Raw genomic sequence first — 57,671 nt, 5'->3', positions numbered from 1 at the left:
AACTTGTTACCCCCCTATAGGCCCCTATCCCGAGAACGTCCGTGAGAAGTCGAAACTTGGGTAGGGGTTTCCTATTTTTAACGCACTACTCTTTTGACAAATATAGGTTGAATTTGCTTATTTTCTCTATGAGTTTGGCTTCATATTCGGGTTTTAATTGCTTCTGCTCTAAATCTTCAAAAAACGAAGGAACTCCCGTTAGAAAGAAAGCAAACGCCCTTCCTTTGTTCGTATCGCGGTAAAGCGGTATGCCAACTAACTCGTCTGTGCCGCGATAGTATGCCAGTGTGCCACTCAATGTCTGATTATGCTTCTTTTTGGCTGCTTCATCCATTTTTAAGAAGTGCATTATCTCTGTGATGCTGAGTAATTCACCCCTCTCGATGATTGCGTCTTCAATTAAGCTTAACCAGGGTACATTTTTCGGCTTCGCCCACACTTTACCATAATCTAATCGACTTTGGGGCTTTAGTGATTCTTGAGCCACTACGGAAGGCGCACTTTGAACTAATAGGGGGTCTTTTGGTGGAACAGGGATCAATACTTCGTTTGGTAAAAGAAGCCCATATTCTCCCTGTAAGCTTTCAATTGTCGTAGTCAGTCTATTACATCTTGTATTAGACTCGTCAAGCAATTGCTGTAATTCAGATGCCTTTTTTTGCTCTTTCTGAATTTTCAATTGGAGGTCAGCAATGATTTGCTCAATTGCCGACAGCCCCGGCGGTGCGGGGGCGGTTGAATGGTTATCTATCATGTCCGTGAGAATTTGCTGTAAATATAAGCTGATTATCAGTATATCCACAACGTTTAGCCCCAAATTAGGCCAAGATTTAGCCCTTTAAGCCCCCTTAAAAAGTGAGAAATTAAAAACCCCGATGAGTAACACTCAAAGGGGCGAAAGGCAATGTATATAAACTGTTAAATTTTGTTTACTTAATATTTGGGTCAGTTATGTGATTCATTACCAAACATTATCTGGGACCATTCGAGGATTATGCCAGGGAAGGTTTTTTACCGGAAACGCCCGTGCGGGAAGAACACCCGCGTCTAAAAACAGAAAACTTCTACTATGCTCAGGAGGATGAAGTGTATGCCGCAGCCGCTCGCGATGGTTTTGCCTGGAGCATCCATCGCCCCCATACGGTTATTGGAAAAGCAGTTGGCAATATGATGAACCTGGGTACTACCCTGGCCGTTTACGCTTCCATTTGCAAAGAAACGGGTCGTCCATTTCGGTGGCCGGGTTCTCAGGCCCAATGGAATGGCCTTTCCGATGTTACAGATGCAAGGGTGCTGGCCGAACATTTGCTATGGGCATCAAATACAGAGGCTGCCCGGAATGAAGCGTTCAACATCGTGAACGGGGATACGTTCCGCTGGAGTTGGCTATGGAAACAGCTGGCTGACTGGTTCGGTATTGAACCCATTGGCTATGATGGCACCATGCATCCGCTCGAAGAAGAAATCAGCCAGGATGGTCCACTCTGGCAAGACATTGCCCGGCTTTACAACCTGAGAGAACCGACTCTGGACAGGCTGGCCTCAGCCTGGCATACAGATTTGGATCTGGGTCGCCCTATTGAAGTGATGACGGATATGTCAAAGAGCCGTAAGCTTGGCTTTTCGGTCTTTCAGCGAACAGACGAGTCTTTCTTCGACTTGTTTGAGCAACTTCGGGCAGAACAGCTAATCCCTTAGTTATCTCCATTGATTATCCTGCGTCGCAGGCAGCATTCCTTGCAACATAAGTTTTTGGCTCTTCGTGCGGAGTAATGGAAAGGCTTTGTCAACGTTTCCCATTGCTCTGGATAAACGTCCGGAGCTTTATTTCGGTCAGTCGGCGTTTGGTATCGAGGGGGAAATCTCCTTTCAGCATCCAGTCGTAAAACGAAGGCTCTTTCTTCAACACTTCCAGTACAGAGAGGCCTTTGTGCTTACCGAAATTGAAGACTTCCTCGCCTTTGGCGTTCAGGATAATGCGCCCGGCGAGGTCGACATTGGCGTTGGCAGTCAGGCTATGGAGTATGTCCATATCATTGTCGATGATGACTTCCTGCCCGTTATCGGCTTTTGCCACCATACCCATGTAGCGCTGTACCTGGGCGTTTAGCACCTCCAGACTGGCAATAGTATCCGCTTCGGCACCGTGCGCACCGACTAACTCTTTACTACAGTAAAACTTGTAGGCAGCCGACAGGTTTCGCGGTTCCATAAGGTGAAAAATTCGCTGGGCGTCCACCAGTCGGCGATTTTTCATGTCGAAATCCACATTGGCCCGCAAGAACTCCTCGACCAATAAAGGCACATCAAACCGATTACAGTTAAAACCAGCCAAATCGCAGCCATCCATAAACTGGGCCAGCGTTCGGGCCACTGATTTGAACGGCGGAGCATCTACCACATCGTCGTCGTAAATGCCATGAATCATACTCGACTCCAGCGGGATGGGCATCCCCGGATTTACGCGCTGTGTTTTACGGATGACGTCGCCATCAGGCAGAGCTTTTATGACGCATATATCGATAATACGGTCTTTGGCAACGTTGATGCCCGTGGTTTCGAGGTCGAAAAAAGCGAGTGGCTTTTTGAGTATAAGTTGATGCGTCATAACCAAACCGGGTTTTATACGGTCAGGTTGCAAAGGTAAAAACGTTTTGCAGGAATCAGCCCTTTTTCAACGCACTAACCCACTCAACCCCTTTCCGTACCGTTTCTACTGACGGCATACGGTCTGCCTGCATCAACTCACGGATGGCAATGATATCCTGGTCGCGTTTCAGACCAGCTACGGCTTTTATCTCATTCGCCTGCACGTAGAAGGCCAGAAATGAATCATCGGTTGAGGGGTCGCCATCATAGACAATATCATCAACCTGCGTGGCCTGGCCAATGTAATTAATCCGGTTACCCTGCTGGTTTGTCCAGAAAAAGGGCACCTCCCGATAAGGCATTTCTCCTGGTTTAGCCATGTTCATACCCACCACATACCCCTGCTGCCCGGCCACCTTCCAGTGTTCAATCCGTTGGTAGCCATCTGCCACGGGGTAATGAACAATATCACCAGCTGCATAGAGGTCATCGGTCACGCGCAGGTATTCATCCGTTTTAATGCCCCCGTCCTTCTCCAGCGGAACATCCGTCAGGAAGTTGGTACGGGGTTTGACGCCCAGGCCCAGCAACACAAAATCGGCGGGGAGCCGCTCGCCATTGTCGAGTACAACAGCACTGACGGCCCCATCGCCTTCCAGATGGTCAACTTTACGACCGAGGTGGAACTGAATACCCTCCGCTTCGTGCCATTTCTGCACAACCCGGCCAATTTTTTCGCCCAGTATTTTCGCAAACGGAACCGCTTCCATGCCCACCACCGTTACGGTGGCACCTAATTTTCGGAGACTCATGGCCCCTTCCAGCCCAATGAACGAGCTGCCAATAATGACTACGCGTTTCCCCTGTTTGCCCAGCTCGCGCAGGGTGCTGCTATCGTGTAAACTTCGGAGCGGATAGACGCCCTCCAACTCAGAATCCATTCCGGGCAGTGTGTTCGGTTTGCCTCCTGAGCACAGCAGTACTTTATCGTACGTAATCGTCTCGCCAGATGCTAATTCAATGCTTTTTTTAGCCGGGTCAAGTTGCGTTACCTTTTGACCGGTGCGCACCTCGATTCCGTAGTTTTTATAGAATTCTTCGGAGCGGAGCGGCATCCATTCGTCCGGTGCTTCATCCTGTAAGTACTCTTTGGAGCAATTTGGCCGATCGTAAGGCACCTGACTGCTGGATGTCAGCATCAGGATTTTCCCCGTAAATCCACCTTCCCGCATGGCTTCGGCCGCAAAAGCCCCGGCACCACCACCTCCTACAATGACGTACGTTTCCTCACTAGCCTCGTCCGGCGAAGACATGGGATTGTCCTGAGTTTCCTGGGCCGTAGTAAGTCGTACAAATACCTGGTTATCCTCAATGCGCACTTCATGGGTGGGTAGCCCGCTCAATGCGGGCGCTTCCAGCCGTTGCCCGTTACGAACATCAAAACAGGTATTATGCCAGGGACAAACGAGTCGGTACCCATTCAGTAGACCTTTTGCCAAAGGAGCATGATAGTGAGCGCAGTGCGGATGGAGGGCATAAAACTGACCGTCGGCGCGGACCAGCAGTACATCAGTATCGCCCACGCTAACTTCTTTCATTTCTCCATCGGCCAGGTCATCGACGTGGCAAACGGGTACTTCGGTATAATCGGCTATCATTACGCGTTGGATTTCTGGTATAACTGCGAAGTGCACTATTTTGATTTGAGTACCCCTTCGGCTTCCAGCTACCAACCTTACTCGTTTTCAAACAAGGGTGTACTGACCGGGTCAATAACTTAATCGGGCTTGTCCAGTTGTAGGTACCTATACTACTACAACCAACATGAAACGAATTTATACCTTATTACTTGGTTGGCTCTGCTTCAGTCAGGTCGCCTTTTCGCAGCAAACCTATTTCAATGTACCTTCATCCGACATTCTTGACAAGCACAATGTTGCCGTTCAGCAACAGGTCAATATTTCGGAATCGATACGATCATCGACCACCGTGAACTATGGTCTGGGACGGGAATGGGAGATAGGATTCAATGTATATAACCTTGATTTCCAACCGGGTGAACACCGAATCGTAGCAAATGACTCCACCACCGAAAAAGCGTTTAGCCCATTGGTGATGCTAAACGCACAGAAAGCATTCAGCATCACCGACCATGTCGGGCTGGCCATTGGGATGCAGAGTGGGCTGAACGTGCTTACCCACCGACAACCACAGTGGGTAGGGTTTGCGTACGGCAATGTGGCGGCTTCTTCGGCGGATGACCACTATAAATTCTCGGCGGGAAGTTACGTTGCCAATGCCCGTTACTTAGGGGACGGACCCAGTGCCGGATTTCAAACGGGTTTCGACGCCGGAATTTTTTACCAGAAGTTGCACCTGCTGGGCGATTGGATATCCGGTCCACACGATTTTGGCCAGTTGGTATTGGGCATGGAAGTTTACCTGGGTAAGCACGTTCCCCTGGCCATTGGCTGGCAGCGAGCGAACAAAAACGGCGCCCAGGCGGTGGTACTTCAGCTAACGTACACGCCAAACTAGTTCAGTAAATTATCCAGCTGAGTTCTCACGCAACGACCGGATTTACGTCTCCACTTGTACGGGGGCACAGAAGTGTAGGTATTAGGTATCAACCCCTGTTAATTGTGATTAACAAGATACGAAACATAAAAAAGCAGTCGGCGTTCTAAACGCCGACTGCTTTTTAGCCCTTCTACACCGTATAACCGGTATTGGGTACGTTTATTTGGAGGTGGCCATCACCATTTTAATATTCAGTTTGGCGCCCGTTTGCAATACATCGACCAGGTCCTGAACGGTCAGTGTTTTGTCGAAGCGAACTACAACGGTTGGTTCGGCAATACCGGCCATCATGGTTTTCAGTTCGTTTTCGAGGTTAACCGGGTCTACCGGTCTTTTGTCGATGAAATACTGCTTCTTTTCATCGACGGAGAGCGTTACCTGCTTTTTGCTCAACTGCTGAGTGGCAGCAGCTTTAGGCAGTAACAACTTGATAACGTTTGGATTGGCTACCGTGGAGATAATCAGGAAGAACAACAGCAGAAAGAACATGATGTCGTTCAGCGAGGAGGTCGCCACTTCGGCAGCAAACTTGGTTTTTCGGCGAAGTTTCATAAGGCCATTTTGACGTTTGAGGTTTGTCGTTTGTTGGTACCATTACTTTAGTAAACGACAAACCTCAAACTGGTTTTTACCGCATCCTGGCGGGTTCGGTGGTTGGTTTCTGAAGTACTTCGATGAACTCAAAGGCATTCACTTCGAGCGCGAGCGTAAACCGCTCGATCATCATATTCAGCAGGTGATAGCAGGTATAGGCAATAACCCCCACAATAAGACCGGCCCCCGACGTAATCATTTTTTCGTACAACCCCCCGGCAATAATACCCACACTGATATTGTCGGTCAGCGAGATGTCGTAGAAGATACGGATGATACCCGAAATGGTACCGATAAAGCCCATCATCGGTGCGATACCGGCAATGATACCCAGGTAGCCCATGTTACGCTCCAGCCGCGAGAGTTCAATTTGCCCAACGGTTTCGATGGTGCTTTCAATTTCCCGAATGGGCGACCCAATCCGGCCAATGGCTTTCTCAAATACGCGTCCCATAGCCGTACGCTGATTTTTGGCGAACGATTCGGCCGATTTGATGTTACCCTGCGCCACCATATCCCGAATATTGTCGATGAAATTGGCATCCGCCTTTGTTTGGGAGCGAATAACAAAGTATCGTTCAAACATGAGGTAAAGCGCAGCAAAGAACAAAAAAGCGATGGGGACCATTACCCAGCCACCTTTGGCGACCAGATCAAATAGCTGTAACGTTTGGGGTTGAGCGGCCGCACTGGCGGTCATCGATGCGGCCGTGGTATCAATAGCCGGAACCTGGAGCAAGAGCATACGAACGAGTCGGGTAAATGGAAAAGGTTAGACCAATGACTGTTAAAGGAACAAACGTGCTGGTTTCAATGGATATTGTTTCAAAGATACGCAAGCGCATTTTATCCTGATAAGCGGAGCGTACTTTTCCTATCAAACGCAACAACCTGTCCCTACGGAATTGCTTCCGCTTTATGGTTTGACCAGAATTTTACCCCAGCGACCGGGCCGGTCGGCGTGTTCGACGGCTTCGGCAATCTGGTCGAGTGAATAGGAAGCTTCTACGGGCAACTGAAATTTGCCCGATGCCAGCAGACCGATAACGTTTTTGGCTACGTCCTGCCGGGTATTAGTATCAACCCGGCGCATCCAGTCGGTCAGCCAGAACCCTTTAATGGTCAACTCCCGGAATATCAGCAGTCCCGCATTGATTTGTGGGTCCTGCAAACTCAGCAGACCGTAAATAAGCATGGTTCCCCCTTTTGCCAAGCACGTCAGGGCTTCGGTAGCAGTTTGACCACCCACGGCATCCAGCACGCAGGAAACCCCAACCCCATCCGTAATCTGTTTGACACGAGCCGCCAGATTTTCCGTTTCTACGTTGACAATTTCGGTCAGGCCAAGTGCTTTCAGATCGTTATTCAGGTCATCTCGCCGAACGGTACCAATGGTGTTGATGCCCCGCATGGTACACAGTTGAATCACCATTTTACCAAACGCCGACCCGGCTGCCGTAATCATCAGCCAGCCCCCTTCCGGCACATTGGCGTCCTGCACCATAGCGTAAGCTGTAAACGGATTCACAAATAACTGAGCCGCTATATCGTCCGACATGGCGTCGGGAACGGGAATCAGGCTGCGGTGGTGCGCAATGGCGTATTCGGCCCAGGTGCCAACACCCGTAAAACTAACCCGTGTGCCTATACCAAGTGGTACTCCCTCTCCTACTGCATCGATAACGCCTACTCCCTCAAAACCCGCGCCCGACGGCAACTGGGGCCGAATACCATACAGGTTCTGCACGAACATGATGTCGGAGGGGTTGATGGGTGCTGCAATAACCTTTATCCTGACCTCACCCGGGCCGGGTTCGGGCAGGGGAACATCGGTGTTCTTGAGAATATCGGCTGGTTTACCGGGCTTATCAAAAATTATGCTTTTCATAACGTCTGTGAGAAAAATGAGTACAGCACGGAATTAAAAGAGCGTCCAACTACACGCTATTAAAATTCACTGGTTACTGTTGGAATACGGCCAAAAATATGACTTAATTCGCAGAAACTATTCCTAAACTCCTATTAACAGGTGGCAAAGCCTTCAGCAGTAAATTCAACTGACGACTTTCAGACCTCACACGTACTATGCAGACTTCTCCTTTTGTGGGTGAATTAATTGGCACAATGGTGCTCTTATTATTGGGTAATGGCGTTGTGGCCAATGTTGTTTTAAAACAAACCAAGGGAAACTCGTCTGGCTGGATTGTAATTACTACTGGCTGGGCCTTCGCCGTTACGATGGGCGTATTTATTGCCAAATCCTTTGGCAGCGTGGATGCCCATCTGAATCCCGCGGTTACGGTAGCTTTTGCCGTAGCTACCAATGATTACAGTAATCTTGTACCGTACATTACCGCTCAGATGATTGGCGGTTTCCTGGGCGCTACGCTCGTCTGGATTCTATACCGGCCCCACTGGGCTGCAACCCCTGATCCATTCGATAAACTGGCCTGTTTTGCCACGGGCCCGGCTATCCGGAGCAAAGGCGATAATTTTGTGAGCGAAATGATGGCTACGCTCATGCTGATTTTGGGTCTGGCGGGTATTTCGTCCAAACACCTCGGCGAACTGGCCATTGGTGTCGGGCCTTACTTAGTCGGTATTTTAATCTGGAGCATCGGCTTGTCGCTTGGCGGCACCACGGGCTACGCCATGAGTCCGGCCCGCGATTTTAGTCCCAGACTGGCTCATGCATTGTTACCCATACCGGGCAAAGGTTCTTCGGACTGGAATTATTCCTGGGTACCAGTGGCAGGTCCCATAGTGGGTGCTATAGTTGGCGGTTTGCTCATTCGGTGGTTCGCGCTGTAGCGAAGCGGTTAAAGACGTCAAATTCTTACTGCTGAATTCTGATAACACCACGGCATAGTATTCACTAGGCTGAACACTCTCGAACAGGGATAAATTTAAATTTTTCACTAAATTAAGCTCAGCTTCACGTAATGTTCACTTGTTCAACAGTTTTGAAGCATCTAAGCATATGAAACTGCTCTTTCGACTGGTTCAAGATAGACGGGTTTCTAAAATGGTATTTTGGGGAATAGCTGTTCTATCAATAATGACGACTAACCTGCCCCCTTCCTTCGATTGGGTTAGATATGTTATCTTAGTAGTAGCTGTAGTTTGGGCGTTGATTTATCATTTCGTACCTAAACATGAGTCGGCTGAAGAGGTCAAGCAACGTCAGATTGGGTCAATTTTTATTCTAGTCATTGTCCTTATTACTTTTTTTGTATTCAAGTAAGATATGATGAAAGTGAGAATGTATCATGGGTCCTTTTAAGGGCAAAATCTACCTTTATTCCCTTTATATAAGTTTAGTTATTCAACAGGTATTGGAAAAGTGCAGGTGCTACCAACGGATGCTACTACCTGCACTTTTGTATTTTACGGTTCAACTTGCTGTGTAAGTGCATGGATTTGTTTTAATTTATTCAATTGTACCCGAAAATTTTATAGCTATGACTGACAATGACGGACAGGAAAAAACATTGCGAGAGGAGCAGAAAGATCTGTTCCGTGAACTTTCAAAGGAGCAAACAGAAGCCGAGGAAGCTTTAGAAAACGATCAGGAACAGGCAGCAAAAGCAAAAACCCAGGATGAGAGTGATGAGTAAAAAAGTACAAAAAAGCCAACAGTGATATACTGTTGGCTTTTTTCAAGAGGTGTTGAATAACTCCGCTTATGTTGAGAGTAAAATTTGAGATTCCAGCTACTCTAAAAGAAAGGCACTATCTTATTTTTATACGAACTGAAAATAATCGGTATGTCTATATCCATTGACTGTGATCTTTGTATCATCCGTTCCTGGCAACAGGGCGACGAATTGACACTTCCTCAACATGCCAACAACAGAGCTATTTGGCTTAATCTACGAGATCGTTTCCCATATCCTTACACCCAGGCCGATGCTCAGCAATGGATTGTCTCTGTAGTTGGGGTTGTCCCTGAAACCAGCTTTGCTATTACAGTCTCCGGTGAAGCAGTAGGCGGTATAGGTTTAGTGCTCCATGAAGACATTGAGCGTTGCTCCGCCGAAGTGGGCTATTGGTTAGCGCAACCCTACTGGGGTCGAGGCATACTTACCGTTGCCTTAAAAGCTTTCACTCACTACGCCTTTAATGAATTTGAGCTAACTCGACTTTATGCCGTGCCTTTCCTTGGTAACCTGGCCTCAATTAAAGTACTTGAAAAAGCAGGGTATCAATGTGAAGGAATAATGCGACGGAGCGCAATTAAGGATGGTCAAGTGGTAGATCAAGCCTTGTATGCCTATATCAAAAGCCCTTAGTCGATTCTATTGTATAAGTGCGCCTATATGTTAAGGAAACGTTTTGATCAATGATTAATCAGTACTAACGGGAAAATCACTAACTAACCAACAGACTATTTCTCAGCTATACAAATTCGTTTCCAGAAACGCGTTGCGGAATTTCCCCTGCGGGTCGTACTCTTTGACCAGTTGCTTAAAGGCCGCCATTTTCTCGTAGCGGGACTGCAACTGCGCGGGGGCCAGCGTAAATAGCTTACCCCAGTGGGGCCGGGGACTGAACGGTTCCAATTCTCGTTCAATCATCGGCAACACTTTCCGAACCGACGCCCAATCCTGTTTCCAGGTAAAGTGAATCGCCAGACTGGGTTGTTTGTAGGCCATACTCATCCACAGGTTATCCGCATCGATGGTGCGCAACTCCGTAATCATCAGGTGCGGACTAATCTGGTTGTGGAGTCGCTCAACGGCCAGAATGGCTTCCACCGCGTTTTTGCGGGGTACAAAATACTCGGACTGTAACTCCTTGCCACTGCTGGGCGTAAAACCCATGCGGAAATGGGGCATCCGCTCGTACCAGGGACCGGGAACACCCATCTGTTCGGTGCAGTTCACGGCGGAAAGCTCCGCTATAGGATGAAGGTTTTTAGTGGCGAGTTTAGCCCCAAAGAAATCCGACTTTGCCGTTGTTGCTTTACCATTCCCAACCTTCTCTTTTATCCAGACTTCGTTGATACGGTGTTTTTGCCAGTCGGTAAACAGACTCACGCTATAACCAGCCGACATAATGGCCTCGAAGTGGTCTTTAAGCTGCTCCGTCGGCAAGTTCTCATACACGTACTGCCGCATCATGAATGTCGGCTGTATATCCAGCGTCACCTTTGTCACTACCCCCAGCGCACCCAGGTGCACCACAGCCGCATTGAAGGCATCGCCATCTTTGGCGCGGGACAGGGTGCGCGTTTCACCGGTAGCCGTCATGAGTTCCATACCCGATACGGCCGTTGCGAGGTTACCATTTTTCACGCCCGACCCATGCGTAGCCGTAGCACAGGCCCCGGCCACCGAAATGTGGGGTAATGAGGCCAGATTATGCAGTGCAAACCCTTTTTTGTCGAGATAAGGTGCCAACTGACCATATTTCATTCGCCCATCGACGGTGACGGTTTTCGCCTTTGTATCCAGCGAAAGGACCTCGTCCATTCCTTCCAGGGAAATGAAGGTATCCTTGCTGTCGGCAATGCTGTTGAAACAGTGGCGGGTACCCAGCACCTTTAGTTTGTTCTGCTTCCTGACAAAGGCCTGCACCTGCTGAATAGAGTCGGCTTTATATAGTTTATCGGTGCTGTATTCGTAATTACCAGCCCAGTTTTTAAGTTTTTCAGCCGTTACCCAGCTAACCAATGGTGCCATGAGGGGAGCAGTTAATAAAGAAGATGATAGTTTGAGGAACGTTCTTTTTTTCATGACCATAGGGTTTTTCGCTAAACTAATTGGATAATTTGACAATATTACACACGAAAAAACCTTTTAACCGATTCTTACAAACAGGATATGCCCACGTATGTAGCCGCCATTGACCAGGGTACCACCAGCACCCGATGTATTGTTTTTGACCGCGGGGGACAGATTGTTTCCGTAGCCCAGAAAGAACATAAACAAATTTACCCACAACCCGGCTGGGTAGAGCATGACTGCGAAGAAATCTGGCGTAACACGCTCGAAGTAATTGCCCTGGCCCGTATCAATAAAAAAATACCGGTTCAGGATATTGTGGCGGTTGGCATTACAAACCAACGCGAAACCGCCGTTGTCTGGAACCGAAAAACCGGCAAGCCCTACTATAATGCCATCGTTTGGCAGGACATGCGAACGGCCGATTTAGTGGCGCAATTCTCAAAAGAAAGTGAACCAGCCAATTTAGGACAGGACCGGTTTCGTGCTCAGACGGGCCTGCCACTGGCCACGTACTTCAGCGGATTAAAACTAAAATGGCTGCTGGACAACGTAAAAGGCCTTCGGGCCGATGCCGAGCAGGGCGACGCGCTTTTTGGCAACATGGATGCATTCCTGGTCTGGAACCTGACGGGTGGTGTGCATGGAGGCATACACCTGACCGACGTGACCAACGCCAGCCGGACGCAGTTGATGAACCTGCACACCCTTGACTGGGACGATTCATTGCTCAATGATTTTACGGTACCACGCGCTATGCTTCCCCAAATTCGGCCCAGCAGCGAGGTTTATGGCACCGTAACATCGGAAGTACTACCCGGCGTACCCATTGCGGGCATCCTCGGCGACCAGCAGGCCGCGTTGGTTGGCCAAACGTGTTTTGAACCGGGTCAGGCGAAGAATACCTACGGCACGGGCTGCTTTCTACTCATGAACACGGGCACTGAACTCCGCCCTTCCACCTGTGGCTTATTGACAACCGTAGCCTATCAGTTTCAGAATGAGCCGGTTCATTATGCGCTGGAAGGTAGCATCGCCATCACCGGTGCGCTGGTGCAATGGGTGCGGGACAACCTCGGTCTCATTAAAGACAGTAAAGAAATTGAAAGCCTTGCCCGCTCCGTTGAAGACAATGGCGGGGCCTACTTTGTCCCGGCTTTCTCGGGCTTATACGCACCCCACTGGAAGGCCGATGCACGGGGTATTATTGCCGGATTGACCCGTTTTGTTACCAAAGGCCACTTGGCCAGGGCCGTGCTGGAAGCTACTGCCTACCAGACAGTTGATGTCGTGCGGGCGATGGAACAGGACGCTAATGTGTCGCTGAAATCATTACGCGTGGATGGCGGCATGGTCGTTAACTCACTGTTGATGCAGTTTCAGTCCGATGTGCTGGACGGCCCGGTTGTTTGCCCGCGTATGACCGAAACCACCGCCCTGGGTGCCGCTTATGCCGCCGGGCTTGCCGTTGGCTACTGGAAAAACATTGACGACCTGCGTCAGAACTGGGGAGTTGCCAAAACCTATGAACCAACGATGGACGATGACCAGCGACAGAAACTGATGCGGGGCTGGCAGAAAGCCATCGAGCGGTCATTCGGTTGGGAAGAGTAGACTAGATTTCCGGTTCTTTCGGTATCAATTCTGAGGCCAGCACAAGTCGGCTCTGAGGCAGCCCCTGCGGGTATTCGTCCCGGATAAAAGCAATGAGTTGTTCCCGCATGTGACACCGCAAATCGAAGGCCGAAGGTGAATCAGGCGCCGAGACCAGAATGCGCACCTGAATGCAGGTAGGCAGCGTATCGATTACCTGAACGGAGAAGGTTTCGCCAGTCCACAGGGGGTCATCTTCGGCCAGCTTACGCGCTTTTTCCCGCAGCTTATCGACGGGTACGTTATAATCCAGGTAGAGAATGATGGACCCTATGATGGAAGCATCCGAACGGGTCCAGTTCTCGAATGGCTTTTCAACGAAGTACGTGATGGGCAAAATAAGCCGACGCCGGTCCCATATACGCACGATGACGCTGGTGAGGTTGATTTCCTCCACACGGCCCCACTCCTTCTCGACCACTACCGCATCGTTGAGCCGGATTTGCTGATTGAATGCAATCTGAACACCGGCCAGCAGATTGGCCAGCGTTTTCTGGGCAGCAAAACCAATTACAACCGACACGACACCGGCTGAGGTTAATACACTGAGCCCTAGTTTCCGGCTGCCCTGAAACGAAATAAGTACCAGCGAAGTCCCGATGAGAAGGATAGTAATGGCAACTACTCGACGAAAGAAACGAACCTGCGTAACAAATTTCCGTTGCTTTAATTTTTCATCGTCGTTGGTATCGTATTGCAGAATCAGGCGCTTTTCGCCCACTTTCAACAACTGAATAACCAGCCAGGTCGTACAAACGATGAACAGCACTTCGGCCATTTTATCCGCTACCGGATGCCGACGCAAAAAACGCTCAGACTGCACGTTGGTAGCCAGCAGAAAAAACAGGGAGGGCATGAAAAGCCAGAAGGGCCAGCGGGCATACTGCCTCAACAAAGCCAGCGTTTGAAAAGGCCGCTGACGCCCCACCAGCCGGATAATCTGTGTGATAACGACATCGACCACAACACCGGCCAACACGGCTGCAAGCAGCAATATCCACCCTGACAAGTCGCGGTTGGGAATATAGCCGAACCAGCGGATAACGGCCCGTATCCAACTATCTAATTGTTGTTGCATGGTGCAAAAATAAGAAGACCTGAAAGCTTTACCGCCTTTTAAATCTGTGTCGTACCGGGTAACGGCGAATACGCTTTAAATAATAAGTTTCGCCCTTATCTGTCAGCCCCTGGTTGGAGCCAGACTGCGATGCGGGCTAAGACAAACTTGTCCTGCACCCGCCAAATACGCTGCTGTTATTCTTCTTATCTTTAGTCGGTCGAAAGCGGGCAATCCGGCAAGGCGTTATTTTTGGTTCACTCATCAATCCAGGTTTACAGGTATGAAACAAGTTTTTCTTCTGTTACTATTCAGTTGCTACACGCTCACCAGTACACTGGCACAAAAGCCAGCTAACGCCGAAAAACAACCGGCTAAAGAAGGCAAATCACCCAAAGAGGATAAACCGGCACCAGATTCCCGAAGTCTGGACATCGATTCGCAGGTGGTAACCAACGGGCAGGTGACCATTAAAGGACAGCGGGTTCCCTATAAAGCCACTGCCGGCACCATCCCGGTTTGGGATGAGGAGGGCAAAGCCGTGGCCGGTGTGTTTTTCACTTATTTCGAACGCTCCGACATTACCGACCGCACTGCCCGCCCGCTGGTCATTTCGTTCAACGGTGGCCCCGGTACGGCTTCCGTCTGGATGATGATTGGCTATACAGGGCCGCGCATCCTCAAGGTAGATGATGAGGGCTACCCCGTTCAACCCTACGGCGTTAAAGACAATCCCCATTCCATTCTCGACGTAGCCGACATTGTGTATGTCGACCCGGTCAATACTGGTTTTTCGCGGCCAGTGAACAAGGATGTACCCGCAGCCAAACTGTTCTTTGGTGTCAACGCCGACATCAAATACCTGGCCGACTGGATCAACACGTTCGTTAGCCGGTATAACCGCTGGGCTTCACCGAAGTACCTGATTGGTGAAAGTTACGGTACCACGCGGGTATCGGGCCTGGCGCTGGAACTGCAAAACAGCCACTGGATGTACCTGAACGGCGTTATTCTGGTTTCTCCCACCGACCTCGGAATCGACCGCGACGGACCGGCCCAAGGGGCGCTTAAACTACCGTATTTTGCGGCTACGGCCTGGTTTCATAAAGCGCTACCGGCTGATTTACAGAAAAAAGACCTGACCGATGTACTGCCCGAAGTGGAAAATTTCACCATTCAGGAGTACCTGCCTGCGCTGGCACTTGGTGGCTCATTGAGCGACCAGAAACGCGCCGAAATTGCTAAAAAAGTAGCCCGGTATTCGGGGTTGACCGAAACGGCCGTGATGCAGCAAAACCTGGACGTACCCACCAATTTTTTCTGGAAAGAACTCCTCCGCGACAAAAGCCAGACGGTAGGCCGGCTGGACTCGCGCTATTTGGGTATGGATAGTAAAGACGCTGGTATTGCCCCGGATTATAATTCGGAACTGACTTCCTGGCTGCACTCGTTCACGCCCGCTATCAACCTGTTTATGCGCGAAGAACTAAACTACAAAACGGACCTGAAATACTACATGTTCGGGCCGGTACGCCCCTGGGATAATACCAACAACCACACGGGCGAAAACCTGCGTCAGGCAATGGCGCAAAATCCGTATCTGCATCTGCTGGTTCAGTCGGGCTATTACGATGGTGCCTGCGATTATTTCAATGCCAAATACAACATGTGGCAGATGGATGCCAGCGGCAAACTCAAAGACCGTATGGAATGGGAAGGCTACCGGAGCGGCCATATGATGTACCTCCGCAAAGAGGATTTGGCCACCAGCAACGAGCGCCTGCGGACATTTATCAAAAAAAGCACGCCCAAAAACAGCGAACCGGCCAAGTATTCAGGAAGCCGGTAAGGAGCCTTTCCCAGGGTCTTACCCATAATCACCGACATTAACAACCTGATGAAAAATTCCCGACGAAATTTCCTTCGCCAGTCTACCAAAAAGGGACTGATCTTACTCTCAGTCAATAGTCTGATGACCAATGCGTCGGCCGGGGGCCCCCGTTCGGCAACTACCGAACCCGAAAAAGAGCCGGCACGGGTTAAACCGGACCACGTCGTGCGTTCACTCCCCGAAAATATGGTTTGGGGCTATTTTGGGGCCGATGTCCCACCCGTTTATACAGCTAAAGATGGAGATATCATCGAGATTCAAACGGTCAACCCATCGGGCGTTAGCCGCACCAACCCCGACGAATTTTACACCAAAAATAACTTACCCATCGATCAGCACGCCCAGGAAGTAATTGCCATCCTGAAAAACGTGAAGCCCGAACCATCGGGCATTCGTGGTCATATGCTGACGGGTCCAGTCTACATCGATGGTGCCCAACCAGGCGATACCCTGGAGATTCGGATACTCGACCTGAGCTTCCCGGCCAGCTTTGGGGTGAACAGTGTGTGGCCCGGTGGGGGCGGCATTCCCGATGCGGTCACCACCCGCGAAACGTTTGTGTACCGGTATGATACCAGGCGCATGACGGCTTCCTGCGTGGCGGGTGTCGACATTCCCCTCAAGCCGTTTATGGGCGTTATGGCGCTATCACCACCTGCCGATATGGGCCATCAAAGCTCTATCCCACCTAATTTTTTTGGCGGTAATCTGGACATCAAACATCTGACCAAAGGGTCTACGCTGTACCTGCCGGTATCGGTTCCGGGTGGGTTATTCACGGCCGGGGATGGCCACGGGGCGCAGGGTAATGGCGAGGTAAGTGGCGTAGCCATCGAAACAGCCTTAACCCTCACGGCAAAGTTCATTGTTCACAAAGGGAAAACCCTCAAACAGTGCCGAGCCGAAACGCCCACTCATTTCATTGCCATCGGCCTGGACAAAGACCTGAACAAAGCGATGAAAAATGCTCTTTCGGAAGCGGTCACCTTCATCAGTGATGAACTGGGCTTTACATTTAATGAAGCCCTGTCCATTGCCAGCACAGGCGTCGATTTTGAGGTTAGTCAGGTCGTTGACCAGACATTAGGCGTTCATGCCATGATTCCGAAGTCGATTTTCACGAAGAAAAAGTTCAATTACTGGACGTAGGCGAATACAATTAATCTGTCATCTCGACCGCAGGGAGAAATCGCTTGCCTGACTAATAAGTGATGTTGGGGTTTGTCCCTACGGTTGAAATGACAAATTCTTTTTCAGTACAGGAAAGTGCTCTAAGTCCATGGCTACCCTAACTCGAATGGTCACTGACAATAACCCAACGGTTTTTCATTTTTCGCCAAAGTAGGGTAAAATACCCCTCGGCATCCCCGACTTGGGGGCGGGTCAAATGATACCGGCCAATAACGTAGGCCGTGTTGGGCGTCAGTAAATCCAGTTCCAGAATGTCGAATTTCAGCGTTCCCATCGAAGCCCGGTCGGGGTAGCGTTTTTTGTAGTTGGCCAGGGTAGCCTGATAGCCATAGGTGATACCTACCTTCCCCACAAAAGTCAGTGAATCCGAGGGCCAGTACCCGTTCATAAACCGGTCTACCCGTCCGGCATTCCAGTCGGTGGTCTGGCGTTCGAGGATTTGCAGGATAGCGCGTCGCTCTTTGGCTGTTTGTGCTTTTTCTGCTTCAATGGTCCGCTGCCCTACCCCTGGCAGACAGATTGAAACGAGTAGTAAAGCTGTAAGGAGATAGTTCATAGCCAACTTTTTTTACTAAACTAAGTGAATCCTTCGGTAGTTGAACGGATGGTATGCGTTTCTGGTTTACCGACGTTTGTCGCCAACAAAATTTGATAGCCTGAATAACTATGCGATTAGCTGATAAAGTGGCAATTATTACCGGAGCTGCCCGTGGAATTGGCCAGAAAGCCGCCGAAGTCTTTTGTCGGGAAGGTGCTATAGTCATCATCTGGGATGTACTGGCCGAAGGGGAAACCACCGCACAGCAGTTGCGGGAGCAGGGGTTCCGGTGCGAGTTCAACCCCGTAAGTACCACCGATGTGGCAACCATCGAAACCACGGCGCAAGCTGTACACGACCGCTACGGACGAATTGACATTTTAATCAATAACGCAGGCATCACCCGCGACAAAAGCCTGCTAAAAATGTCTTTCGAGGAATGGCAACAGGTTATCGATGTCAATTTGACCGGGGTATTCAACTGCACAAAAATCATTGCTCCCTACATGGTGGCGCAGAAACAAGGACGTATTATCTGTACATCGTCCATCAATGGGGTACACGGCGCCTTTGGGCAGACTAACTATGCTGCGGCTAAAGCCGGGATTATTGGCATGGTCCGTTCGTGGGCTAAGGAACTGGGGCCCAAAGGCATTACGGCCAACGCCGTAGCACCCGGCTTTATTCAAACAGCCATGACCGATGCGATGCCCGACGAAGTTCGTAATCACGCCATTGCCACTATACCCGCCCGGCGCATCGGTCAGCCGGAAGACATTGCCCATGCGTATCTGTTTCTGGCTTCTGACGAAGCGTCGTTCGTGAACGGACACGTTTTATCAGTGAATGGTGGTCAGGCGTTATAGGGCACATGGCGGTTGACAAAACCATGAACTATAGGCCGTAAACCATAAACGGCCGAACCGTGCGTACCTTTACGGGAGCATTCATCGTAGGCGGTGCCTTATGAACAAGATTCAGAAATTTTATAATGAGTACAAGCCCTACATCTTTTCGGATGGCTGGTACTACGTCTTTATTGTTGTTTTTATTCTGCTGTTATTTATTTTCTTTTCCTAAGTGGCTACCCGTTCGGCTGTTCTGGCCATCATCAACCCGCTTTCCGGCACTACGTCTGTCGAGCAAAAAAAACTGCTTCAGGATGCGTTCGTGCGCCGGGCCAATGCGCTTGATTTCTCGCCCGATGTGGTAATGACCACCCACCCCGGCCACGCTACCGAATTAGCAGCGAGGGCCGTTGAGCAGGGCGTGAGCCGCGTACTGGCCATTGGGGGCGATGGAACCATCAACGAAACGGCGCAGGCTCTACGACGGTCGGCTACGGCGTTGGGTATTGTTCCCATTGGCTCAGGCAATGGGCTGGCCCGCCATCTGGGTATTTCACTAAACCCCCTCAAAGCCATCGAATGTGCCCTGTCGGGGCGACCTGTTGTTATCGACAGTGGTGAAATAAGCGGGCACCCCTTCTTCTGCACTGCCGGACTGGGTTTCGAAGCGTTTGTGGCCCATGCGTTTGCCAGGGAGCCTGTGCGTGGTCTGCCAACCTATATCCGTGCTGCTTTTCGGGCCTTCTGGGCTTACGAGCCGCCCGTATTTACCCTCGATGGTGAACGGAGACAACTATTCTCCCTCACTTTCGCTAATGCCGGGCAGTTTGGCAACAACGCCTGGATGGCTCCTCAGGCTAATATTGCCGATGGTAAACTGGAGCAGTGCGAAATCAGACCATTCCCGGCACAGGCAGCCGGGATGATTACCTGGCGACTGTTCAATAAAACCCTGAATCAATCTCCCTACTGGCAAGGGCATGCCATCATGAAAGCAACCGTGCAAACCAACGAGCCGCTGCTTATCCATGCCGACGGCGAGCCACTCACGTTATCCTCCGGCCGGGCCGATGTGCGGATACTTCCGGGGAGCTTACTGGTGCTTTTATAAAAAGTAGGTTTCTCTGCTAGTCTTACCAGCCCCCGGCCTGTTTGGCTACTACTTTGGGGCTGGAGGTATAATCCTACAAAACTGCCCGGAACTGATTACGTCTGCTCAAGGCATAAACACGTTGCGAACTACCCAACAGAAAAGGCTCCCGTTATTAACGCCCTCCTCAGGGTCAGTATCCAGCAGTCGTGAGGGCCGGGCTTTTGCAAAAACGGCACATCAAAAGCCCTTTGAGCTGTCTGACGAATATCGATCAAGACTAATTCGCTACCCACCCAGTAATCGCTTTTTATATACTTGTTCACTAAAATGAAAAGATGACTCCTTTGATATTTTATTAGTACAGTTATTTGACGCTTAAATCCAGGATTATACCATTGCATACCGGTCATGGTTACCCGCTCTTTATCTGCAAAGCTGGATGAGCCTTGAAAAAAATATAAGTTATGTAGCCTGATCATTAGTAAGCTACAATTAGGCATACTTTTTGGAATCCTCCTGTTTGGTTACTTTTTACAGTAAAAAGAATACATTTTATTATCCTAATTTAGCATTAATAAATACCGTTAAATAAACAGAAAAATTTTTTCTAATTTTTTCCAGTTTGGTGGATAATTTTTTTCAGTTAACTTTTCACAGATAGTAGTAACATAAGAATGAAGAAAAACTTCGTTAGGACGTTTCGTACCAGCCGAATAAATCACAAAAATCAATAAGTTATTTGAGCAAATTTTATGTCAATCTATAATGATAGATTCGTTATCTGATACAACGATAGTATAATATGTATATTTTTAATTAACAATTTTCACCTTTTGAATACTTACAAATAAAGAAATTCAGTAGGTCACACAAAAATCGTTATTTAGTTGTGCGTCAATAACACCCTACCAACTCTAACAGATTGATTACGAGTCCATAAGAGACTGCAAAGGCCAATAAGTAAAATAATAGACTATATAGTAACAAAATGTTTAACAATCAACTTATGCTACTGTAATCTGGTTGCTCACTGGCTCTATTTTTACTAAAAAAAGGCACGGATTTCGCTGATAGTTGTATTATTCCTATTATTTAATCAATTGACGAACATGTTTATCACATTTGCCCAGTACAGTATTCTGATGGCTTCACAGCATCGGGGCACGTACAATCAATTAACGAAGAGGACAACGTTTGACCACCTGATGGTCAACTATTACACGATGGGGCTATTGAATATTGGCCTGATTAGCGCGAGCGATAAAGATGGTACCGAATCGACCTACTACCAATTAACCGACGAAGGAGCAATTTCCATTCGGGAATACGAACAGGCTAATCCAGAACTGGTTATTAAGTCTATGTATTAGTTTCTCTTATTCAACGCCACCCATCCATTTTTTCAGGGGCCTGGCGAAGAGTAGCATGATGATGCCAGCACCTAAGCCAAAGTAGGCTACACTTTGGAAAAGAGCAGGCATTTGCTGTACGTTTTCTTCATCAAACCCACCGGCAAACAAGCCGGCAATTAAGTTTCCCAGCGAGGTGCCTACAAACCAGATACCCATCAACTGGCTTGCGAAGCGTTTTGGTGCCAGTTTGGTAAATGAACTCAGCCCCACCGGACTTAGGAATAACTCGCCCAGCGTGAAGAATAAGTACGTGAACGTCAGGTAGAGAGCCGATGTACGGGTACCAGTCAGGGCTAGTCTAGCAGCAAAAACCATAACGACGTAAGCTAGACCAAGTAAAATAAGGCCAGTGGCTAATTTAGCGGGCACCGAAAAATTCAGTTTTCGGTTCGCCAGAAAAATCCATAGCGAAGCCAGTACGGGCGAAAACAGGAGAATAAAAGCCGGGTTGAAATTCTGAAACCAACTCGATGGCATTTCCCAGCCAAAGAAGTTCAGGTCGGTGTAACGGTCGGCAAAAATCTGTAGAGATGAGCCTTGCTGTTCATTACCTGCCCAGAACAAAGCAGCCGCCAGAAAAAAAACGAACAGGACAGCGACCCTCTTTTTTTCAACAGTTGTTAATCCTCCACCCAACAGGATATACGCAAAATAACCGATGGCCACCAGCGCAATGATAATACCCATCGCTTTAGCCAGCCCCTGAGCCGTTGTCATATCAATGACGCTGGTTAGTTGCAGCACCGTCAGGATTATCACCAATCCAGCCAGAAAAGCAATCATTGGCGTGTTGCTGCCGGGCACCTTATCATTCGTAGACTCCGCTTTAACGGGTATATTTCCGTACTGGCCCAAATGCCGTTGCCCTAAAAGTCTAAAGGTAATCAGCCCCAGGCCCATGCCAACCGCAGCGGCTCCAAACCCGTAATGCCAGCCTACTTTCTGACCCAGATAGCCAACAATGGTAATACCCAGAAAGGAGCCCAGGTTAATACCCATGTAAAAAATGGAAAAAGCGGCATCCCGACGCGCCCCGCCTTCCGGGTACAATTCGCCGACGATTGTGCTGATATTCGGTTTTAACAGACCCGTTCCGAGGGCTACTACGCAGAGACCCAGGTAAAATAGAGTGGTTCCCGCCGGAAAGGCCAATATAATGTGCCCCACCATGATGATGATACCGCCGTACCAGATGGATTTTCGCTGTCCCAGTAGGTTATCGGCAATCCAGCCACCGGGCAGCGAAAGCAGGTAAACAGAGGCCGTGTAAATCCCGTAAATGGCCGCTCCCTCCGTTTCGTTCAGCCCCATCCCCCCCCGAACGTTGTCGATCAGGAACAGCAGCAGAATGGCCCGCATCCCGTAATAACTGAACCGTTCCCACATCTCGGTAAAAAACAAGACGTAGAGACCGGTTGGGTGGCCTGTTTTGGCACTGGGCTTTTCAATAGCAGCTTCCATAAAGTTAGGTTAAGCAGGTAGTTTGTTGACGGGTAGCGTGATATAAACGAATAAAGTAGTGGTAAATATACCGGCAACATCCCAAAGCCACAAGGTTCGTTCATTGGGGAACCGGGTTGAATACCCGCAACTCACTGAAAGTAGTAGAACTGTTTATAGCCTAAAGCGATAAATTTAAACGGGCTCTGTTTGTAGCTTTGGAAAACCCACAATACTTATTGTTTATTTGCCGATTATACGTCTGTTACTGTACTTACCCATTACAAATGCTGCTTCCGTTCGATTTCCAGAAAGACCCGTACCTTTTTCTTGACTTTTCGGCCGGTAATCCTGACCTGGCTACGCTCAACTTAACTGATACGGCTGTTTTCACGGAGTATGTATTTGGCCAGTTGAAGACCGCCGGCGCAAAGATGGGCGTAGGAGGCTACAACGAGCACCGAACGATTTACCGCCGGAGCAAACACTTTAATTCAGACGAAGCACCCCGGCAGATTCACCTCGGTATCGATTTTTGGGCGGAAGCCGGAACGCCCGTTTTTGCCCCATTGGAAGGCGTAGTCCATAGTTTTCAGGACAACGCAAACTTTGGTGACTATGGACCAACCATTATTCTGGAACATGAGCGGAACGGCAAACCGCTTTACAGTCTCTACGGCCACCTGACCCGCCAGTCGCTGGAAGGGTTGCGCCCGGGAAAAAAAATAAGCGCAGGAGAAAAAATAGCCGAAATCGGCCCCTACCCCGAAAACGGCGACTGGCCTCCGCACCTTCATTTTCAACTCATGACGGATATGCTCGGCCTGAAGGGAGATTTTCCCGGTGTCTGCTCCCTTGCCGACCGGGAACGGTTTCTGGCCATTTGCCCCAACCCAAATGAATTGCTGGATATTCCGGGACTACGCCAACCCGCATGAGCGACGCGCGTTTTCCAGGTCCGGACAGGCATGAGGAAAGTTGATGGTTATTATCCTCTTCTGGCCTGTTTTCGGTTTATTTTGCTTCAACAAAATCACAGAAAGCATTGAGCTACCCAAGTCAACGAACTAACGTACTACCCGTAATCAACCGTTATGGCCGTATTGCCTGTGTTCGTGATTACCCATTCTGGAAGGCCTGCATAATGGCCCTGTTAATCTGGGCATTGTTCCTGCTGTTGCCTTCCTGTGCCAGTCAGAAAAGTCTTGTAAACCCGGCCAGAATAGCCTGGATTCATGGCTCAGCCGACTGCCAGCGTAACCAGGACCCTCCTATTCAAGTGGTTCAACTTAACCCGAGCACCTGGATTTTACGGCAGAATAAGTGCGTTAACTACGAAGCCCCTTTCCTATTCCTGTTTCTGGGTGATAAAAAAGCGTTGTTAATGGATACGGGCGCTACGGCGGATTCCACCCAGTTTCCGTTGTACCAGACCGTTCGGAAACTAGTCGGCCAGTGGGAACAGGCCAAAGGCCGTAACGTAGAATTGCTTGTTGCGCATACCCACGCCCACGGAGACCATATTGCGGCTGATAGTCAGTTCATCAACAAGCCTAAAACCACTGTTGTCGGAAAAGCAGTAGCTGATGTTGCCTCTTTTTTCAACATTCAAACCTGGCCGACTACCACGGGCGCCATTGATTTAGGCAACAGACTGATTGATGTCATCCCCATTCCCGGTCATGATAAATCCTCCATTGCCCTGTATGACTATCAAACTAAGCTTTTACTATCGGGCGACAGTGTTTATCCCGGCCGTTTATACATTCGGGACTGGCAAGCGTATACGTTGAGTATGCAGCGATTAACTGATTTTGCAAACACTCATCCCGTATCTTATCTTTTGGGCAATCATATAGAAATGACAAAAACGCCCGGACTGGACTATGCCACGGGCACAACTTTCCAGCCCGATGAGCAAGTACTTCCCTTGCAAACGAAGGATCTCAACTTATTGAATAAAACCTTAAAAAACATAGGCAACATACCTCGTCGGGTTGTTTTAGACAGGTTTATTATCACTCCACTGAAGCCAAACTAGACTTCAGCTATCAGTCTAATCAGCCGATCTTTATCCAGCTTTGTGGCCTGGGCTGGCAAGAAACGGTTCTCGGCGAATAGTTAGAGATGGTTGAACTATGGCGGTATCGATTAGGGAAGGACAACGAGCTTACCGGCTGCCTGATTATGCTCCATAATATGGTGTGCCTCCACAATCCGATCTAGGGTGAACGTTTGACTCAGGGCCAGTTTCACCTGCCCCGCTTCTACCTGATGGACGAAGTCCTGAAAAACGGCCGTCGGACTCGTAACCTGACCACTGTCGTAGGTGGTGAGCCGGACCGTAGCGGGGATAAATTCCATCGGAGCAAAATCGGGGATCGTCCAGCTCTCGGCCAGCATACCACTCATGCAGCCGGTGCCGCCGGGTTTAAGGCAACTCAGTGAGTCGTGCAGGGTAGAGGTGCCTACTAATTCCAGCACCTTATCGACTCCCTGCGGGAAAATAGCCCGCACTTGCTCAGGTAGCTTGCCGGTATCAATCAGCACGTGTGTGGCACCATTGTCCCGTAATGCCCGCTCTTTAGCCGGGTTGCGCGTAGTAGCCAGCACGGTTAGGCCCGCCAGACTGGCCAATTGACCCGCTAACATCCCAACCGACGATGTGCCTCCGCGGATCAACAGCGTTTCGCCGGACTGAATACCCAGCGCCGGGTGCAGAGAGCCATAGGCGGTTTGAAACATTTCCGGTATTGCTCCCAGCGTTTCCCAGGGAAGGGCACTCTGGAAAGGATGCAACAGGCTTTTGGGCAATACCGTGTACTCGGCGTAGCTACCGTCGAAGTCCCGGCCCATGCCGCCCATTAACGCCATAACCGGCTGACCTTTGGGGTACTCGCCAGACGGATCATTTTCTACTTCACCCACGCACTCAATGCCGAGCACGCGTGGGAACTGAACGTTGGGCGAGTAGCCTTTACGGGTCATTAGTTCGGATCGGTTCAGGCCAAACGCTTTTACCCTAACTAACACTTGACTTTTGTTAGGGGTAGGAATCGGGCGGTCCTCCAGCACAAATGACTCAGGAGAACCGGGCTCATAGATAACGGCAGCTTTCATCAGCACATACGGGTCAATGCGTTAAGAAGGGAAACAAATGGTCTGGTATAAAGTACGGATTGCCATCTGGGCAGTTGATACGTTCAGTAATGTGGGCTAACCCATCAGACTACTTTGTCAGGAAGTCGACAACGGCTTTTGCAAATTCGGGGGTGCGCATAGCCCCGCCATGGTCGCCCGGAACGATAACCAGTTTAGCGCCGGGTATAGCATCTACCAGGGCTTTGGGTTCGCCATTATCTGTATCTTTATCGCCGTTGACTACCAGCACGGGCACGGTTATTTTTGCCAGTTCCTCCGGCGTGGTAACGGGTTGAAATTCCTGCATTCGGGCCAGGGCAACGGTATCGGCTCCCGATTTTTTGGCGTAGTCAACCGCTGACTGGAGTTCGGGATGGCTGCCCGGTTTAGTGAGGGCTTCGTGGAAGTTTTTGCGCCGATACCAGTTCGGGTCCGAAAAGTCGAGGCCCATCCCCCCCATCACGGCTTTGTGTATCTGCTTGTCCATCGTCAGCAGTTTGGCGGTCAGGATGGCCCCACGGGAATAACCCACTACGTCATACGTGTCTACACCCAGGAACTTCATGAGCGACATCACATCCTTCAACTCCGCATTACGCTCATAGGCTTCGGCGGTGTGCGGTTTATCGGACAGGCCATTTCCCCGTAAATCGAGCGTAATAACCTTGAAACCAGCATCGGCCAGTGCCTGACGGACGGGCGCGCGTTTCCAGCTCTCGCTATTGGAAATAAAGCCATGCAGCAACACGACCGGTTTACCCTCCCCTAAAATATCGTAATGAATCCGGGTCCCGTCGAATGAGATAAATAAAGGGGCGCGGGCGGGTTGCGCACTCGCACAGAAGGTAAGCAGCAGACCGACCTGTAGCAGAATTGTGTTTATTAATCGAGACATATAATAGAGATATACCACAAAAGAACGGCGATTTACTCAAAGATGTACTTGAATTTAATTGTTGTTTTGTGGAGCGCCCTGGTTGTCAATAACTGCCTGTGCTGAGTGTTCAGGATTATCCTACAGCTTTAATGATGCAGTTAGCGGAACGGGGTTTTAATGGGTGGTAGTGCCAGAGCGCCAGTATCAGCTTTAAATTGTAGTGCAACTTTTTGTCCATACGAATCGAATTCTGACTAAAAATTTAGACCAGTCAAAAACAATATCGACTCCTATCCTGTTAAGCGGGTGTAATTTCAATTCCATATTTTTTTGTACAACTCAACGAAAAAAACACAAAATGATGAAAACTCACGTTTCGCTACTGGCAGTCTGTCTGCTGGGTACTGGTCTGGCAACTGCCCAGACCACCACAAACACATCGTCAACTACTACGACGAGTGCTACATACGGCACAACGCCAACCACCACTGCTGACAGTTCTAATGCATCGGGTAGGTCCAACAGCAACGCTACAATGGGTACCGGCACAACAAACAGCTCGGGTACTACAACGAACAGCATGGCTTCGCCATCGTACGGCACGACCACGACCACCACCACTACGAGTAACAACACCCCTACTACCACAGGTGATGTTAACATGGGCAAATCCAATGATAAGGCTCTGGGCGATAAAGACGGGAAATTCGGTGTTTATGCCGGGGTGAACTTCTCGCGCTTCGTCAACGAACCCATTCCTGATGGCGCATTCCGGGCAGGGTATCAGATTGGCGTTTACGGACGGTCGGCCGGTACCATCTTTGGTCAGATAGGCTTAGAGTACCGTACATCTACCTCGAATTTAGTACGGAACGGCACTGGTCAACCTACGCAGCCAGCTGGTCAGATACGGGGTCAGATCGACCAGCAATTCATAGCCATCCCTGCCTACGTCGGTGTACGTGTTGGTAGTGCCCTTGGTCTGCGCTTACAGGCAGGTGCCGAGTTGTCAACATTAATACGTCATCCAAACAATCAGTTTGGCATTAACGATGATGATATTCGCCGGACTATCCTGGGCGGCTTGCTTGGTGCGGGTATCAACCTTGGGCCACTAACGCTCGATGCGGTGTATAACATTGGTTTACAGAACGTATTTGAAGGCGCTGATACCAAGCGTCGCCTTATCGCGGTAAACCTCGGCTTCCGTTTCTAATTTTTTTGACGAATAAAACAGGCCACCTTCCAACGAAGGTGGCCTGTTTTATTATAAGCGTCCCGTAAGCGAAGCAACCCGCGTTTCCACCACACGGCATTACAACCCAGCCGACCGGCAGGGAACGCAGACACGTTAAGTTGCTAAAAAGCGTCTTCACTGATTAGAAAAGTATACGCTACTTTACAGTCGACAAGCCAAGTCTAACCTTTCACTGGTTTACCGAGTTATCAACGGTAAACCTAACAGCTACTACGATGACAACACGCCAGGATGATTTGCTGCTACCCGACACCAGCCGAATTGGTTCGAGGATGAGTCGGATTAGTCCCGACATTTTTCGGAATCAGGATTCCTCCCCTTCAACCGACGGTGACGAGGAAGAGTCCGCGGAAACGGAGGAGAATGTATTCAGTGATAAACCAATTGATGAAGAGGGTGAGCCAACCAGCGAGCCTACCTATTAGAACGATAACTACGCAACAAGCAGTCATGTGACCCGGTTGGGATGCGTGTAGATGTAAACTCTTATCCATAAAAAATATGAATACGGCTAGCAACAAGAATTACGACCCTGCCAATGATGATAACCAGGGTGTAGTTCAACTGATGGCTCAGGCTGAAGTAGCGACGCCGGGCGTTTCGCAGGTTGAGCGCATGAATCCAGTAACGGCGCAAGGGCCGGAGCCAATCAAGGAAGAAGTGAATGACGAAGAGAGGGACGGAGTAAATGACGATGTCCTTGCGGAGGGAGCCGTAGAAGAGAGCGAAGCTGACGAGAAAAATGTCCAATAATCAACTGGCACAATTGGTGATTCGTATCGGACTGGGCATCAACATGCTCATGCACGGTCTGGTGCGCATTCCCAAACTAAACGCTTTTGTCGCCAAAACAGGGGCTGGTTTCGCCAACACACTCCTGCCGCCACTCCTGACAAAAGCATTTTTGTTCACTCTTCCGTTTATCGAACTGGCCATTGGTGTCCTTATTCTGGTCGGTGGTCAGTTTGGCAAGTGGGGCTATCTGCTGGGTGGCGTACTTATGAGTCTTCTCCTGTTCGGTACAACCCTGAAAGAAGACTGGTCTGGTGCTGGTAACCAACTGATTTATGTCGTTGCGTTTTACCTCGCGCTACGCGGGCTGGATTCGCCGGGAAGAAGTCGTTTCCGGTAGGTATTGGCCGACTCTCAACCAGTTCAAAGACCTTACTACAACCGCCTATCATTAATTGACAAATAAGTTCGTGACGGGGTTTTACCAGATAGCAGCATGGGCCAGAGCCATGCTATCCGGTAAAACCTCATTTGTTACTACGCAGGGGTAATCCGGCCGACGTTGCCCGAAACAACGGAAACTTTACGATATTTGTCCAATATGGCAGGAACGTACCCATCCCTTAACTTGTTAAAAATAGAGCGGCATGGCGTAAAAAAGCCAGCTACTTAACCGAGACTATGAGCAAGGACGCTGACATTTTAGAAAGCATAACTAACTCCGAATATAAATACGGATTCGAGACCATCATTGAAGCCGATGAGGCTCCAGTGGGTTTGGATGAAAGTACCATTCGTTTTATTTCTGCCAAGAAAAACGAACCCGACTGGCTGCTGGAAAACCGCCTGAAAGCCTTCCGTATGTGGCAGGAAATGACCGAACCCCATTGGCCCAACGTTAGTTACCCCAAAATTGATTATCAGGCCATCAAATACTATTCGGCTCCAAAGCAGAAAAAGACGGTTAACTCACTCGATGAAATTGACCCCGAACTAATCGATACGTTTAACCGGCTTGGTATTTCGCTCAGCGAACAGAAACGGCTGACCGGCGTGGTAGACAACCTGGACGATGAGCCACGACCCGGCGAGCGGCCCCGCGTGGCAGTCGACGCTGTTATGGATTCTGTTTCGGTAGCTACCACCTTCAAGAAAGATCTGGCCGAACGCGGCATTATTTTCTGTTCCATTACGGAGGCCGTTCACGAGCATCCGGAACTGGTCAAGAAGTATTTAGGCTCCGTTGTACCGGCAAAAGACAACTACTTTGCGGCTCTGAACGCGGCTGTGTTTACTGATGGCTCGTTCTGCTATATTCCGAAAGGCGTCCGTTGCCCCATGGAACTCTCTACCTATTTCCGCATCAACGCGGCTGGTACCGGTCAGTTTGAACGGACACTGATTGTGGCCGACGAAGGGTCGTACGTGAGTTATCTGGAAGGTTGTACTGCCCCCATGCGGGACGAAAATCAACTCCATGCGGCTGTAGTAGAACTGATTGCCATGGCCGACGCCGAAATCAAATACTCGACGGTACAGAACTGGTATCCGGGCGACAAGGACGGCAAGGGCGGTATTTATAACTTCGTAACCAAGCGGGGTATCTGCGAAGGGGCGAATGCCAAAATATCGTGGACGCAGGTAGAAACCGGCTCTGCCATTACCTGGAAATACCCGTCAGTCATTTTGAAAGGGGATAACTCCATCGGTGAGTTTTATTCGGTGGCCGTTACCAACAACATGCAGCAGGCCGATACAGGCACCAAAATGGTCCACATCGGTAAAAATACGAAGAGCCGGATTGTATCGAAAGGAATATCGGCGGGCAAAAGCCAGAACTCGTATCGTGGGTTGGTGCAGGTGATGAAACGGGCCGAAAACGCCCGTAACCACTCCCAGTGCGATTCACTTTTGCTGGGTGACAAATGCGGAGCGCACACCTTCCCGTATCTGGAGGTGAGTAACCCATCGGCTACGGTAGAGCACGAAGCAACGACATCGAAAATTGGCGAAGATCAGTTGTTTTACTGTAACCAGCGCGGTATTCCAATGGAGCAGGCTGTAGCCCTTATCATCAACGGGTATGCCAAAGAGGTACTGAAGCAGCTTCCCATGGAATTTGCCGTAGAAGCGCAGAAACTCCTGGCCATTAGTCTGGAAGGTAGTGTCGGGTAATAGACAGAATTTTCTTCTTAGAGTAAAGCCCCGGTAAGAGATGCCGGGGCTTTTTTAGCGAGTTTTCTGTTGAAGCGAGACAAGAGAAACGAATGACATCTGCCGAAAAAGTACAAAAGCGCAGGAAATAGCTTGTGCCGGAAAGATTTCGGTTGTAAAGCAGAGAAACTTTCACAAAAAGAGTATTCCGGCATGCACATCTAAAACAGGAACTGAAGCCAAGTAGAACCAGAAGAAAAATTAGTCCAAAAAAAATAGAGAGAGTAACCTGCTGTCAGTCTCGTGTACGATTTTACCTACCTTTAAGCCTCTGCGAACAGAGGCTTTTATTTTTTCACCTACCCATGAATAACCGTGGGATATAGTTAAAAACATTCCCCCTTACCCTTTTATCAAAAACCTGAATACAAGTTTATGAAACTCTTTCGCTTCGGCCCGCCCGACCACGAACGTCCTGGCGTCGTACTACCCACCACCGGCAAACACATTGACGTGACCCATTTTGGGGAAGATTATGACGAGTCTTTCTTTGCAGCCAACGGCCCCGACCGGCTGGCCCACTGGCTGGAATCCCACGCGCATACCTGTCCCGAAATTGCTCCCGACCAACGGTTTGGCCCGTGCATCAAACGGCCATCCAAGATTGTCTGCGTTGGTCTGAACTACGCCAAACATGCGGCTGAAACAAATGCCCCCAGCCCAACAGAACCTATTTTGTTCTTCAAAGCAACTACAGCGCTTTGCGGGCCGGATGATAACGTGGTTATCCCGAAACGCTCCGAAAAAACCGACTGGGAGGTGGAACTGGCTATTATCATTGGCAAGCGGGCCAGTTACGTTGAACTGGACGACGCCTTTGATTACATAGCCGGTTATGCCGTGCATAACGATTATAGTGAACGGGCGTGGCAGATTGAGCGAGGTGGGCAGTGGGTGAAAGGAAAAAGTGCCGATACCTTCGCACCCCTGGGCCCGTACCTGGTGACGAAAGATGAGGTAGAAAACCCCAACGCGTTGAACCTTTGTCTCAGCATCAATGGTGAAGAGTTGCAGAACTCCAACACCGACGATATGATCTTTAATGTCCCGACGCTGGTTAGCTACATCAGTCAGTTTATGACGCTGTTGCCCGGCGATGTTATTTCGACGGGTACACCGGCTGGTGTGGGGCTGGGACTAAAACCGCAACGTTACCTAAAGCCCGGCGACGTGGTTGAATTGTATATCGAGGGATTAGGTAAGCAAAAACAAACAGCCGTTAGTTATCAGTAATTGAGTGCTAGATTGATTGACCAGGCTGATGTGTCAAATTAAGCAACTGTTCACGCCAGCCTGGTCAATCATTCTAGCACTCAATCAGCCAACATTATTATGACCATTGACGCTCACCAGCATTTCTGGCATTTTGACCCAGTCCGGGACAATTGGATTACGGACGATATGGTCAGTATCCAGCGCGATTTTCTGCCTGCCGACCTGGAGCCGGTGCTGGCTCAGAATGGCATTGATGGGTGTGTGGCCGTTCAGGCTTCACAGTCCGAGGAAGAAACGAAATTTCTGGTCAACCTGGCCCAAACATACGACATCGTAAAAGGGGTAGTTGGCTGGGTCGATTTGCAGTCAGAAACAGTAGCGGAGCGGCTGGAATACTTTTCGCAGTACAAAGCCATCAAAGGGTACCGGCACGTAGCGCAGGCCGAACCCGACGATTTCCTAAACCGTCCGGCGGTAGTACGGGGTATCCGTCAGTTAGCCCATTTCGGCCTGACGTACGACATTCTGATTTACCCCAGCCAACTCAAAGCGGCACTGCATCTGGTACGCGCCGTGCCGGAAGTCAACTTCGTAATTGACCATCTGGCTAAGCCCTACATAACGAAACGTGAAATCAATCGCTGGTCGAATTTTATGGCAGAAATGGCTAAAAACGCGAACGTTTCGTGTAAACTATCGGGGATGGTGACGGAAGGCGACTCGCAGAACTGGAGCAAAAAAGACTTTTTCCCGTATCTGGATGTAGCCTTCGAACACTTTGGCCCCGACCGGCTGCTGTTCGGTTCCGACTGGCCGGTTTGCCTGGTAGCGGCTGATTACACACAGGTAAAAACGCTGGTCGATGATTATCTGTCGCCCTGGAGTGACGACGTTAGGGCGAAGGTATTTGGAGAAAACGCGGCATCCTTTTACCAATTGGGTATCTAGTCGTCAATAAACCTATTTCTATGAATTGCTTCGTTGGCGTTGACGTCGGTACGACCAACGTAAAAGCCCTGGCTATGCCGCCCGATCTGAACCAGATTCTGGCGCACGCATCGGCTCCCGTTACCACGCTTCATCCTGAACCAGGCTACGCCGAACAGGACCCGGCCAAAATCTGGTCGGCCTTTGTGCAGGTCATTTCCGAAATCAGCCAGGAAGTAGCCAAAGGTGGTCATGCGATTACGCACGTTACGTTTTGTACGGCCATGCACAGTTTGTTACCGATGGATGCCGACGGAACGCCACTGGGCAATGCTATTCTGTGGTCCGACAACCGGGCCGAATCACAGGCCAGTGCTTTACGGGTTACGCAGACCAAACTGGGCAAAGCCATTTATCAGGAAACAGGCACGCCCATTCACCCCATGATTCCTCTGTGCAAACTGGCCTGGCTACGCGAACACGACCCCCGTTTGCTCCACCGGACGGCCCGTTTTGGCTCCATCAAAGAGTTTTTGTGGCATAAACTAACGGGCGAATTTGAGGTGGACTTCTCCATTGCTACGGCAACGGGCCTGTTCAATGAAAAGAAGCGGCAATGGAGCCAGAAGGCGATGACCTACGCTGGGGTACGGCCCGATCAGTTATCCACTCCCGTTCCCACTACCCACCTGCGAACGTACCAGCCCCGTCCCGAAACAGACAAGACTGAATTGCCTGTGGGTGTTTCATTGCTGATTGGTGCGTCAGACGGTTGTCTAGCTAACTTGGGTGCGGGAGCCATCAAAAAAGGGACGGCCACACTGACCATTGGAACGAGCGGAGCCATTCGTCAGACGGTGCGCAAACCCCTGCGGGATGCCAAAGGCCGGTTGTTCTGTTATTTTCTGGATGAAGGCTACTACGCTGTGGGCGGGCCAACCAACAACGGAGGCAACGTGCTGGAGTGGGTAGCCGAAAAACTCACGCTGCTGGATACCGTAACCGTACTCGAAGAAGCGGCTAAAATAGACCCCGGTTCAGATGGGTTATTATTCCTGCCCTATCTGCAGGGTGAGCGGGCACCGTTGTGGGATGCTTCGGTGCGGGGAGCTTATCTGCATGTGGACTGGCAACATACGCGGGCACATTTTATCCGGTCTGCCCTGGAAGGCGTTCTATTTAATTTACTGAGCATCAACGAGCTATTAAAAGACTACACCGGCCCCGCGCGGGTCATTCATGCTAACGGTGGCTTCGCTCAATCGACACTGTGGGTGCAGATGCTGGCCGATATGTCCGGCGTGCCAGTTCGGCTAAACACCAGCAACGAAAGCGGATCGATGGGGGCTATTCTACTGACTATGAAGGCTATCGGCCTGGTGAAAACACTGGATGAAGCCGCCGAACGCATTGCCTTTGGCGATATCTTTCAACCTGATTTAGCCCGGTATACATTGTATCGGGCAGAATTTAAGAAGTGGCAGCAGGAAGTAGAAAAGCTGTAGAGTTATTGATTTTGGGGAATCCAGCTAATGCAGTTTGTATATTTCTTTTTGACGAACGCGTACTAGTTGGAATGTTTGAGCGCATCTCCACAGTTAGTGGCGGCTGCTTTTACAATTACCCGCTGATAGTTACTCGCCAGACTATCGGGTATCGTAAATTTTTCTGACGCACTCCTGACTATTTTTACATCTTTGGGTGTCCAGCCTGATGCCCCTGTAGTGTCTTTTAGCGCTATGATTGTCCACTCAAACAACGAAGGAGAGGTGCCAAAATCAGATGCTGTTACGATCAGGCCAGTACCGGTATAGCACCCTGAATCTAAGGTTATTTGATGAGGATACGTGCAGGCAGGAGCTTCCTCTTGTTTACACGCCAGCAAAGTAATTATCAGACACAAAATAAAGCAGATGGATGTGGTGAAATTCATCATATCGTGAGTCTTTTTACCTATTGGATTCCCTTGCAACCAGAAGGGTTGAAAAATTCTTCTTCACCCGTATCATTAGGGTCTCGCCAAAGTCATACCAAATAGCAGGCTTTCATCGGTATTTGTCCCGAAGTGTATATCTTTCTCGAAACGCAGGCCCAGCTTTTCGAGCAAGCGAATCGAATTTGCGTTAGTTGGTTTGGTAATGCCTGTAATACGCGTAAATTCCAGCACATCCCGCCCGTACTCAATCAATGCCGAGGCCGATTCATAGCCATACCCCAGCCCGGCATAGTCCGGTAGAAAGGCAAAACCAATATCAATATCGGGCAGAAACGCTCGTCGGTGTAGTCCACACATGCCAATAGGGGCATTATTACTTTTTAGCCGGACGGCGTAGGGGCCGAACCCATACTGCCTGTAACTGCTTATTGGATTGTTCCGGATATACTGATGAGCATCTTCCAGCGTTCGTACGCCCCGGTCGCCGATGAATTCGAGCCAGGCAGGCATGTTCAACAGCGCCAGCATGAAAGGCGCATCATCGACCGTAAATTCATCGATGAGCAGGCGGTCGGTTTCGAGCATGGTTTGCAACGGCTTAAAACGCCACGGCTTTCAATCGCAGTCCCGTATCTTCCGGCAGTCCAAAAACCAGATTCATGTTCTGTACGGCGTGGCCCGATGCACCTTTGGTCAGGTTGTCGATTACGCTGGTAATGAGTAGTTGACCGTCGTGTACTTCCAAATGCAGGAGGCATTTATTGGTGTTCACCACCTGCTTTACATCCACCGGTGCGTCGCTGACGTGCGTAAACGGATGCGTTTCATAATATGCCCGGTATAGTTGCTTTGCTTCGTCCAGCGTTCCGGCATAGGGCGTGTACACATTGGCCATGATGCCCCGCGTAAAATCACCCCGGTACGGTACAAAGTTGATAGCCGCCTTAAAATCAGGGTCGAGCTGGGTCAGGCTCTGGCGAATTTCGGCCAGATGCTGATGGGAGAACGCTTTATAAATAGATACGTTATTGTTTCGCCACGTGAAGCCAGTGGTTGGCACCAGAGCCTGACCAGCACCTGTACTACCCGTAATGGCACTGACCTGTACATCATGGGTCAGTAAGCTTGCTTTGGCCAGTGGCAGCAGGGCCAGCTGGATACTGCTGGCAAAGCAGCCGGGGTTGGCAATTCGCATGGATTCCTGAATCCGCTCCCGGTTTAGTTCGGGCAGGCCATACACGAAATCTTCGTTCTCGCTCCGAAAATCGGCACTGAGGTCAATGACGGCGATATTGTCGGATACGTCGTTTTCGGCCATGAACGTAACTGATGCCCCATGACCCGAGCAGAGAAAGATAACATCGACGGGTAAGTCATCCCCATCCAGAGTTGGTAATGTGTCTGAAAAAGTGAGGTCGGTATCGCCCAGCAAATCTGTGTGCGTGGCCCACACGGGCTTACCCGCCTGACTATTGCTGTGGACAAAAGCGACCTTTGCAAACGGGTGATTGATAAGAATACGAAGCAGCTCCCCACCGGTGTAGCCTGCTCCGCCTATGATACCCACATTTATTGTTTCCATATGTAGTGTCTAACCGCCCCGTTACCGGATTGATTCATCAACCGTCGGGTGGTGTTTGTTCAGGCTAGTGAACCAGTTCATAGCCCGCTCCAGCACCGTATCGTCAAAAGTAGAAACGTAGTCACTAACAAAACCAGGGCGGTCGATGGTTAAGTCCCGGCTCAGCAAGTGATTATGCAGAACGGTTGTTGGCTGACTGGAAATCGGAAAAAACTGAATCCCCATCCCGTTTTTCTGAAACGAAAACGTCGGGCAACCCAAGCAACACAAATGCATAGGCAGCGAATCGAGCGTAAAAGCAGCCTGCGATTGCTCACTCAAACTGGCAACATCGGAAAGATTCAGGTTTCCTACCGCTGGAACAAGACGGTCAGCCTCCGCCGGATTATCGGCCAGAACCCGTTCGTACAGGGCTGTTGTAAAGGCTTTCTGACCGCTGAATATCAGTGGACAGGACGTTTCCGCCAATAGTTGAGTAGCCAGCTTTGACCAAAATTCAATAGATAACATACGTACCTCGTTACCTGATTCCGGAAAAATCAGCACGGGTTTCTGTATCGGAACCGGACGATTTAGCTTAGCCCACAATTGAGCAAGCGTCTGCGACGGGTGAACGAAATACGGTTCAACGGTTTCCAGACTACCATTAACCCCCATTGGCTTCAGTACCGTCAGAATCAGGTCGAAGTTGTGGATTTCGCCCTCCGGGATAAAAAACTCCCTGTCGAGCAAACCCCCGAATCCCCGCGTGCCAAACCCGAATTTTTGTTTGACCTTCAGCCAGGGCAAAACGAAGTGCATGGGCGAATCCGAAAACCGAACATCAACCGAGTAGTCGTACACCGTATCCCGAAGTGCTTTTACGGCCGATCTTGAGGTTTGGAAAAACTCCTGCCACTTGCCCCATTTAGACAGATTACGTCGGTTGGTACTGACGTGATTCAGGTGAACAACCCGCCGGATGTACGGATTGTCTTTCCAGATGGGGTCACACCAGCTACCGGCCAGCACATCAATCTGGGCGTTTGGATAGCGTGCCCGGATGAGTGGAAAGGCAAAACTCAAAATCAGCGCGTCGCCCAGATGCCCGGAAGTCATAATCAGCACGGCCGGAGCATCGGTATTGACGGGGCCGTAGCTCCGCTTTTTATACGACCCACGAGCATACCCGTCCACCACCACATCGAGGAGTTGGAGGGGGTAGCCAATGCTCCGGGGAGCACAGTATTTTCGCTCCTTACCAATCACTGATCGTTGATTTTTCCGTAAATCATCACCTGGTTGGACGCTACTTTCGAGAATCCACGCACATCGTCGCCGGTCCAGGCGTTATTCATCTCACCGTACGAACCAAACTTCGCCGACATCAGGTCGTGGTCCGATTCGATGCCCAGGACCTGAAAGCGGTAAGGAGCCAGCAAGACATGTACTTTTCCGGTTACGTGCGCCTGCGTGTCGTTCAGGAAAATTTCGATGTTCCGCATCACGGGGTCCATAAACTGACCTTCGTGGAGCATAGTGCCGTACCAGTTGGCCAGTTGCTCTTTCCAGTACAACTGCCACTTGCCCAGTACGTGTTTTTCCAGCGTGTGATGCGCCTTAATCAGGATCAGCGGAGCGGGAGCTTCAAAACCAACCCGCCCTTTGATACCAATAATCGTGTCGCCCACGTGAACGTCGCGGCCAATACCGAACGGACCGGCCAGTTCGGTTAGCTTACGGATAGCATCCACCGGATTTTTGAAGTTTTCACCGGCAACGCCTTTTATTTCGCCATGCTCGAAGGTGAGGGTGATGGTTTCCGGTTCGGTTTTGGTTACCTGCGTAGGCCAGGCCGATTCGGGCAGAAACTGATCGGAGGTGAGGGTTTCCTTCCCGCCTACCGAGGTTCCCCACAGGCCTTTGTTGATGGAATAAGCTGCTTTGTGCCACTCCTGATCGACCCCCTTCGCTTTCAGGTACTCGATTTCGGCTTCGCGCGACAGGCGCAGGTCACGGATAGGGGTAATAATTTCGGCTTCGGGGGCAATGATCCGAAATGCCATATCGAAACGTACCTGATCATTACCGGCCCCGGTACTACCGTGGGCAATGGCCGTTGCACCAATCTCCCGGGCGTACTCTGCGGCCGCAATGGCCTGGAAAATTCGCTCCGCACTGACCGAAAGCGGATAGGTGTTGTTTTTCAGGACGTTACCGAATACCAGAAACTTCAGACATTGCTGGTAATAATCATCCGTTTTAGAGATGGTTATGTGCGATTTTACCCCTAGTGAATACGCCCGTTCCTCGATGGCGTTGAGTTCGTCATCGGAGAAACCGCCTGTATCGACCAGTACCGAGTACACCTCCATGCCCCGGTCTTCATTTAAATATTTAACGCAGAAGGAGGTATCGAGACCCCCGCTAAAGGCAAGTACTACTTTTTGAGACATCAGCGAATAAGGACAAGCAAGTCGTACAACCCGTTGTCCAGCTAGTTTTGAGGGGGCAAATATCGGGATTTTGGGGTAAACTTGGGCTAACAAACTTGTCCGGCCTTATTTACTTACCGATACAGAACTTACTGAAAATTGACTCCAGGATATCATCTGTTACGATAGTGCCGGTCAATTCACCCAAATGCTGCAACGCTACCCGTAGGTCCATCGCCAGCCAGTCGGGGGTGACGCCCGAATCCAGGCCGTTGATGGCACGAGCCAGGGCTTCGTCGGTACCGGTCAGGTGGTTGTAGTGGCGGGCGTTGGTTACTACGGCACTTCCCGTTTGCACGGCCGAATCGGTACGAACGCGGGACGAAAGGGCTGCTTTCAGTTCGTCCAGATGGGTTTGTCTGGCCGCCGAAATCCAGACGACTTTTTCACCCAGTGTTTCTTCCAATTCCTGACGGGTACTGTCATTAATGGCATCCAGCTTATTTCCCACCAGCAGGTATGGCTTGCCGGATGCCCTAACCACATCCACAGCTTGCGCCAGTTCGTCGGGCCGAACGTTCTTCCCATCGAACAGATACACGACCAGCGAGGCATCGCGCATTTTCTGTTGCGTGCGTTCAATGCCAATCGCTTCAATCTGGTCGGTGGCCTCCCGGAGTCCGGCGGTATCAATGAGCCGGAATCGAATCCCATCTATGAACAGTTCATCTTCAATCACATCGCGGGTAGTACCGGGAATATCGGATACAATAGCCTTTTCTTCATTTAGGAGCGCATTCAGCAGGGTCGATTTACCGGCGTTGGGTTTACCGATGATGACCGTTGGCACCCCGTTTTTAATGGCATTTCCAGTCGAAAAGGAGTCGATGAGCGGATGCAGTACCCGCCGAATGTCGAGCATTAGTTGCCGGAGCCGGTCGCGGTGGGCGAACTCCACGTCTTCCTCCCCGAAATCCAGTTCCAGTTCCACCAATGCCACAAAATCAATGAGCTGCTGGCGAAGCTCTTTTAATTGCCGGGAGAAACCACCCCGCAACTGGGTTAGGGCCGCCCGGTGACTGGCATCCGAATCCGACGCAATCAGGTCGGCCACGGCTTCGGCCTGCACCAAATCGAACTGACCGTTCAGGAAAGCCCGCTGCGTGAACTCGCCCGGCAGTGCCAGCCGCACCCCTTCCTGCATCAGTCGACGCAAAATTTGCTGGATAATAAACTCCGACCCGTGGCAGGAAATCTCAACCACGTCTTCTTTAGTAAACGACTTCGGTGCCCGAAAAACCGTAACCAGCACTTCGTCGATAATGCTGCCATCCTCATTGCGAAGGGTACCAAAATGAGCCGTGTGACTATCCTGACGGGTAAGATCTTTACCCCTGAAAAAACGCTGTGTCCGGTCAATAGCACCGTCGCCCGATACGCGGATAACGGCAATGGCTCCAATGCCGGGTGCCGTAGCTAAAGCGGCAATGGGTTCTGAATGAGACAAGGTATTCGGTTTATGGTTTAAGGTTTATGGTTTATGGTATTCGGTTGGCTGACGCATTACACTCACGCGTCAGCCAACCGAATACCGTAAACCATAAACCTTAAACAAGATTCGGAAAAATAGGTAGTCGGCTGATTAGCCCGGCCAGCCGCTTTTCGACCGGTACTTTGGGGATGCCCAGCCAGTCGGCGTGTTCGTCGCCGAGGAAGAAACGCATTTCACCAGCCGCGAGGTTCCGGGCCGTTTCGGGTAGTGCAATTCCACGTTCAGTCTGAACGGCCACCTCACCGATGGCATTCAATAAGGACCGCGTTAATCCAACGCCCGCTTCGGAAGCGGCAAACTGACGCCGGGCAATGGCTCGATTCAGGGTGTAGGCTTCCCGCATATTTTGGGGGAGTAAGGCATCGACCACCCCATTCAGCGAGTTGATTACGCCCGTAAGATGCAAATAATCCTCTTCCTCCTGCCCGGTCATGGAAACATCCAATTTCCGAAGACCCAACAAAACAATGTAAGAAAAAGCAATGTTCGTTCCCGCCATATCTTCCTGATTGACGGGGTGCCCCCAGGCGTTGTTCCACTTGCCCGAATGCAACGAAAACCAACGCGCACCAGCGTGAATTAACCTGATTTTCAGCGTTCGCGCTATAGCGGTGCCAGTGCGCCACTCTTTGGGATTATGAACGGCAAATACCCACTCTCCCGTTTCCTGTAACCGGCGGGCGGTGTCGTTTTTGATTCGCTCGGTTATCCAGAGAACCTGCGCTCCGTTGGCGCCCAGATACGTGTACGGCAGAGAGAACAAACCCAGCGTCAGGCCAATTTTCTGGGCGTTTTTCTTAAAAAACGCCATACCCCGCTGCATCTTGTCCAAATCGGCCCAAGTGGGCAGACCAGCGTATTGACCGAAAAAATTCTGCACGGCCGGGTGCTGTTCAGCGGTCTGAAAATCTGCCGTATCGGCTAGCCAGCGCATCAGCAACCGCAGCCCGGCCGGACCATTGGCGGCAGTGACCGCCGTAACTACGGCATCGGCGGGTGCATCGCCCTGCTGGCGAAATGATTCCAGGAGGGTATCCGAAAACAGACGGGTGGGTTTTACTAAGGCTGGCATCGAACGGTTGAAGTTGTACCTGATAACGATGCGTGGAAACGATTGGTTTAATTGCTAATCAGCCCTTACAGCCGAATTTGCAGGCCATCGTAGCCCAGCCGGATGTGGGCCGGTAATTCTTTTTCAACATCGCGGTGCAGGCCGAGCTTATGGCTGATGTGAATGAAGTACGTTTGGCGGGCACCAACGCGATTGGCGAGTAAAATTGCCTGGTCGAGGGTGAAATGGGATGGATGTTCATTCCGTTGCAGCGCATCCAGCACCAGCACTTCCGTACCTTTTACTTTTTCCAGTTCCTGGTCCGAAATGTAATTAAGGTCGGTCAGGTACGTAAAATCACCTATCCGATAGCCATAAACGGGAAGTTTGTGGTGCATGGCTTCAATGGGCACAACCCGAACGCCCAGCACATCCACTGGTTCGTTATTGATTTCGTGTACCTGGACGTGGGGGATGCCCGGATACTTGTGGTCGGCAAAAATATAGGCAAATTCACGTTTCAGCTGCGCCAGCACCGTTGGCCGCCCGTACACGGGCATATCCCTCCCCGACAGGAAATTATAGGCTCTCACCTCATCAAGCCCTGCCGTGTGGTCTTTGTGTTCGTGGGTGAAAAGGACGGCATCCAGTTGCCGAAGGTTGAGCCGGAGTACCTGCTGCCGAAAGTCGGGGCCGGTATCGATGATGAAACTCCTGCCATCTACTGCAATATGGGCCGACGTGCGAAGCCGCTTGTCCCGAAAATCAACGGATTGACATACCTCGCAGGTACACCCAATCAGCGGCACTCCCGACGATGTACCCGTACCCAGCAGGGTGATAAGCATAAAGGAGTTAGTCGTGAGGAGCAGGGAGTGAGTAGTAGCTGACGCGTCACTTATGGGCGTGTCAGCTACTACTCACTCCCTGCTCCTGGTACTTTAGTTATCAGTCAACTGGTTAACGACTTCAACCAGGCGGTCAAAATTGAGCGGCTTTACCAGAACATCGTTAAAACCGGCGGTTTTAAACTCTTCTTCGGTATAGTTTTTGGCGTTGCCGGTAATGGCAACAATAGGTACGTTGGCTTTTTCAACGTCGGACAAAGCCCGGACCCGCCGAACGCACTCCATACCGTCCATCAGAGGCATGTTGATATCTAACAGTAGAATGCTAAAGTCTTCTTTTTCAAGAATTTGCAATACTTGCTCACCGTTTTTAACGGCTGTGATATCGTAGTTCTGAAACTCAAGAATTTTGCGGGCCAGATTCTGGATAACAGAGCTATCTTCGGCAATCAGGACTCGTTTGAAAGATGTCATATAACTAGTGGTATCGGTTTCGGTTTAAGGTGGTGAAATTATACAGTTAAATCGGCAAACGCAAAAGGGCTTTCCTGTTCCCTTGCCGGTATAATCTCTTTTCCAGTCAGGTAGTGGACTGTGTCATGAGAATGATACAATAAGAAGACCAAAAAATTCAGTTGATGCCTCTTATTCAGCCAACTCTTTTTTCATAACGATAAACTCCAGCGGCTGTTTTGGCAGACCGAAACGGGGATCGTCGGGAAACGGCTTTTTTTCTCCGGTGGCCCTGAACCCACGTCGTTCGTACCATGCAATCAGTTCGTGCCGGGCCGTAATAACGGTAATCGTAATGGTCTGGCATTGTTGCTCCAGTGCCAGTTTTTCGGCGGCTGCCATTAGTTTTTTACCAATGCCTGCGGTTTGCGCTTCGGGCCATACGGTCAGCATACCCAGGTACAACTCCGTTCCTTTCTTTTCCAGCGCTACACAGCCCACTAACCGATCCGCATCTTCATATGTCAAAATCGTTTCGGCAGGATTTTGCAGCATGGCCTTCAGGCCGGTCTCATCGATCCGGATACCGTCCAGCAAATCGGCTTCAGTAGTCCAGCCTTTTCGGGAGCCTTCGCCCCGGTAAGCTCCGTTTACCAGGGCACTTAACGCCGAAATATCCGCCTGAACGGCTGGAGTAATACGTTCACTCACGCAATTAGGAATTAATGTTATCCGGATTTGACAACCGGTCTTTCGTGTGTCAAAAATAGAGGTTACGCGGCTGAATTGCCGTTATTTTTCGTAAAAACACAAAGCCTGACAATCGAAATTGTCAGGCTTTCAGAAGAGGTAGTGAGTAAGGTTTGTCAGGATTGCTCACCGTAATGTTTCATCTGCTCGGTTTGCGCGTATGCTTCCTTCATAGGCGGTCCCAACTGGGGTTCTTCTCCCTGAGGTTTAATTTTTATTTCGTGAAACTCCGACCGTCCATCCATAGACGGTCCCTGCGTCCAGCGTCTTTCTGTTCCTGCCGAACGCTCCTCATCAATACAGGTGTTGAAAAACGCATAACTGTATTGGCCAAGTTCTTTGTCCTGCGGAAAACTGTTAGGGATGGGGTGAACTTTTCGGATGTCTCCCTGCCCCAACTCTTCCAGTACAGCCAGCCATTGCTCCTGGTGCATGGTATCACGGGCAATTAAAAAAGACAGCATATCTTTCATACCCGCATCATCGGTCAGTGAATACAAACGGGTAGCCAACACCCGACCCGTCGATTCAGCCATGACATTGGCGTACATATCAGCGGCAATATTACCCGACCCAACTACCCATGACCCGTTAAAAGGGACACCACTGGCGTCAACAGCCATGGCTCCCAGGCCCGACGATAAAAACTGCCGGGGGTTCATACCACCCATAATCGCATTTACAATTGGGTTTTTCCCAACCAGGTCATCAACCAAATCGTTTGACGCCCCCTCCAGGTTTAACGCAACAGCTGTGGCAAGCATTTCAATATGCCCCATTTCTTCGGTGCCTGTATTTAGCAGCATATCGCGATACTTGACCGGCCCTCTGGAATTCCAGGCCTGAAACAGGTATTGCAGACAAACCCGAATTTCGCCTTCAATTCCGCCAATGGCCTGTTGTAAGGCTGTAGCAAACTGTGGATTCGGCTTGTCCACTCTTACTTTGTACTGTAAGTTCTTGTCGTGATAAAACATAATGGTAATAGTTTGATAAAATTATTTTGTTCAATTAATCAACTACACCAATAGATTATGTACGTATTTATTCTGAGAATAGTGAGGATTTGGCTTTTTCAGATTAACATCACTACACCTGCTGACGCCCGCAAGAGGTTCAGTGTATACCTTAAAGCTTGTTACCTGGGTACTTCCCGTAAATCCAGTTGCTGAATGAGGGCTGGGTTCTCGGGTGTGAGGGTAAAAAACACGTCTATGCTGGCTTTCTCCCCTTCCATCAAAAAATGACCCCGTAACTGATTTTCCGGAATGAGTTCGCCGACTTTCTGGATAGCACCGGCTTTAGCGTACAAATCCAGAACCGCTTTCCGGCGAAAATCGAGCGATTTATCGGGGAAGAAATTCTCCGCGAAAATACCGCTTTGCTCCGCGTTTTTCCAGTCGGGCAGTAGTTTCAAAAGTTCGACTTTTCGCTGGGCCAGTATGGATGATACCGGCAACGTGCGGGGTTGTAGTTTCCCAATAGCCACCAGCGTATCGAGTACGGCGGTATTCACCGACCCCAGCCCGGCGTAGGTCAGATTGGCATAAGCGATGACGCCTATGCCGTATTCGGGCAGAAAACGCCACTGACTCCCGAAGCCGGGTAGACCGCCACTATGCCCCACGCCAACGATTCCTTCACAGTTCTGACTCCAGCCCAGTCCGTAGCCGTAACCACTGGCTACTGGACAAGTCTGCCCGGCCGAGTTTTTCACCTGCGTAAAAAGCCCCGAAAATGTCCAGGGGTGCGCCATTTCCCGAATAGAACTCCGTTTGATGGGTAACATATCCGCGTCATCACGCGGTGGCCAGGCCGCTTCGTGCACCGCGACATACTTACTAAAATCCTCGATGGATGTAATCAGTCCGCCCATGGCCCCGTACGAACCATCATGCAACAGCGGTTCCTCCACCCACTTGTCATCCAGCCAACGGTAACCTAAGGCCAGTTTCTCCGCCGGTACCTGCGTATACTCCCACTTCGTGTCGTTCATGCCCAGCGGTTTCAGGATGGTTTCGGTGATGTACTGCTGGTACGGTTTGCCGGATACTACCGTAATTATATGACCTAGCATAGCAAAGGCCAGGTTACTATACTCATAGGCGAACGAAGGAACATTGGCATTCGAGATTCCTCCCTTGATAAGGTTGATTAAATCCGTATCCGAATCGGCCAATTGGCGGTCACCCCAGGGGTTATCTTCGGGAAAACCAGCGGAGTGCGTCATCAGATTACGCACGGTAATCCGGGGTGCATCGGCCGTAAGGTATTTGTGCGCTTTCAGCTCGGGGATGTAGGTTTCGGCGGGGTCATCGAGCCGGAGTTTGCCCGCATCCCGAAGTTTCAGAATCGCCATCGCCGTGATGCTTTTGCTCATTGATGCGATCCGGAACATAGATTTTGGGGTGGCTGGTATCTTTTGGGCCACATTGGCATACCCAAACCCGCCCGAATAAACCAGTTTACCATCCACCACGATACCAAAAGCCGTACCGGGGTAATGGTATTTTTCGGCCCGTTCCCGATACAGTTTTTCGACAACAGGAAAGGCAGCTTCCAGTTTTTTCAGCCGGTCAGCATCCGTAAAAGCGGGAGGCTGGTAATTGGTTACGTGGGGCACCGGATGGGTTGCCGATGGCTGGGCAATGGCTGCTGTTGTGAGCAGGAGAAGGATAAAGAGGTGGAAGTGTTTCATGTTTTCAGGTTGTTATTTTTCGGTTCAGGGAGTGGTTATTTAATGCATATCCAATCTTTTTTTGTCATTCCGACCGCAGGGAGAAATCTCAAGTTTTACTAATAGGTAATTTGAGATTCCTCCCTGCGGTCGGAATGACAAAAAAAGACTTACTTTATCTCCAGCACCAGCACGCCCAACGGCGGCAGCTCGACAGGTACACCGCCGTTGCCGGTCCGTTTGGTTTTCGTGCGAAAAATATCAGTGAATGAATGCGTTTTAGTAGCTGATAACTTCATTTTCTGCCACGCGTCGGCGGGAATTCGCACCGATGTCCTGACAGAGTTCTTCTTGTCAAAGTTGCAGATGATCAACAATTTTTGCTTGTTCGAATGGCGTAGATAACTGAATACCTGTTCCTGATTATAACCTTTGCTGGCTGCATTAGCCGCCTGCAAATCATAAAATCCACCCGTTCGGATGGCATCACTAGCACCAACAAGGTGATTGAGTTGGTGGTAAAATTGCCGCAATTTTTTCTGATTGTCCGTCAATTTTCCTCCATCAAACTTCCCACCGTTGGTCCAGGCCTGGTATTCCGGTACGCCCCAGTAATCAAAAATGGTGGTACGCCCATCGTCGCCCTGGAACCCCTCTTGTTTGGTAGGATTGACGCCCAGTTCCTGCCCAAAATACAGCATAACCGGCCCCGTATGCAGGGTTGCCGCCAGCGTCATAGCTGGTACCGCCACCCAGGGGTCATTGGCAAAAAACCGGGAGGCAATACGCTGCTCGTCGTGGTTTTCCAGAAAGCGCAGCATGTGTTCCGAAATATCGCCGGACTCATTTTTCCAGACGTTTGTAATATCGGCCGTTGTCCCTTTGCCTTCCATCAGCCGCCGGAGGGCATCGTACAGTCCTACCTTATCGTAGAGGTAATCGAATTTTCCGGTCTGGACGTAGGCCTTGTACTGTTTGGGATTATAAATTTCGGCAATGAACACTACCGATGGGTTGGCCGCTTTCACCTGCGGAATGGCCCAGCCCCAAAAGTCCACCGGCACCATTTCGGCCATATCGCAGCGGAAACCGTCCACCCCTTTTTTAGCCCAAAAAAGCAAAATATCCCGCATTCTACGCCAGGTAGACGGAATGGGATCGAAGTACTGCCGCCGGTTGTTCTGGTAATCGACCCCGTAGTTAAGCTTCACGGTTTCGTACCAGTCGCCAACATTGGGTTTGGCTTCGAACACATCGTTTCCAGTCGCTTTGGCAGGATTCTCGACGTACGGCTCAGCAGCCAGACCGGGCGGCAACGAAACACCATCGGGCACCTGAAACGACTCGCCCGGAAGGTAGTAAAAGTTGTTCTCGGGGCTGAAAGTTATAGTCTTATCTTCATGCTGCCCTATATCCACCACCCCGGTGGGTTTGGCATCGGACTGATACTCGCGGGCGAGGTGATTAGGAATGAAATCAATGAGTACTTTCAATCCATTGGCGTGGGTACGTTTCAGCAGGGCCTCGAACTCCTGCATCCGGTTTTTCACGTCGACCGCCAAGTCCGGGTCCACATCGTAATAATCCTTGATAGCATACGGCGACCCCGCCCGGCCCTTCACCACCATCGGATTATCTTTCCGGATGCCCTCCGCCGAGTAATCGGTCATGAGGACGTGCTCAATGATACCCGTGTACCAGACGTGCGAAACGCCGAATTTCTTTAACTCCAATAAGGCTCTGTCCGTAATATCGTTGAATTTCCCGACGCCATTCTCGTCGCGGGTGCCCCACGGCTTGTTAGTACTGTTCTGGTTACCAAACAGGCGTGTAAAAATCTGGTAGATAACGAGCTTATGCGTTCGCGTAGCGGTTGGATTCAGGAGCGAGTGGGCAGCTTTCACCACTTCGTTGCTGAGTACAGTGGCCGCAAACAGACCGGTGGAAAAGGTACGGCGGGAGAATTTACGAAAGGCAGGATTGTCGTTTGTCATAGGTTCAGTAAAAATAATCTGTAATGTACCCCTCCCCGGCAGGGAGGGACTAAAGCCATCCAGGTCAAAATCACCTCCCCGGCAGGCAGGCTGAGTTTTTACTTCATGTTCTTAATCCACTCCCGCAACAACGCCAGGCTTTCGGTATGAACCGTTTTACGACCCAGTTCGGGCATCATTTCGCCGGGGTCTGTAGACTGAAGGCGATAAACCAGAATGGATTCATCGGGTTTGCCGGGTACAACATCGAACGAATGCCCGCCCGAACCGCGTCCAGCAGCAACGGGCGTTTTCAGAACGCCCAGCGCGGTGGGGTCGGTTTCAGAAACGCTCAGGTTCAGGCCCGAGGTCATAGCGGGGCCTTTAGGATTATGGCAATGGGCGCAGTTGATGTCAAGCCAGATACGCGCCCGGTCATTGAGTGATCCCGTTTCGGGTTTGTTCCAGACGGGTGCTTTGGGACAGTTGGCCAGCGCGGGCATACCCGTCAGCATCCGCTCCTGTTTCCAGTGGGTCAGCTGGTTTTCGGGTGTAGCTTTCGCCGTCCCGCTGTAGGCAAGGTCACCATTCAACTGCCGTACCGAGGGGCCAATGGGCATCATCACTTCGTTGCGGTTATGACACCCTTTGCACTGGTTCAGGTTTGGAATGACGTAGGCATGTTGTTTGGGAATACCCGCTTTATCGACGTACTGTACGGTTTTGGTATCACCCGCCACCTCCAGCACAGCATCAGTCTGCTCGTCGTTCCAGACGTAATCGAACGCTTTCCAGCCTGCCGCCTGATGGACCAGCAGCCGCGTTTCCATCAACCGTCGCCCTTTGGCCGGGTCGCGGAAGTCATTGGGAAAGTAAAACGTTTTGATGAGCGTAGTACCCACCGGAAACGCTAACACGGCCGTGTCATTGTAGGCAACGGCTTGCCCATCGGGCAGTTTAACAAAGCGAAGTTTTTCGGCATAGTCCGAAAACAGGGGCGTGTTCAGCGCGTAGGGTACCACCCCGGCTGCGGGTTTCTGCTGAGCGGGGTTGCCAGCAAAAAAACCGTAATCAGACAGTTTATCAGGCACGGCATCCGTCCGCCAACTGGTCAGCGTGAGCCAGAGGACAGCGGCTAGCAACCCATAAAAAACAGCCTTGCGCATACCTATCTTACCGGCCATTGCCGAGGGTTGTTTTTACGGGTTCTAACTGACAATCGAAAGGAGCCGCATCGCGGGAAACGTGCTGAAAACCCTGTGCGGCATCGAGGTTGGCAATGCTTTGATTTTCATTGTTGCGGATGCAAATACGTTTATCGGCGGGCATGTTTCCATTCTTATCCAGTGTGGCCGGATCGGCAATACCGTCGTACAGAATGTGCGGAATATCCTGATCGAACTTCAGCACCGAGTGAAACATTTTCCCAAAACGCCCCCGCGTGGTGGGTGGACCGGATTTACGCTCGTACACGTTGTCGTGAATAGAAATACCCGTCGAAAAAGGATAGTAGCCCTTGTCGGTGATAGGACGTTCGGTGAGCAGGTAGCTGATGATGCCTGTCCCCACACTCTGATTGTTGATAAACCGGTTATCGAACACCTCTACGTTGCTGGCCGCCAGGATAAGCAGGCCGGTCCCGTCCGATACCCCTGCCACGATGTTGCCCTCCGGCGCAAAGTTGGGCAGGTTATTGTCATGCACATAGTTGTTGTACACCCGTACATTGCCGCCCTGCTTCTGCACCAAGTCGGGTAAGTCGAATACCAGAATGCCCCCTGTATTCTCGTAGGCTTCGTTGTCGAACACCTCCGCGTTGCGAGAATTTTCAATCTCGATACCCGCCACGTTGTGATAGGCTTTGCTGTTTTTAACGACAATCCCCCGCGACTGCCCTACGTAAATACCCGCGTCGGAGGCTCCAATAGCAATGCAGTTGTCAATAACAACGTTGTCGCACTGGACAGGATATAACCCATAACCCCCATTTGCGGCCTTTGGCGGCCCGGTCCATTCAACTTTTACGTTTCGGAACGTAATACCTTTTACGTTCATCGTCTTAATACCGTCTCCTTTGCTATCCTGAATGGTGAGATTCTCGATAACGATATTTTCGGCATCGGATACCCGTAGTCCTTCGGCCCCGTCGGTCTGTCCCTTAAAACTCAGAATCGTTTTGTCGACGCCTTTTCCCCGGATGGTGATCTTCTTTTTATCCTGCAAAGACAAGCTCCCGGAAAATGTGAAGGTACCCGCGTCAAGCTCGACGACACCGCCATCATCAACCATAATAAGCTGGGTTTGATAGCGTTTCTGCACGTCAGTTTGCGCCCGTCCGATACTGGCAAACAGGCAGGCAACTAGTAATAGGGCGTACTGCTTCATCGGTCGGCGGTAGGAGAAGATGATTGGATAAAGAGCAATCAAGGTACGAAATTTTGGCGTTCTTACCATAAAAACGCTTTCAACACCCGTGCGGGTGACAAGCGTAATGAGTGGCACGGACCGGCTCCCACCAACAGGCGATTCCTACGATAGTCGACGGATATCACCGTTGAATTTATTGTCCGTTTTTGGCTATTCTCACCCGAACAAGGTGCTTGTTTTACCAGTTACGTTCAAAAGCAATACATCCTGCCTGTGTCTATCCCCCCTCCTGTCCATACTACCTCGCTACCCAGTAAATGGATGGTGCTGGCTACGGTCATGTTCGGCACCTTCATGTCTACTCTCGACAGTAGTATCGTCAATATTGCCCTGCCTACCATCCGGCGCGAACTGAATGCCGGCGACCGGGTAGAATGGGTTGTGCTCTGTTACCTCCTCACCACCACCAGTACGCTCCTTATCATGGGAAAACTATCGGACTGGGTGGGTCGCCGACGGCTCTACATCACGGGTTTTGGGGTGTTTGTGGTGGGTTCGCTACTGTGTGGACTAGCCTGGAGTCTTTGGTCGCTGGTTGCGTTTCGGGTTGTTCAGGGACTAGGGGCTTCCATGATTTTTGCCATTGGCCCGGCAATAATCAGTGATGCATTTGCTCCGAATGAGCGGGGCAAAGCCCTGGGGTTGATGGGTACGGTAGTAGCCGCCGGAGCCAGCACCGGCCCCGTTGTGGGGGGATTATTATTAGGAAAGTTTGGCTGGACGAGCATTTTTTTTGTCAATGTACCCATCGGATTACTGGCCATCTGGCGGGCGTGGCTCGTACTGCCCAAAAGCATCAGGGTAGACCAAAAACGCTTCGACCTGCTGGGAGCCGGCTTGTTTTTGTTCGGCGTAGTCTCGCTTCTGACAGGGCTGGATTTTGGGTCTGAGCCCCGCTACGGCTGGGACAGCGGGCTTGTCATCAGCCTGTTATCCATCGGAGCCTTATTGCTGCTGTTCTTTTTTATTTGGGAGAAGCGCGTTCGGGAGCCGATGCTTCAGTTGAGTTTGTTTCGGGTCAAGCCCTACACCTCGGCCATTCTGGCGTCTTTTTGCGGATTCATTGCGTCGGGAGCCAACCTGTTTGTAATTCCTTTTTTCCTCCAGCAATTACTGGGTCTACCGCCTGAGCGGGCGGGGTTAGTGCTGCTGGCCGGGCCACTTACCCTAAGCGTGATTGCTCCGCTGGGCGGATACCTGTCCGATAAAATCAGGACCCGCTGGCTATCCACCACCGGCCTGCTGATTACGGCCTGTGGCTACTTCGCCTTTTCGTTTCTGGATAGTACCTGGGACTGGAAAGAGGTTGTCTGGCGGAGTGCGCTGGTCAGTTTGGGATTCGGCCTGTTTCAATCGCCTAACAGCAGTACGGCCCTCAACGCGGCCCCGTTGGCGCAACGCGGTATTGCCAGCAGTATCATTGCCTTCATGCGAAATCTGGGCCTGGTGATGGGTATTGCGCTGGCTGCGGCCGTCTGGTACAGTACCCGGAACCGGTACGCGCTGGCTAACGGCGTAACGCCCGAATCAGAACCGGCCCAATTACTCGGTATGCACTACGCGTACCTGGTTATGGCTGGTCTGGTGCTTATTGGAGCAGTCATCTCGTTTACGCGGTCTTCTGTCAGCCCGCAGCCGGTAACGGAGCCTGTTCATGGGTCGAAATCAACCCTATCGACCAAGCCATTGGACTGATTGACAGGTCTGTAAACGAGTAACGGTTACTTGAACTTATAGACTCTGTACCAACGCCAATACTAATCGGGCCGAGTTGCGGGCGGCTGTCTGGTAAAACGACAACATATCATGTCGGGCATTGGCATCGGCCCGGTCACTCAGGCTTCGAATAACGAGGTGGGGTACCTGCATCTGGTAGCAGACCTGCGCTACTGCCGCTCCTTCCATTTCGGTGGCGTCGGCCTTAAATGTTTTCCGTAACTCCGCAACTTTTTGGGCCGATGAGATAAACTGGTCACCTGTAACTACAATACCCGTCAGCACAGACGGCGGACGCGACGTGCCAGGAACGGGATCAAATGCAACAGAGTGAGCTACGGCCTGGGCTCTAACCAGCATAACGGAGTCGGCGTTGAAGAAGGCCGGATTCTTTTCACCCGTTACCGCGTTGCGCGTTTGAATTGATGGCTGCTGCTCAAAGGTGATGTACTGGTAGTCATGGTGAACCGTTTGGCGGGCTATAACAATGTCTCCCGGCTGAAGGTCGGGATTGGTGCCCCCCGCAATACCGGTAAATAACACCTGCCGGGGGTGAAAATGAGTGAGTAGTATGGCAGTGGTCATGGCCGCGTTTACTTTGCCAATACCGGTTTCGGCAACAACCACGCGCTGGTTACCAACGAGTCCGGTCGTAAACGAAATGCCGTCAATTAACACTGTTTTTGAGTCCTTTAGTGATTGTTTCACCAGCGTAACCTCCGCCCCAAACGCACCCAGCAGGCCCGTAACAGGTTCGGGAGTATACACCTGCGCAGTGGATGTATGGGCAATGAGTAGCAGTATCAGGAGGTATTTCATGGAGTCGGTTAGCAAATGAACCACCAAATTAGTCAAAAATCCTGCATCGCTGGTTCTTAGCGACTTGCTGCCTGTAAGGCTTTATTTAATTGGTCATAGTCTTGTCCATCCACGAAAGCAGCCACTTTCCCCAGTCGATCAATAACGATAAAACTGGGGCTTCTAGTTACCTGAAATTTTTGGTTAAAGGTGTAGGAGTTGGGAATCGGAACAAACGGCAGTGTTTGCGTAGCCATCACGCTGGCTATAGCCTCTGCGGAATCCTGTAGAATACCCAATGAAATGATATCCGCTTTTGACGGATAAGACGCCAGAATATCAGCCAATGGTTTTGCTTGATTGGGTCCCCAGAAGGGTTTACGTAAACTGATCCAAAAGCCAAGTACCAGAACATGGCCTTTTAACTCCGTCAGCCGATACACCTTATTATCGATGCCTTTCATCACAAATTCGGGCATTGGTTCACCTACTTTGGGCCTCAGTGATGTATCGTAATCCCTGACGCTGTGCGTTTCGCGCTCTTCTTGCGTCATGGGACGAAGGGTGTAGGCACTCTCCTTCCCATACTCATCAATAATAGCCTCCAGGTGGTAGCCATCCCGGTCCTTGTTCAACAAATCCTGATACTCTTTGTACGAAACTGGTTTTCCGGTTTTCTTATCAACAATTTTCGTATTCTCGTCAATCTGCCGTTCCTGCCGGATACTTGCCGAACGGGTAACTGTCTGGGCTAAAGCGGATGGTTGTATCAGGAAGGGTATTGCCGTAGCTAAAATCAAAAACAGGAACGCACGCATGTTTTTTTGCTGTCTGGTGTGTGTATAAAATTGAGGTCAATCAACCGCTCAAGATACATGCTGATGGCTGAATATATTAGGTAATGATATACCAATTTACACTAAGACCGAACTTGGCTTAAGAGTTCAGTTATTTGCCCGTTAACTTCTAGGTGATTAATATCTCCGAATGTTCCTAAATAGATAAGGTCGGGGTCAATATCGCCAGTTGTACTATTAATGCGAAAAGCAGTAACGTACATGTTTTCATCTTGAGCAATTCTAAATTCCCTTTCCTCCCCATTTGGCCCACCCCCAACCTTAATTGCAAATCCTTTCATTTTCGTTCAGATTTAGTGTAAAATACTACTTGTAATATTTGCAATACTCATTTATTGAGTATATATTTACACCATAATCACAAGTACTTACGGTTATGGTTCCCGAATTTAAGAGTATTGCCGACCTTCTCCAAGCGTTCCCCGATGAAGCATCCTGCTTGGCTCACTTAGAGTCTATTCGCTGGAACGGAACTGTAGTTTCCCCCTTTGACGCTGAATCAAAAGTGTACCAGTGTGCCAGCAAGCCTGGAACACCTAACCGCTACAAGTGCAAAAATTCGGGCCTGTACTTCAACGTCAAAACCGGAACCATCTTTGAGGATACCAAAATCCCTTTGCAGAAGTGGTTTATGGCTCTGTACATCCTTTCTTCTCACAAAAAGGGTGTTTCTTCCCATCAGTTAGCCAAAGATATTGACGTGACCCAAAAATCAGCGTGGTTCGTTCTTCACCGTCTACGCTATGCGTTTGACCATCCCAACTATAAAGCCGCAATGGAAGGTACGGTTGAAGTTGATGAAACTTACATCGGTGGCAAGGAAAAGAACAAACATGCTGATAAGAAAACAGAAGGTACACAGGGACGTTCGACCAAAACTAAGAAGCCTGTATTCGGCATGGTCGAACGGGGTGGTAATGTCACAGCGCAAGTAGTTGAAGACACCAACAGTAAGACCGTTCAGAAGCTAATTGCTGAACAGGTAGTGGCGGGTAGTATTGTAATGACCGACGAATACAAGTCGTATAAGGGGCTTAATAAAGTGTATTCGCACGAAGTAGTACAACACAGCGCCAAACAGTTTGTCAATGGTATGGCTCACACAAACACGATGGAAGGCTTTTGGAGCCTGTTAAAGCGGGGTATTGATGGAATCTATCACCACGTTAGTTTCAAGCACTTACAACGCTATTGTGATGAATTTGTACTACGCTACAATTCCCGCCAACAGGGAACGAGCCAACGCTTCTACTTCGTGCTTGCCAATACAGAAGGTCGTTTAACTTACAAAGCCTTAATCGCAAAAAAATAGTTGTTCAAAAGTGAACAATATAGTTAAATACGCGTAAATTACGCCCATATTCAACAGTAAAAACTGAACAATATGGCTGATGGCTCTTTAAATGACATATATGAGTGGTTAGCTCGTACCGATGGGCCAACCCTGTATGATTTAGTCGAGACAAAGAAAAACGAACTTGGTATTTCATCTGACCTGCTTTCTAGGATTGTTGGCATTAATCGGATAACACTAGACCGCTTACTAAAAGGAGACACCCAAAAAGCTGACTTATTTTCCCTGCTCAAACTAGACGAGTTCTTGCAAGTTGGCATTGAACAGATTGTAGGGGTATACATGGCTTCCCTGTCACCTGAATCGGCAAAGGAGTTGCAACAGGCAAAAGCCGCAAGCTATATTATCCAATACTTTGATTTACAGGGCCTAAAAAAAGCGGGTGTTATTGACACTGTCTCGGATTTTGAGCAAATTGAGACTCAAATAACTCACTTCTTTAAATTGGAGAGTATTTTCGAGTACGACCGGGAAATTGGGGATGTGTTGTTTAGCCGCACCAAAGCAAAGTCAAATGATAAAATGCGTGACTTTTGGGTACGCTCGGCAATCCATCAATTCAAACACTACAACAACCCTAATGAATATGATAGGGATGCGCTGATGAAGCTAATCCCCAAAATCAGGCCCTATACCCGGTACGAAGAAAGGGGTTTGTTCACAGTTATTCAGGCATTGTATAATGTTGGGGTAACGGTAATTATTCAATCCTATCTATCTAAAACGCAAGTGCGGGGTGGAACCTTTGCCATCAATGGGAAACCGTGTATTGTCGTTACTGACTTCAATAAATCTTACGCTACGCTTTGGTTTGCGCTCATGCACGAACTGTTCCATGTGTGCTATGATTTTGAAGACCTGAAAAACGGGCTGGTTTATCACCTAACAGGAGAAAGCGACATCTTTTTGTTTCGCGAAGATGATGCTGATTACTTTGCTCGTGAAATCCTTTTCCGTCAAGAGACGCTTGATTACATAAAGCATAGTATTACCAGTCCTGCCATTGTATCCGCTTACGCCGAAAAGTACCGCGTACACCCATCTATCATTTACTCGTTTTACTGCTATCACGAAGACAAGCAGAATAAGCGCAATTACTACAGCCAATACCAACAGTACTTTGGCAAGCCGGATAAAGCCCTAAAAATGGCCCGAACAAACCCTTGGGATAAAGACACAATCTTGGATGAAATTGAAGCCTTCAAAAAGAAAGTAGAATCAAAGGTTAGTGAACAACCACAATATGGAGAATAACGACAAAGACCCCAAGCAGAATAAGCGCAATACTGCCAGACAAGGGAAGACACAACAGGAGATTTACGATGAAATCAAGCGTATGTCTGAACAGGCCGACAGGAAAGGTCCCGGCAAACAAGGTAAACTGTTTGACGATGAGGACTTAGGAGATGAAGACATTGGCTATGATGACTCAATGATTAACGATATTGCCAATCCTGACTTATCCCATGACCTGTACTATGCGCTTTGGAATTTTATGAAGTTGAAATTACCAAAGGGAAAAGAGAATGAACCAGGGAGACGCTTTATCTATGATGAAGTCAACCTGTTCCTGAATAGGGGCAAACACGTTAATTCTAAGGGTGTGCGTGGAAGCGATAGTCGTCAAGCCTTAATTTCACCACACTTGCAACCTGCGTTTGCTACAGTGATTGAATGGATGAAACGGGGTGCCATTCCATTTGATTTGTACACTGCATTCAGAACCAAGAATGAAGACTTAGGGTACCACAAGGAAAAGCAGGAAAAGCCAATTGATGTTGATTACACCGACGTTACTTTTGACGATCAACTGAAAGGGTTGCTTAGTGTACCACCACCACGCAAAGACAAGGAATAATCTTCTGCATGCACAAATAAAATGCAAGAGATTGTACAAGGGAGAAAATACACTTGTGAAAATAGGATAATTAACTATCTTTGCTTTCGTAGGTTTCACAAACAGGGAGAATGGAGATTGAGTTTTTTAAAGCCAGCGAATTGGACAGCAATATCAAGGCAACTATACATGCCAACGGTAAACTTGGATTCAATCGCAACGCAGAAAAAAGGCTGAATTTAGAACAGGTAAAAACTGTCAAGATTGGCAAGGCGAAGGACTACGAAAAAGATAAAATGCTTTTTCTGGTTACTACGGATGAGATAGACCCGGATGGATTTACTGTTATGAAATCAGGGGCATATTATTACGCCAATACCCGAAGCCTATTCGACCTGTTAGGAGAAGACTATGAGAACGTTAAGGTAATCTTTGATTTAATAGAGATGGACGTTAACGGACAAAAGATT

General features: G+C 49.9%; 57 protein-coding genes. 26 read left to right on the top strand and 31 right to left on the bottom strand.

The annotated features are described in order from the left end of the window. Nucleotides 1-85: 85 nt before the first annotated feature. Nucleotides 86-754, bottom strand: a complete 669-nt coding sequence (locus B156_RS0113270) for a hypothetical protein (RefSeq protein ID WP_018620214.1) — start codon at nt 752-754, stop codon at nt 86-88. Nucleotides 755-1,026: 272 nt separating this feature from the next. Here B156_RS0113270 and B156_RS29170 point away from each other — a divergent pair, with 272 nt between their 5' ends. Beyond that, on the top strand, nt 1,027-1,698 hold the full coding sequence (locus B156_RS29170; RefSeq protein WP_018620213.1) for a Rossmann-fold NAD(P)-binding domain-containing protein: 672 nt from the start codon (nt 1,027-1,029) through the stop codon (nt 1,696-1,698). An 88-nt stretch (nt 1,699-1,786) separates the two neighbouring features. On the opposite strand, the gene B156_RS0113260 is transcribed toward B156_RS29170, so the two are convergent. Both B156_RS0113260 and B156_RS0113255 read right to left on the bottom strand, forming a co-directional pair. Further along, nucleotides 1,787-2,608 (bottom strand): 3'-5' exonuclease, encoded by an 822-nt coding sequence (locus B156_RS0113260; protein WP_018620212.1) that lies wholly within the window; start codon nt 2,606-2,608, stop codon nt 1,787-1,789. Between the two features lie 55 nt (nt 2,609-2,663). Further along, the gene (locus B156_RS0113255) at nt 2,664-4,247 is read right to left on the bottom strand and encodes an FAD-dependent oxidoreductase (RefSeq protein ID WP_018620211.1); all 1,584 of its coding nucleotides are present in this window, start codon (nt 4,245-4,247) and stop codon (nt 2,664-2,666) included. A 166-nt stretch (nt 4,248-4,413) separates the two neighbouring features. Between B156_RS0113255 and B156_RS0113250 the strand changes: the two genes are divergently transcribed. Continuing rightward, nucleotides 4,414-5,127, top strand: coding sequence for a hypothetical protein (locus B156_RS0113250; RefSeq protein ID WP_018620210.1), 714 nt, complete (start codon nt 4,414-4,416; stop codon nt 5,125-5,127). Nucleotides 5,128-5,328: 201 nt separating this feature from the next. Here the strand turns inward: B156_RS0113250 and B156_RS0113245 are convergent, their stop codons facing one another. From B156_RS0113245 to B156_RS0113235, 3 genes are all read right to left on the bottom strand, one after another. Continuing rightward, nucleotides 5,329-5,721 (bottom strand): ExbD/TolR family protein, encoded by a 393-nt coding sequence (locus B156_RS0113245; protein ID WP_018620209.1) that lies wholly within the window; start codon nt 5,719-5,721, stop codon nt 5,329-5,331. A gap of 76 nt (nt 5,722-5,797) precedes the next feature. Continuing rightward, complete coding sequence (locus B156_RS0113240; protein ID WP_018620208.1) at nt 5,798-6,508, bottom strand: MotA/TolQ/ExbB proton channel family protein; 711 nt, start codon at nt 6,506-6,508, stop codon at nt 5,798-5,800. Nucleotides 6,509-6,679: 171 nt separating this feature from the next. After that, a complete protein-coding gene (locus B156_RS0113235) occupies nt 6,680-7,651 on the bottom strand; it encodes a zinc-dependent alcohol dehydrogenase family protein (protein ID WP_018620207.1) in 972 nt (323 codons plus the stop codon). Between the two features lie 197 nt (nt 7,652-7,848). Here B156_RS0113235 and B156_RS0113230 point away from each other — a divergent pair, with 197 nt between their 5' ends. From B156_RS0113230 to B156_RS0113215, 3 genes are all read left to right on the top strand, one after another. Continuing rightward, nucleotides 7,849-8,574, top strand: coding sequence for an MIP/aquaporin family protein (locus B156_RS0113230; protein WP_018620206.1), 726 nt, complete (start codon nt 7,849-7,851; stop codon nt 8,572-8,574). Between the two features lie 650 nt (nt 8,575-9,224). Then, entirely contained in the window at nt 9,225-9,380 is a 156-nt protein-coding gene (locus B156_RS31405) for a hypothetical protein (RefSeq protein WP_018620204.1), read from the top strand. Nucleotides 9,381-9,530: 150 nt separating this feature from the next. Next, a complete protein-coding gene (locus B156_RS0113215; RefSeq protein ID WP_018620203.1) occupies nt 9,531-10,055 on the top strand; it encodes a GNAT family N-acetyltransferase in 525 nt (174 codons plus the stop codon). A gap of 102 nt (nt 10,056-10,157) precedes the next feature. Here the strand turns inward: B156_RS0113215 and B156_RS0113210 are convergent, their stop codons facing one another. After that, nucleotides 10,158-11,501 carry a D-arabinono-1,4-lactone oxidase gene (locus B156_RS0113210; protein WP_026260807.1) on the bottom strand — a complete coding sequence of 448 codons (1,344 nt, stop codon included), beginning with the start codon at nt 11,499-11,501 and terminating at the stop codon, nt 10,158-10,160. A gap of 87 nt (nt 11,502-11,588) precedes the next feature. Between B156_RS0113210 and glpK the strand changes: the two genes are divergently transcribed. Beyond that, entirely contained in the window at nt 11,589-13,103 is a 1,515-nt protein-coding gene (gene glpK / locus B156_RS0113205) for a glycerol kinase GlpK (RefSeq protein WP_018620200.1), read from the top strand. Between the two features lies 1 nt (nt 13,104). On the opposite strand, the gene B156_RS0113200 is transcribed toward glpK, so the two are convergent. Then, complete coding sequence (locus B156_RS0113200; protein ID WP_018620199.1) at nt 13,105-14,220, bottom strand: mechanosensitive ion channel family protein; 1,116 nt, start codon at nt 14,218-14,220, stop codon at nt 13,105-13,107. Nucleotides 14,221-14,482: 262 nt separating this feature from the next. Here B156_RS0113200 and B156_RS0113195 point away from each other — a divergent pair, with 262 nt between their 5' ends. Together B156_RS0113195 and B156_RS0113190 are read left to right on the top strand one after the other, a co-directional pair. Beyond that, a complete protein-coding gene (locus B156_RS0113195; RefSeq protein ID WP_018620198.1) occupies nt 14,483-16,048 on the top strand; it encodes a S10 family peptidase in 1,566 nt (521 codons plus the stop codon). A 48-nt stretch (nt 16,049-16,096) separates the two neighbouring features. Then, the gene (locus B156_RS0113190; RefSeq protein WP_018620197.1) at nt 16,097-17,239 is read left to right on the top strand and encodes an acetamidase/formamidase family protein; all 1,143 of its coding nucleotides are present in this window, start codon (nt 16,097-16,099) and stop codon (nt 17,237-17,239) included. Nucleotides 17,240-17,378: 139 nt separating this feature from the next. On the opposite strand, the gene B156_RS0113185 is transcribed toward B156_RS0113190, so the two are convergent. Continuing rightward, nucleotides 17,379-17,837, bottom strand: a complete 459-nt coding sequence (locus tag B156_RS0113185; RefSeq protein ID WP_018620196.1) for a YybH family protein — start codon at nt 17,835-17,837, stop codon at nt 17,379-17,381. A 110-nt stretch (nt 17,838-17,947) separates the two neighbouring features. Between B156_RS0113185 and B156_RS0113180 the strand changes: the two genes are divergently transcribed. The 3 genes from B156_RS0113180 to B156_RS0113155 all read left to right on the top strand — a co-directional run bounded on the left by B156_RS0113180 (nt 17,948) and on the right by B156_RS0113155 (nt 21,130). Further along, a complete protein-coding gene (locus B156_RS0113180; RefSeq protein ID WP_018620195.1) occupies nt 17,948-18,685 on the top strand; it encodes a beta-ketoacyl-ACP reductase in 738 nt (245 codons plus the stop codon). 214 nt (nt 18,686-18,899) lie between these two features. Continuing rightward, nucleotides 18,900-19,778 carry a diacylglycerol/lipid kinase family protein gene (locus tag B156_RS0113170; protein WP_018620193.1) on the top strand — a complete coding sequence of 293 codons (879 nt, stop codon included), beginning with the start codon at nt 18,900-18,902 and terminating at the stop codon, nt 19,776-19,778. Between the two features lie 1,091 nt (nt 19,779-20,869). After that, nucleotides 20,870-21,130 carry a hypothetical protein gene (locus B156_RS0113155; RefSeq protein WP_018620190.1) on the top strand — a complete coding sequence of 87 codons (261 nt, stop codon included), beginning with the start codon at nt 20,870-20,872 and terminating at the stop codon, nt 21,128-21,130. Nucleotides 21,131-21,136: 6 nt separating this feature from the next. Here the strand turns inward: B156_RS0113155 and B156_RS0113150 are convergent, their stop codons facing one another. Beyond that, the gene (locus B156_RS0113150; RefSeq protein ID WP_018620189.1) at nt 21,137-22,633 is read right to left on the bottom strand and encodes a peptide MFS transporter; all 1,497 of its coding nucleotides are present in this window, start codon (nt 22,631-22,633) and stop codon (nt 21,137-21,139) included. 266 nt (nt 22,634-22,899) lie between these two features. On the opposite strand from B156_RS0113150, the gene B156_RS0113145 reads away from it, so the two are divergent. Together B156_RS0113145 and B156_RS0113140 are read left to right on the top strand one after the other, a co-directional pair. Then, nucleotides 22,900-23,550: a peptidoglycan DD-metalloendopeptidase family protein gene (locus B156_RS0113145; RefSeq protein ID WP_018620188.1), complete on the top strand. Its 651-nt coding sequence runs from the start codon at nt 22,900-22,902 to the stop codon at nt 23,548-23,550. 107 nt (nt 23,551-23,657) lie between these two features. After that, nucleotides 23,658-24,653 carry an MBL fold metallo-hydrolase gene (locus B156_RS0113140; protein WP_157627030.1) on the top strand — a complete coding sequence of 332 codons (996 nt, stop codon included), beginning with the start codon at nt 23,658-23,660 and terminating at the stop codon, nt 24,651-24,653. A gap of 110 nt (nt 24,654-24,763) precedes the next feature. Here B156_RS0113140 and B156_RS0113135 read toward each other — a convergent pair whose 3' ends face one another. The 3 genes from B156_RS0113135 to B156_RS32165 all read right to left on the bottom strand — a co-directional run bounded on the left by B156_RS0113135 (nt 24,764) and on the right by B156_RS32165 (nt 27,293). Beyond that, entirely contained in the window at nt 24,764-25,732 is a 969-nt protein-coding gene (locus B156_RS0113135) for a zinc-binding alcohol dehydrogenase family protein (protein ID WP_018620186.1), read from the bottom strand. A gap of 109 nt (nt 25,733-25,841) precedes the next feature. Next, nucleotides 25,842-26,648 (bottom strand): alpha/beta fold hydrolase, encoded by an 807-nt coding sequence (locus B156_RS0113130; RefSeq protein ID WP_018620185.1) that lies wholly within the window; start codon nt 26,646-26,648, stop codon nt 25,842-25,844. Nucleotides 26,649-26,999: 351 nt separating this feature from the next. Further along, nucleotides 27,000-27,293: a hypothetical protein gene (locus B156_RS32165; protein WP_018620184.1), complete on the bottom strand. Its 294-nt coding sequence runs from the start codon at nt 27,291-27,293 to the stop codon at nt 27,000-27,002. Between B156_RS32165 and B156_RS32160 the strand changes: the two genes are divergently transcribed. The 8 genes from B156_RS32160 (at nt 27,292) to B156_RS0113090 (ending at nt 34,481) form a co-directional block, all read left to right on the top strand. After that, entirely contained in the window at nt 27,292-27,846 is a 555-nt protein-coding gene (locus B156_RS32160; RefSeq protein ID WP_018620183.1) for an outer membrane beta-barrel protein, read from the top strand. The two genes, B156_RS32165 and B156_RS32160, sit on opposite strands and share 2 nt — an antisense overlap. 257 nt (nt 27,847-28,103) lie before the next feature. Next, nucleotides 28,104-28,313: a hypothetical protein gene (locus B156_RS29165; RefSeq protein WP_018620182.1), complete on the top strand. Its 210-nt coding sequence runs from the start codon at nt 28,104-28,106 to the stop codon at nt 28,311-28,313. A 76-nt stretch (nt 28,314-28,389) separates the two neighbouring features. Beyond that, a complete protein-coding gene (locus B156_RS0113115) occupies nt 28,390-28,641 on the top strand; it encodes a hypothetical protein (protein WP_018620181.1) in 252 nt (83 codons plus the stop codon). Beyond that, nucleotides 28,631-29,020 (top strand): hypothetical protein, encoded by a 390-nt coding sequence (locus B156_RS0113110; protein ID WP_018620180.1) that lies wholly within the window; start codon nt 28,631-28,633, stop codon nt 29,018-29,020. Before B156_RS0113115 ends, B156_RS0113110 begins: the two co-directional genes overlap by 11 nt. Nucleotides 29,021-29,301: 281 nt before the next feature. Then, nucleotides 29,302-30,795, top strand: coding sequence for a Fe-S cluster assembly protein SufB (sufB, locus tag B156_RS0113105; protein ID WP_018620179.1), 1,494 nt, complete (start codon nt 29,302-29,304; stop codon nt 30,793-30,795). A 414-nt stretch (nt 30,796-31,209) separates the two neighbouring features. Continuing rightward, the gene (locus tag B156_RS0113100; RefSeq protein WP_018620178.1) at nt 31,210-32,067 is read left to right on the top strand and encodes a fumarylacetoacetate hydrolase family protein; all 858 of its coding nucleotides are present in this window, start codon (nt 31,210-31,212) and stop codon (nt 32,065-32,067) included. Between the two features lie 99 nt (nt 32,068-32,166). Then, a complete protein-coding gene (locus B156_RS0113095; RefSeq protein WP_018620177.1) occupies nt 32,167-32,997 on the top strand; it encodes an amidohydrolase family protein in 831 nt (276 codons plus the stop codon). A gap of 20 nt (nt 32,998-33,017) precedes the next feature. Beyond that, nucleotides 33,018-34,481, top strand: coding sequence for a gluconokinase (locus tag B156_RS0113090; RefSeq protein ID WP_018620176.1), 1,464 nt, complete (start codon nt 33,018-33,020; stop codon nt 34,479-34,481). Between the two features lie 62 nt (nt 34,482-34,543). On the opposite strand, the gene B156_RS29160 is transcribed toward B156_RS0113090, so the two are convergent. From B156_RS29160 to B156_RS0113015, 15 genes are all read right to left on the bottom strand, one after another. Continuing rightward, nucleotides 34,544-34,912, bottom strand: a complete 369-nt coding sequence (locus B156_RS29160) for a hypothetical protein (protein WP_018620175.1) — start codon at nt 34,910-34,912, stop codon at nt 34,544-34,546. A gap of 72 nt (nt 34,913-34,984) precedes the next feature. After that, entirely contained in the window at nt 34,985-35,497 is a 513-nt protein-coding gene (locus tag B156_RS0113080; RefSeq protein WP_018620174.1) for a GNAT family N-acetyltransferase, read from the bottom strand. A gap of 13 nt (nt 35,498-35,510) precedes the next feature. After that, nucleotides 35,511-36,494 (bottom strand): N-acetyl-gamma-glutamyl-phosphate reductase, encoded by a 984-nt coding sequence (argC, locus tag B156_RS0113075; protein ID WP_018620173.1) that lies wholly within the window; start codon nt 36,492-36,494, stop codon nt 35,511-35,513. A 21-nt stretch (nt 36,495-36,515) separates the two neighbouring features. Continuing rightward, nucleotides 36,516-37,742: a glycosyltransferase family 9 protein gene (locus tag B156_RS0113070; RefSeq protein ID WP_018620172.1), complete on the bottom strand. Its 1,227-nt coding sequence runs from the start codon at nt 37,740-37,742 to the stop codon at nt 36,516-36,518. Next, nucleotides 37,739-38,929 carry an argininosuccinate synthase gene (gene argG / locus B156_RS0113065; RefSeq protein ID WP_018620171.1) on the bottom strand — a complete coding sequence of 397 codons (1,191 nt, stop codon included), beginning with the start codon at nt 38,927-38,929 and terminating at the stop codon, nt 37,739-37,741. Before argG ends, B156_RS0113070 begins: the two co-directional genes overlap by 4 nt. A 109-nt stretch (nt 38,930-39,038) precedes the next feature. Further along, complete coding sequence (gene mnmE, locus B156_RS0113060) at nt 39,039-40,415, bottom strand: tRNA uridine-5-carboxymethylaminomethyl(34) synthesis GTPase MnmE (RefSeq protein ID WP_018620170.1); 1,377 nt, start codon at nt 40,413-40,415, stop codon at nt 39,039-39,041. A gap of 100 nt (nt 40,416-40,515) precedes the next feature. Further along, entirely contained in the window at nt 40,516-41,532 is a 1,017-nt protein-coding gene (locus B156_RS0113055; protein ID WP_018620169.1) for an oxygenase MpaB family protein, read from the bottom strand. A gap of 65 nt (nt 41,533-41,597) precedes the next feature. Next, nucleotides 41,598-42,359 carry an MBL fold metallo-hydrolase gene (locus tag B156_RS0113050; RefSeq protein ID WP_018620168.1) on the bottom strand — a complete coding sequence of 254 codons (762 nt, stop codon included), beginning with the start codon at nt 42,357-42,359 and terminating at the stop codon, nt 41,598-41,600. A 93-nt stretch (nt 42,360-42,452) separates the two neighbouring features. Further along, nucleotides 42,453-42,833: a response regulator gene (locus B156_RS0113045; protein ID WP_018620167.1), complete on the bottom strand. Its 381-nt coding sequence runs from the start codon at nt 42,831-42,833 to the stop codon at nt 42,453-42,455. 171 nt (nt 42,834-43,004) lie between these two features. Next, the gene (locus B156_RS0113040; RefSeq protein WP_018620166.1) at nt 43,005-43,523 is read right to left on the bottom strand and encodes a GNAT family N-acetyltransferase; all 519 of its coding nucleotides are present in this window, start codon (nt 43,521-43,523) and stop codon (nt 43,005-43,007) included. Between the two features lie 155 nt (nt 43,524-43,678). Then, entirely contained in the window at nt 43,679-44,539 is an 861-nt protein-coding gene (locus B156_RS0113035) for a manganese catalase family protein (protein WP_018620165.1), read from the bottom strand. Between the two features lie 161 nt (nt 44,540-44,700). Further along, nucleotides 44,701-46,260, bottom strand: a complete 1,560-nt coding sequence (locus B156_RS0113030) for a serine hydrolase domain-containing protein (RefSeq protein WP_018620164.1) — start codon at nt 46,258-46,260, stop codon at nt 44,701-44,703. 149 nt (nt 46,261-46,409) lie between these two features. Next, nucleotides 46,410-48,233 carry an alpha-amylase family glycosyl hydrolase gene (locus B156_RS0113025; RefSeq protein ID WP_018620163.1) on the bottom strand — a complete coding sequence of 608 codons (1,824 nt, stop codon included), beginning with the start codon at nt 48,231-48,233 and terminating at the stop codon, nt 46,410-46,412. A gap of 98 nt (nt 48,234-48,331) precedes the next feature. Next, nucleotides 48,332-49,396 (bottom strand): SO2930 family diheme c-type cytochrome, encoded by a 1,065-nt coding sequence (locus B156_RS0113020; RefSeq protein ID WP_018620162.1) that lies wholly within the window; start codon nt 49,394-49,396, stop codon nt 48,332-48,334. Further along, a complete protein-coding gene (locus B156_RS0113015; RefSeq protein ID WP_018620161.1) occupies nt 49,386-50,597 on the bottom strand; it encodes a parallel beta-helix domain-containing protein in 1,212 nt (403 codons plus the stop codon). The genes B156_RS0113020 and B156_RS0113015 overlap by 11 nt, the downstream gene beginning before the upstream one ends. 255 nt (nt 50,598-50,852) lie before the next feature. Here B156_RS0113015 and B156_RS0113010 point away from each other — a divergent pair, with 255 nt between their 5' ends. After that, a complete protein-coding gene (locus tag B156_RS0113010; RefSeq protein ID WP_245563730.1) occupies nt 50,853-52,334 on the top strand; it encodes an MFS transporter in 1,482 nt (493 codons plus the stop codon). Nucleotides 52,335-52,370: 36 nt separating this feature from the next. Here B156_RS0113010 and B156_RS0113005 read toward each other — a convergent pair whose 3' ends face one another. The 3 genes from B156_RS0113005 to B156_RS0112995 all read right to left on the bottom strand — a co-directional run bounded on the left by B156_RS0113005 (nt 52,371) and on the right by B156_RS0112995 (nt 54,291). Beyond that, nucleotides 52,371-53,174: a 5'-methylthioadenosine/adenosylhomocysteine nucleosidase gene (locus tag B156_RS0113005; protein WP_018620159.1), complete on the bottom strand. Its 804-nt coding sequence runs from the start codon at nt 53,172-53,174 to the stop codon at nt 52,371-52,373. 56 nt (nt 53,175-53,230) lie between these two features. Beyond that, nucleotides 53,231-53,971 carry a TlpA family protein disulfide reductase gene (locus tag B156_RS0113000; protein ID WP_018620158.1) on the bottom strand — a complete coding sequence of 247 codons (741 nt, stop codon included), beginning with the start codon at nt 53,969-53,971 and terminating at the stop codon, nt 53,231-53,233. Between the two features lie 101 nt (nt 53,972-54,072). Then, nucleotides 54,073-54,291, bottom strand: coding sequence for a hypothetical protein (locus B156_RS0112995; protein ID WP_018619460.1), 219 nt, complete (start codon nt 54,289-54,291; stop codon nt 54,073-54,075). A gap of 95 nt (nt 54,292-54,386) precedes the next feature. Between B156_RS0112995 and B156_RS0112990 the strand changes: the two genes are divergently transcribed. From B156_RS0112990 to B156_RS0112975, 4 genes are all read left to right on the top strand, one after another. Further along, the gene (locus B156_RS0112990; protein WP_018619461.1) at nt 54,387-55,322 is read left to right on the top strand and encodes an IS1595 family transposase; all 936 of its coding nucleotides are present in this window, start codon (nt 54,387-54,389) and stop codon (nt 55,320-55,322) included. Nucleotides 55,323-55,394: 72 nt separating this feature from the next. Next, nucleotides 55,395-56,618 (top strand): XRE family transcriptional regulator, encoded by a 1,224-nt coding sequence (locus B156_RS0112985; RefSeq protein WP_018619462.1) that lies wholly within the window; start codon nt 55,395-55,397, stop codon nt 56,616-56,618. After that, the gene (locus B156_RS30305; RefSeq protein ID WP_018619463.1) at nt 56,608-57,222 is read left to right on the top strand and encodes a hypothetical protein; all 615 of its coding nucleotides are present in this window, start codon (nt 56,608-56,610) and stop codon (nt 57,220-57,222) included. Before B156_RS0112985 ends, B156_RS30305 begins: the two co-directional genes overlap by 11 nt. A 110-nt stretch (nt 57,223-57,332) precedes the next feature. Next, a partial coding sequence (locus B156_RS0112975) for a hypothetical protein (RefSeq protein WP_026260729.1) occupies nt 57,333-57,671 on the top strand: 339 nt, incomplete at its 3' end.

It is taken from the genome of Spirosoma luteum DSM 19990 (assembly GCF_000374065.1).
GTDB lineage: Bacteria > Bacteroidota > Bacteroidia > Cytophagales > Spirosomataceae > Spirosoma > Spirosoma luteum.
Note: the sequence above shows the minus strand (reverse complement) of the source record. Positions and strands in the feature narration are given on the sequence as shown.

Bases quoted from the DNA above. Each gene is read 5' to 3' on its own strand.
- B156_RS0113270 (WP_018620214.1), bottom strand. From the start codon at position 754: ATGATAGATAACCATTCAACCGCCCCCGCACCGCCGGGGCTGTCGGCA.
- B156_RS0113260 (WP_018620212.1), bottom strand. From the start codon at position 2,608: ATGACGCATCAACTTATACTCAAAAAGCCACTCGCTTTTTTCGACCTC.
- B156_RS0113255 (WP_018620211.1), bottom strand. From the start codon at position 4,247: ATGATAGCCGATTATACCGAAGTACCCGTTTGCCACGTCGATGACCTG.
- B156_RS0113250 (WP_018620210.1), top strand. From the start codon at position 4,414: ATGAAACGAATTTATACCTTATTACTTGGTTGGCTCTGCTTCAGTCAG.
- B156_RS0113245 (WP_018620209.1), bottom strand. From the start codon at position 5,721: ATGAAACTTCGCCGAAAAACCAAGTTTGCTGCCGAAGTGGCGACCTCC.
- B156_RS0113240 (WP_018620208.1), bottom strand. From the start codon at position 6,508: ATGCTCTTGCTCCAGGTTCCGGCTATTGATACCACGGCCGCATCGATG.
- B156_RS0113235 (WP_018620207.1), bottom strand. From the start codon at position 7,651: ATGAAAAGCATAATTTTTGATAAGCCCGGTAAACCAGCCGATATTCTC.
- B156_RS0113230 (WP_018620206.1), top strand. From the start codon at position 7,849: ATGCAGACTTCTCCTTTTGTGGGTGAATTAATTGGCACAATGGTGCTC.
- B156_RS31405 (WP_018620204.1), top strand. From the start codon at position 9,225: ATGACTGACAATGACGGACAGGAAAAAACATTGCGAGAGGAGCAGAAA.
- B156_RS0113215 (WP_018620203.1), top strand. From the start codon at position 9,531: ATGTCTATATCCATTGACTGTGATCTTTGTATCATCCGTTCCTGGCAA.
- B156_RS0113210 (WP_026260807.1), bottom strand. From the start codon at position 11,501: ATGAAAAAAAGAACGTTCCTCAAACTATCATCTTCTTTATTAACTGCT.
- glpK (WP_018620200.1), top strand. From the start codon at position 11,589: ATGCCCACGTATGTAGCCGCCATTGACCAGGGTACCACCAGCACCCGA.
- B156_RS0113200 (WP_018620199.1), bottom strand. From the start codon at position 14,220: ATGCAACAACAATTAGATAGTTGGATACGGGCCGTTATCCGCTGGTTC.
- B156_RS0113195 (WP_018620198.1), top strand. From the start codon at position 14,483: ATGAAACAAGTTTTTCTTCTGTTACTATTCAGTTGCTACACGCTCACC.
- B156_RS0113190 (WP_018620197.1), top strand. From the start codon at position 16,097: ATGAAAAATTCCCGACGAAATTTCCTTCGCCAGTCTACCAAAAAGGGA.
- B156_RS0113185 (WP_018620196.1), bottom strand. From the start codon at position 17,837: ATGAACTATCTCCTTACAGCTTTACTACTCGTTTCAATCTGTCTGCCA.
- B156_RS0113180 (WP_018620195.1), top strand. From the start codon at position 17,948: ATGCGATTAGCTGATAAAGTGGCAATTATTACCGGAGCTGCCCGTGGA.
- B156_RS0113155 (WP_018620190.1), top strand. From the start codon at position 20,870: ATGTTTATCACATTTGCCCAGTACAGTATTCTGATGGCTTCACAGCAT.
- B156_RS0113150 (WP_018620189.1), bottom strand. From the start codon at position 22,633: ATGGAAGCTGCTATTGAAAAGCCCAGTGCCAAAACAGGCCACCCAACC.
- B156_RS0113145 (WP_018620188.1), top strand. From the start codon at position 22,900: ATGCTGCTTCCGTTCGATTTCCAGAAAGACCCGTACCTTTTTCTTGAC.
- B156_RS0113135 (WP_018620186.1), bottom strand. From the start codon at position 25,732: ATGAAAGCTGCCGTTATCTATGAGCCCGGTTCTCCTGAGTCATTTGTG.
- B156_RS0113130 (WP_018620185.1), bottom strand. From the start codon at position 26,648: ATGTCTCGATTAATAAACACAATTCTGCTACAGGTCGGTCTGCTGCTT.
- B156_RS32160 (WP_018620183.1), top strand. From the start codon at position 27,292: ATGGGCAAATCCAATGATAAGGCTCTGGGCGATAAAGACGGGAAATTC.
- B156_RS32165 (WP_018620184.1), bottom strand. From the start codon at position 27,293: ATGTTAACATCACCTGTGGTAGTAGGGGTGTTGTTACTCGTAGTGGTG.
- B156_RS29165 (WP_018620182.1), top strand. From the start codon at position 28,104: ATGACAACACGCCAGGATGATTTGCTGCTACCCGACACCAGCCGAATT.
- B156_RS0113115 (WP_018620181.1), top strand. From the start codon at position 28,390: ATGAATACGGCTAGCAACAAGAATTACGACCCTGCCAATGATGATAAC.
- B156_RS0113110 (WP_018620180.1), top strand. From the start codon at position 28,631: ATGTCCAATAATCAACTGGCACAATTGGTGATTCGTATCGGACTGGGC.
- sufB (WP_018620179.1), top strand. From the start codon at position 29,302: ATGAGCAAGGACGCTGACATTTTAGAAAGCATAACTAACTCCGAATAT.
- B156_RS0113100 (WP_018620178.1), top strand. From the start codon at position 31,210: ATGAAACTCTTTCGCTTCGGCCCGCCCGACCACGAACGTCCTGGCGTC.
- B156_RS0113095 (WP_018620177.1), top strand. From the start codon at position 32,167: ATGACCATTGACGCTCACCAGCATTTCTGGCATTTTGACCCAGTCCGG.
- B156_RS0113090 (WP_018620176.1), top strand. From the start codon at position 33,018: ATGAATTGCTTCGTTGGCGTTGACGTCGGTACGACCAACGTAAAAGCC.
- B156_RS29160 (WP_018620175.1), bottom strand. From the start codon at position 34,912: ATGATGAATTTCACCACATCCATCTGCTTTATTTTGTGTCTGATAATT.
- B156_RS0113080 (WP_018620174.1), bottom strand. From the start codon at position 35,497: ATGCTCGAAACCGACCGCCTGCTCATCGATGAATTTACGGTCGATGAT.
- argC (WP_018620173.1), bottom strand. From the start codon at position 36,494: ATGGAAACAATAAATGTGGGTATCATAGGCGGAGCAGGCTACACCGGT.
- argG (WP_018620171.1), bottom strand. From the start codon at position 38,929: ATGTCTCAAAAAGTAGTACTTGCCTTTAGCGGGGGTCTCGATACCTCC.
- B156_RS0113055 (WP_018620169.1), bottom strand. From the start codon at position 41,532: ATGCCAGCCTTAGTAAAACCCACCCGTCTGTTTTCGGATACCCTCCTG.
- B156_RS0113050 (WP_018620168.1), bottom strand. From the start codon at position 42,359: ATGCTTATCACCCTGCTGGGTACGGGTACATCGTCGGGAGTGCCGCTG.
- B156_RS0113045 (WP_018620167.1), bottom strand. From the start codon at position 42,833: ATGACATCTTTCAAACGAGTCCTGATTGCCGAAGATAGCTCTGTTATC.
- B156_RS0113035 (WP_018620165.1), bottom strand. From the start codon at position 44,539: ATGTTTTATCACGACAAGAACTTACAGTACAAAGTAAGAGTGGACAAG.
- B156_RS0113030 (WP_018620164.1), bottom strand. From the start codon at position 46,260: ATGAAACACTTCCACCTCTTTATCCTTCTCCTGCTCACAACAGCAGCC.
- B156_RS0113025 (WP_018620163.1), bottom strand. From the start codon at position 48,233: ATGACAAACGACAATCCTGCCTTTCGTAAATTCTCCCGCCGTACCTTT.
- B156_RS0113020 (WP_018620162.1), bottom strand. From the start codon at position 49,396: ATGGCCGGTAAGATAGGTATGCGCAAGGCTGTTTTTTATGGGTTGCTA.
- B156_RS0113015 (WP_018620161.1), bottom strand. From the start codon at position 50,597: ATGAAGCAGTACGCCCTATTACTAGTTGCCTGCCTGTTTGCCAGTATC.
- B156_RS0113005 (WP_018620159.1), bottom strand. From the start codon at position 53,174: ATGAAATACCTCCTGATACTGCTACTCATTGCCCATACATCCACTGCG.
- B156_RS0113000 (WP_018620158.1), bottom strand. From the start codon at position 53,971: ATGCGTGCGTTCCTGTTTTTGATTTTAGCTACGGCAATACCCTTCCTG.
- B156_RS0112995 (WP_018619460.1), bottom strand. From the start codon at position 54,291: ATGAAAGGATTTGCAATTAAGGTTGGGGGTGGGCCAAATGGGGAGGAA.
- B156_RS0112990 (WP_018619461.1), top strand. From the start codon at position 54,387: ATGGTTCCCGAATTTAAGAGTATTGCCGACCTTCTCCAAGCGTTCCCC.
- B156_RS0112985 (WP_018619462.1), top strand. From the start codon at position 55,395: ATGGCTGATGGCTCTTTAAATGACATATATGAGTGGTTAGCTCGTACC.
- B156_RS30305 (WP_018619463.1), top strand. From the start codon at position 56,608: ATGGAGAATAACGACAAAGACCCCAAGCAGAATAAGCGCAATACTGCC.